This window comes from Kitasatospora sp. A2-31 (assembly GCF_022288725.1).
GTDB lineage: Bacteria > Actinomycetota > Actinomycetes > Streptomycetales > Streptomycetaceae > Kitasatospora.
In genome coordinates this window covers 57,672-115,342 of record NZ_JAKNTA010000011.1, presented here as the reverse complement: position 1 = coordinate 115,342, position 57,671 = coordinate 57,672, and the positions used below count along the sequence as shown (strand labels likewise).

Genomic DNA, 57,671 nt, shown 5'->3' with positions numbered 1-57,671 from the left:
CATCGCGACGAGGTCTCCCGACACCTCGTACGCCGGCTTCGGTGTCGTCATCGGCTGGAACTGGGGGAACGGGACGAAGTCGTACTCCTTCCCCGAGACGGGTTCGGCCGGTGCCGCGGGGTCCGGGGCGACGAGGGCGCCGTGTTCGAGGTAGCAGCCGGGCGGTTCGGTGAAGAGCGGATAGGCCCCCTCGCCGTAGCTGGTCAGGAGCGCGGTCAGCCGGCCGCCGTGGATCGCGCCCTGTGCGGTGACGGTCCGGCCCCATTCCTGCCAGGCCGAGTCGACCTCCGGCGATGTCCACTTGAGCTTGCCGTCGACCCAGTCCATGTATGCGTCGGCACCCGACTGGTGCAGCAGGATGTCCTCGATCCAGTCGGTGCCCGGCCAGCCCGAGTTGGGCGGATCGGCCACGGCCAGGCACCAGGGCGTCTCGCCCTTCTGGGCCAGCGACTGGCCGAGGCCGACCAGGCCGGCCCAGCTGTCGGATGCCTGAGGGGCGAGCCGCCGGGGGTCGTACCAGATGAGGCTCTTGACGGAGGCCTTGACCACGACGGCGTACAGAGCGCCGGCCTTTGCCTCCCCGAGGCGATACCACGGGTCGTAGTCGGACTTCAGTAGATCGACGAGCCGGCTGCCGAGTGCCCTGTCCTGGAACCGGTCCAGCGGGACCAGCTCTTCCTGTTGGGCGTAGGAGCGCAGCGCCCCGGGGTTCGGCAGGACGGCCAGGTCCGGTCCCTCGCCCTTCTGGACGCCGGTCCGCAGCACCTGGTCGAGCGCCCTGGTGGGGGAGGCGCGGACGGTGATGCCTGTCTCGGCCTCGAAGGCCGTGAGCACGGCCTGGAAGGAGTCCTTCTCGGCGTCGGCGGTCCAGGGCGTCAGGATGCTCAGGACACGCCGGCCGGACGAGCCCCCGAGGCAGGAGGCGGACGCCGCCAGCAGGGTGAGGACCAGGAGGAGCCGGAGAGCTGCCTGGCGCTTGCGCTGCATCATCGGCCTCCGAACCGGTACTCGTCGATGCGCGGACCCAGGGCGCGAGCGGCCGCCGCGGCTGCAGCCAGGGGCAGCAGCACGAGAACTGCCAGGCGTTCGGAGAACCAGGCGCCCGCGTCGGTGACGCCGCGCGTGAACCTGGCCTCGGCCTGGGCCTGTCGGTGACCGGCCTGATCCGGCCCGACGGTCGCCGGCGCGGAGGTCGGCGGTGTCAGGTGGGTCCCGCAGGACGTGGCGGCCGGGCATGCCCGCGCGACGATGGCGAACAGGTCCGCGTCGGCTTCGGCGGCGGACCGGCTCGCCTGCTGCCGTGTCAGGGTGACGGCTTCCACGAACGGACCGTCCAGGGCGGAGCGAAGGTGCCCGCCCGAGGCATGGAGCGACAGACCGCACGACAGGGCCGCCGCGGTGAGGGCGAGCACAGCGGTCGTCAACGGGAGGCTCAACCGACGCCGGAACCGGCGACGCAGCACCGACCGTGTCCGAGCGAACAGCGCCAGTAGCAGCGCGAAGGGCACCAGGAACAGCAGAACCGTGGTGCCGGCCAGCCACACCGAGCCGCGCCGGGCGGTCAGTGCCGCGCTCTCCTCCTTCCGTAGCCGGTCCAGCGTGTTCAAGACCTCCTGGTACTGCAGGGTGGCGTACCACAGGGCCGGCAGGGCGCGGGTGATCTCGCCGGTCTGCTGGTAGTCGGCGGTGGCCTGCTCGATCTCGGCGTTGTAGTTGACGACGAGCCCTTCGACGAGTTGCAGATCGCTGCTGCCCGCCGGGCCGGCCACGTTGTATCCGGCCAGTTCCGCCAGGTTCTGGTTGATCGCGGCGATGTCGTTCCGGTAACGGTCGCCGAGTCCGCCGAGGACCACGGTGTCGTGCCGGAAGCCGTGCACCGCCACGCGTTGGGCATCCGCGAGCGCGCTGTACGCCGCCTCGGCCCGGAGCACGGCAGGGGCGGCCCGCCCACCGGCGGCGTCGATACCGGCGTGTGCGCGGCCGGACACCACCAGGCACAGCGCCCCGGTCAGCAGGCTGCCCGCCACCAGCGCCCCGCGGAGCCGGCGCAGGGTGCGCGCGGTCGTGGAGGGCGTCGCCGGTTCGTCCGCCGCCGGTTCAGGCACGACCGCGGTGGTGGCTGTCATCCGCCCATCACCGGTGAGCTGCCCGTGAACTCGTAGTCGCATTCGAGGTTCTCGCAGTACCGTGCCCCGGCCACCGCGACCCGGCCGCACCGCGGGCATTCGGGCCCCGGGGCCGACGGGTACCCGGGCGCCGGATCGGCACGCGGCGCGGGGTTGTGCGAGGGGCCGTACGAGGCGCTGGTGACCGTGCCCATCATGGCCTGCAGGACATAGTCCGGATCCAGCCCGGGGAGGAGGCTGACCACGCCGCGTACGGCATCCTCGACCCGGACGACCTTGCCCAGCCGCCGTAGCGCGTCCTCGTTGCGCAGCTCGGCGGCCAGCGCCACGGCGCGGCCCCAGGCATCGCACGCCCCGTGGCGATCCCCCTGGCGGTACAGTGCCCCACCCCGCCATCGGAGCGCGTACAGCTCCTTCTCCCGCTCGTGGCGGCGTCGATCGGCCCCGAGGACGGTCTCCGGGGCCGGCTGGTCGAGCCAACGCGCGCTGACCACCTCCACAGAGCTGACGGGTGTGGCCAGTTCGGTGCCGATCGCTCCGGTGACCACCTCGATGGAGGCCAGGGTCTCCGCGTCGGCGCCGACCGTCCGGTCGCCGGTCACGACGAAGGTCGCGACGTATCGGCGGGCCTCGCTGCTCCACGGGCCGGTCGGGTAGTCGGCCGCCGCTGTTCCGGCCAGTGGCAGGCGATGGCCGATCAGGTCGGCCAGCGCCGGGTGGGCCTGTTCGAGGACCGACACCGAAACTCCCGGTGCGCAGGGCACCCGCAGGGCCAGGTCGGACAGCGTGCGGCCCATCGCGGTGCGGATCAGTGCGCGGAAGTCGGAGGCCAGGTCGGCCAGGTCGGGTACCGCGTCCGCCGTGCCCTGGAGTTCCTCGGCGATCCGTCTCAGCTCGGCGGGTTCCCAGTCCGCTCCGATACCGCGGGCGTCGCAGGTGAACACGGAACGGCAGTCGGCGAGCACGGTCTCCATCGACCGGGCCGACCGGTCCTGATGCTCGTTGCGCCCATCGGTGAGCAGTAGCGCGTGGCAGATCAGATCGCCGTGCGGTTCGAGCAGTTCACGGGCCTTGTCGAGCCAGGCGCCGATGACCGTGCCCTGGGCGCCGGGGGCGATCCGGTTGACAGCCTGCTTCGCCTCCGCACGGGTAGCGGCGTTCGCCGGGGCGAGGAAGGACTCCCGAGGGTAGATCATGGTCGCCTGGTGGGTACCGGCGACCACCGCGAAGCGGGTGCCTTCGCGCAGGGTGTCGATGGCGGCGCAACTCGCCTCCTTGGCCCGTTGGAGCTTGGTGCGCGGATCGCTCATCGACCCCGACTGGTCCAGCAGGATCACCTCGGCGAACCGCGCACCGCGCGGCGGGTTCGCCGGCCGGTCGGCCGCGGTGGTGGCGACCACGCTGAGGTAGACGTGCACTTCGCGCTCGTCGAGAGAGCGGTACCTGTCGTAGTTGGCCTCCAGAGTGACGGTCGGTGCTTCGCTCACGTGCCAAGCTCCTCATCTGTGGGAAAGTTGACGGATGATTCGAAGGTCCCGGCTCACCGCGTGGTGACCGGCCTTACGGCATTGGCCAGATCGACGAGCACGGTGTGGCGGATCTCGTCCGGTGCCCACTTGGCGAACGCCCGATACTCCTTCTCCAGCCTCAACCGGATCTCGTGTTCCGTGACGTCGTCGTCAGACTTGGTTCGGCCCGGTTGCGGGCCGCGCCGGCGGTCGAGCCTTGCCTCCAGGATCAGGGCGGCGAGCCGACGCCGCTCTGGCTCGTCCAACGGCAGTGTGGCCAGAAGCTGCTCGGCTTCAGCGAGGTCCGCGCGCTCGGGCAGGCCCTCGGGGCCCGCGTCGAGCCGCCCTACGTGAATGCACAGCGCGGCGATCCGCGCCGCCCGATGGTGCGGTGAGGTGTCGGGTATCTGCCTCAACGCCGAGATCGCGCCGGCCCGGTCACCACGGCGGAGCCTCGTCCGGGCGTGGCCGAAGGCGGCGCTCTCGTGCCAGCTGTCGGTCCGCCACACCGACAGGTAGGCCGCCGCTGCGGCGTCGAGCTCCTCGTCGTTCGCCGCTCGGTTCGCCGCTCGGTACTCGGCGCACAGTGCCAGCGCGAGCTGCGGTGCGAGCTCACCCGGCAGCATCTGGTGGCAGGAGGTGAACATCTTCTCCGCGCCGCCGAGCTGCTGCTCGGCCAGTGCCATCAGTCCCTCATGCCAGTTGAGCCGCCAGCCGGGCCGCAACAGGCCCCTCGCCTGGTCCAGTGCGGCGCGCGCCGCCTCGAGGTCGTCAAGCCGCAGGTGGAGTCGACAGCGCAGCAACTCGACCTCGGGCGAGGACGCATGGGCGGAGGCCGGGGCGGGATCGGCGTAGGAGGCGAGCTGGGACAGCGCGACCGCCGGATCGGCGCTGACCGACGCCCTGAGGAACCCGGCAGCGGGGTCGCGGGCGTCGACCAGCGGCTCGGGCAGCCTGGCCGCTGCCATGACCGGCGTGGGCGGCGCGGTGGCGAGCGGACGGCAGCTGCCCTCGACCGCCGCCCGCAGCGCCGCGGAGCTCGTCCACCGGTCGAGCGGCGGCACCGTCCCGAGCCCGGGGTCGATCAGCGCGGTGGAGCGGGCGAAGAGCAGCGACGGCGCGGTGTACTGGGTGCCGTCGCGGCGTGATACCAACTCGCGGAGCACGCCGCTCAGTTGGCCTGCCATTTCGGCTGCCGAGGCGAAGCGCAGCTGCGGATCGTCATGGGTGGCGCGACTGATGAGCCGGTGCAGCGAGGTGAAGCGGGCACTGTCCGGGTCGGCGGTGTACCACCGGAAGAGCGACTCCAGGGTCCTGCCCACCGTATGGAGGTCGGTGGCGACAGTGGGCCCGGTGACCATCAGCTCCGGGGCCCTGTACTCCTCCGAGTACGCCCCGCTGCCCGGTGTCCCGGCCTCGCGAACCGCGCCGAGGTCGATCAGCTTGATCTGGGAGCCGTACACCATCAGGTTGCTCGGCTTCAGGTCGCAGAACAGGTACTGGTTGTCGTGGAGGTACTGGAACGCCCGCAGTACGCGCAGGACGTAGCCGATGACCTGCTCGGTCGCCAGTCGGCCGAACAGTTCCGGGTGCTCCAGGGAGTAGCCGGGTACGTATTCCATCACGAGGTAGCCGTGGTAGCCGCGCCCGGATCCGCCTGCCGGCTCGTGTGTCACGAAGTCGTAGATGTCGACGATGTCGTCGTGTCTGAGCTCGATCAGGAACCGCTTCTCCTCGCACGGTCGACCGCGTTCACCACGAGGACTATCGGCGAGCCCAACTCCTCCAACTGGCGGAAGAGATCATCGGTGACGCGATCGGTCAGCAGGCTCAGACCGAGGTGATCTTCGCACTGACCAGCCACGTACTGGCCGTCGAGCATCGTCCCGGCCCCGTGCACGCGCCCCCGGGTGTCCTCGATGCGCGCCAGCCAAGGATCCTCCCGCCCCATGGCGGAAGACGTTACGCCAGAAGTGATCTGACAGGTAGTCATTGAACGTGATCGGATCAGGCCACACCCCCCGGCCGGTGCTGCTCGGGTGCCCACCGGAGCCCGGGGATCGGTGCACTACCCCGGTATCACGTGCGACAGCGGCAGGCCTTCGAAGAGGCCACCGCCTCCTCGCGCCAGTGCGGGCGCCAGCCCCGGGCCTCGGTGCGGGCCGCATCGGCGCAGCGGCGCATGTCGGAGCGGAGCTTGTCGTCCACGCCCAGCAGCCGGGCCAGCTCGCGGACGTGCTCGACCGTTTCGTCGGGGCAGTGCGGGTCACCGAGCGCGGACTCCACCACGGCCCGCTGCGTCCCGTCCGCGGCGGCGAGCAGGGCGCTCACGGCGTAACTGCGGCGGCCGGCGCGGAGGTCGGTGCCGGTGGACTTGCCGGTGGTGCCGTCGTCGCCGAACAGGTCGAGGTAGTCGTCGCGGAGCTGGCCGCCGATGCCGACCAGGGTCGCGTACCGGCGCAGCCGTGCGTCGTGGCGGGCCACGTCCTCACCTGCGGCCAGCAGGCCCAGTCGCAGCGGGGCGAGCACGGAGTACCGGGTGGACTTGTACTCGCAGACGGTGTGCAGGAACTCCTCGTCCGGGAGCGGCCGGAAGTCGCGTTCAAGGTCGACGATCTGGCCGGTGACCGTCTCGGCGCCGGCGTCGAGCTGTACCTCCAGCATCGCCTGGCGCAGCTCGGCGGGGACGTCCGCGTCCAGCAGGACCCGCATCGCGAGGAAGGCGGCGAGGTCCCCGGCCAGGAGGGCCAGGCCGAGGGCGGTGCGGTCCGCCTCCGGGAAGTCCCGGCGGTAGGCGTAGTAGGTGGAGGGGCCGCCGCGGCGCAGGGGCGTGTCGTCGATGATGTCGTCGTGGACGAGCCCGTGCGTCTGGAGCAGTTCGATGCTCAGGGCGGCCTCGGCCAGGCCGGGTACCGGGTCGGTGGTCACCAGCCGGGCGGCCTCGTACAGCAGGGCGACCCGCAGCCGCTTGCCGCCGCGCAGTGAGAGGTCCCGCAGCAGTTCCAGGCAGCGTGGGGTGAACCGGCTGAGCGGCGGGGTGTCGAGGCGTTCCGGGAGGGCGGCGAAGTAGGCCTCGAAGCGGAGGTCGAACCGGTGCCGGTGTCCGGCGGCTCGCTCGCGGGCTTCTGCCATGATCGTCTCGTTCACGGGGCCCACCCTCTCATCCGCATGGGCGCGCCCCCGCCGCCGGGCCGTGGCCGGATCGTCCTTGTCGGCGGCTCAGGGCGCCGCCAGGGCGTCGATCCGCCGGAGTTCGGTGAGGATGTCGTCGAGCGTGCGGCAGCCGTCGGGGACGTGGGCCGAGGCGGTGGCGAGCGAGGTGGCGGCGGGCCCCCGGCCGTCGATGGCGTCCGCCACGGCCGCCAGTGCGGCGGTCACCTCCCGCCGGGCCGGCGGGGCCGGTCGGGGCGCGCCGTGTTCCAGGCGTACGGCGCAGGCGGTGGCGGCGTCGGCGATGCGTTCGGCACCGGCGGTGACGCGGAGCCAGTCCCGGTCCGGCGCCGTACGGAGCTCGGCAGCGGCGTGCTCGGCGGCGGTGCGGGCCTGTGCGAGCGCCTGGTACGCGGCACGACGCAGCACCGCCCGCCGGTCTGCGTGGTGCACGGCGTGCGCGTGGTGTGCGGAGCGCGCCTGGTGGGCGTGGTGCGCGTCGCGAAGGTCCGGGTCCGTGCGGTGCGGCTCCCCGGGTTCGTCGAGGATGTGATCCAGGTAGTGGTGGATGTCGCGCAGCGCCTGGGCGGAGCGGTGGCCCACGCCGGCACGGGAGTCGACGAGAGCCGGCAGGTGGCCGACCAGGAGCACGATCGCGCAGGCGATCGCGGTGTCGCCGAGGCGGGAGGTCACGGCCTGGGTGTCGCCGCCGAGGGTGACGAAGGCCAGCACGGTGACGGTGATGACGGCGGTCTGGAGTCCGAAGTGGCACAGGGCCGACGGCAGCAGGGCACCGGCGATCGCGACCGCCGCGACCGGCCACCAGGCGCCGGTTCCGGCCGCGCTCGGCGCGAACGCGGCGAGCACCGCGAACAGCAGGACGCCGACGGCCGTGCCCGCGAAGCGGTTGACGACGCGGGAGAACAACGGCCCGTAGTCCGGCTTGACCAGGAAGGCGGCGGTTGCCGGCAGCCAGTACCAGTGGTCGGTCCGCAGCAGCAGGGCGGCGGCGGTGCTGACGGTCACGCAGACGGCGACGCGCAGTCCGTACTCGCGTCCGGCGGGCCCGGCCGGGTGCACCCGGCTCCGTGGACGGCCCGGCGCGGTCCGTGGCGTCCCCGTGCGGTCGGTGCCGCTCAGCGTCCGGTCGGGCCGCCCGACGCCGGGGCCGGCGAGGCTGAAGGCCAGTCCGGCGTCGAGGAGGGCACGGTCGAACGCGGTGCGGGCCGGCGTGTCGGAGACGGGCGCGGGCAGCGGCCCGGGAGTCGTGTCGGTGCGGACGGCCGCAGCGAGGCGGCGCGGGCCGTCGCCGATCCGCTGTGGCAGGGGTTCGCTCTCCCACAGCAGTGCGACGGCCGCCTCGCAGAGGGCCGATGCGGCGGCCAGGCGTACGGACGCCCGGTCCGGCCCGGTCCGGCGGCGACCGGGCAGCGGGAGCAGGCGGCGCAGGCGCAGCGCCTCGTCGGCCCGGTCGAGTGCTGTGGTGAGGCGGCGCCGGGCCGCAGCGGCGCCGGGGGTGCCGACGGCTGCGAGCGCGTCCGCGAGGGCGTCGAACACGGCGGCGACGGCGAGCCGCTCGCCGGCGTCGTGTCCTCGGGCGGTGCCGCGCGGGCGGACGGCGAGCCGTTGCAGCACGATCCATGAAGCGCCGGCCAGGTAGCAGCACGCCTTCAGCGGACCGGGTGACTGGAGCGGCATGCCGCTGCCGACGGCGGCGAGGACGAGCAGCTGGACGGCAGCGGCCGAGCTGACCGGCCCGGCGACGCTGATCGCACCGGAGACGAGGCCGACGGCGCCCAGCAGCGGGACGGCCCACCAACCGTCGGCGACACCGAGCAGCAGGCCGAGTGCGCCGCCGAGAGCCGGGACGCCGATGTGCAGCAGACCCGCCCGGCGGGTACCGGCGCGGTCGTTGATGCCGGCGAACAGGGCGCCGAGCCCGGCGAGCACGGCCTCGTGGGGGTGGCCGAGGGCGACCCCGGCGGCGAGCAGCGGGGCCATCCCGAGGGCCCCGCGCAGGGCGGCCGTCCAGGGGACGGGGCCGTGCTGGATGCGCAGGGGGTGGGCGAGCCAGTCGGGCGGGTTCGGACGGCGCACGGTCCTCCTCGGATCCGGTACCGGCACCCCGCGTCCGCTACGGACGAGGCGGTGGATCCGGTGGCTGCGGCGGATCCGGCGGCGGCGACGGATCCGATGGCAGCGACGACGCTTCGCAGCGTAGGCGGGCGGATCGTCCGGGCTGCTGCGCCGCCGTTACGCTCCGGATAAATCCGTCGTCCGCGGCTACCGGCCGGTGCCGTCCGGGGTGCGGGTCGGCGGGGGGAGGCGCAGCACCGGGAGGGCGCAGAGGACGGCGGCCGCGGTGGCGCAGACGGCGGCCATGGCGAGGACCGTCCAGACGGAGGGTGTGCGGGCGATGCCCGCGCCGATGCCGCTCAGCTCACCCTGCCGGTCGATGAGCCGCCGGACGAGGGGGACGGCGACGGCCGAGCCTACGGCGACGGTGACGAGGGCGATGGCCGTCCCCCGGACTGCGAGGACCACGGCGGACTGGCCCGGGGTCAGACCGGTCGCCCGGAGCAGGCCGAGGTCCCGGCGGCGTTCCTGGAAGCCGGCGGTGGCCGTGGTGACCAGGTCGACCAGGCAGATGAGGGAGAGCAGGAGCAGGAGGCCGATCACGCTGACCCGCAGGGCACCGGGCCGGGTGACCGGGCCGGTCGGGACGCGGATCTCCGTCCGGCCGGCGAGGCCGGCGCGGGCGGGGAGGTCGCGCTGGACCTCCGCCGGGTCCTGGCCGGGGCGCAGGGTCAGCTGCCAGAAGTCGGGGTGGGTGGGATCGCCGGGCCGGTCGAGGGTGTCGAAGCCGGTGGACAGGACACGCCCGCCGTGTTCCGGTTCGAGATTGCGCCCGACGATGTGCAGGATGCGCGGGGTGCTCCCGGTGGTGAGCCGCACCCACTGGCCGACCCGGGCGCCGAGCAGGTCGAGGGCGCCCTGTCCGGCGACGGCCTCGTCGGTGGCGCGGATCGCCCGGCCCTCGACGAGGGTGTACGGGTACGGGGCGTCGGTGGTGCCGACGGCGCGGAGGGTGAGCGTCGCGGACTGGCCGGGTGCGAGGGCCTGCACCTCGGCGCCCGGGTAGACGCCCTGCACGGCGACGTCGCCGGCCAGGGCGGCGGCGAGCTGCCCGTCCCCGGGCGTCTGGTCGGGGGTGGCGCGGCGGGCGGTGACGGCCGGCACGGTGGCGCCGCCGTCGGGCCGGGTGACGGCGTCGAGGGTCGTCCAGGTGCTCAGGGCCAGGGTGGCGGCGACGACCGGGACGGTCAGCCGCAGGGCGCTTCCGACCAGGTCCGAGCGCCGGCGCAGGACGCCGCCCAGCCCGATGGCGAGGGCCGGCGGCAGCCGTCGGAGGGGGCCGAGCCGGACCGGTCGGCCCGTCATGACGGGCGGCCGGGTGCCGTCGGTCGGAGGCACGGGGGCGACCCGGGCAGCCCGCAGGGCGGGCAGCGCGGCGGCGGCCCCGACGGCGAGGAGCGCGGCGGCGATCACGGCGCCGGTGGTCGCCGTGCCGCCGGGGACGAGCCCGGGCAGCGCGTCGGCCCCGCCGCCGAGGGCCGGTACGGCGTGGACGGCGATCGCGGCCCCGCCGGCGCCGAGCAGCACGCCGGTGCCGGCCAGCAGGAGCTGTTCGGCGATGAACATCCAGGCGACCTGGCCGGCGGTGAAGCCGAGCGCCTTGAGCAGGGCGATGTCGCCGGTCCGCGCCCGGATCCGGCCGCCGGCCGCACCGGCCACCACGAGGGCCGCGGCGAGCAGGGCGGCGATTCCGCTGAGGCCGAGCAGCAGGCCGGCCAGCCGGTTGTCCTGCTGCCGGGCGGCCCGCGCGTCCAGCCAGGTGGTGATCCGGGAGACCCGCTCGGCGCCGAGGACGCTGACTACCCGCTGGGCCGCGTACCCGGCGTCGGAGGGGCGGGCCAGCTTCAGACCGAGGGTGAGTCCCTGCGCCGCCCGCTCGGGCTGCACGAGGTCGAGGGTGGCGGGAGGAGCCCAGCCGAGGTCGTAGCCGGCGGCCTGGCTGGGCAACTGGTCGGGGCTGTCCGCGATGCCGACGACCTGGAGGTCGACCGGGCCGCCGCGGGCGTCGAGGACGGTCAGGTGGTCCCCGGTGCGGGCCCAGGCGGCGTCGGCCGCGGACTGTTCGAGCACGATGCCGTGGAGGTCGTCCGGATCGAGCCAGCGCCCGGAGCGCAGCAGCGGGCGGGCCGCGTCCGGGGTGTCGCCGCGCAGGACGAGCGTCGTGCGGCCGGGCGGGCCGGCGTCCGCGGCGCCGTCGGCGTGCCGGCCCACCAGGGTGGTCTCGGCGGTGTGCTGGGACGGTGAGACGGCGAGCACCCCGGGCTCGCCGGCGAGCACGGCGGCCGAGGGTTCGTCGGCGCCGCCCCGGGCGGTCGCGGACGGGCGCAGGTCGATCCGGATGTCCGGTGATCCCGCGGCACGGAACTGCCGCTGCCACGGGTCGGCGGCGGCGCCGAGCAGCGTGCCGGCGAGCAGGAGGGCGGCGGCCGTACCGCCGGTGGCGAGGACGATCAGCAGGGCGTGGAGGCGGTGCGAGCGCAGGTCGGCCCGGATCCAGCGCAGGACGGCGGACACCGGCTCACCCGCCGAAATCGATGATGTCGCGGACCCCGACGGCGCGCCGCGAGGCGGGGGGCTCCTCCACGCGGGCGTCGTCGGCGATCCGGCCGTCGAAGAGGCTGACGACGCGGTCGGCGGTGCTCGCCGCCCGGGCGTCGTGGGTGACCAGCACGATGGTGGTGCCCTGTTCGTGGTAGCGGCTGAGCAGGGCGAGGACGTCGCGGGCGCTGCGGCTGTCGAGGTTCCCCGTGGGCTCGTCGTCGGCGAGGAGCAGCTCCGGCCGGTTGACCAGCGCGCGGGCCAGGGCGACCCGCTGGCGCTCACCGCCGGAGAGCTCGCCGGGCCCGGCGGCCGCCTTGTGGGCGAGGCCGAGGTCTTCGAGGAGTTCCTGGCGGCGTTCGCGGGCGGTGCGGCCGGACATGCCCGCGAGCACCGCGGTGAGTTCGATGTTGTCCGCGACGGAGAAGTCGGGGAGCAGGTTGCCGCTCTGGAAGACGATCCCGTAGTGCCGGCGGCGCAGGCGGGCCCAGGCGGACTCGCGCAGGCCGTCCACCCGGCGCCCGTCGAGCCGCAGCTCGCCCTCGTCGGGCCGCAGCAGGCCGGCGAGGAGGTGCAGCAGGGTGGACTTGCCGGCGCCCGAAGGGCCGGTGACGGCGACGAACTCGCCCCGGTCGATCCGCAGGCTGACGCCGCGGACCGCCGGTATCAGGGTCGAGCCGCTCAGGTGCGAGCGCACCACGCCGTCGGCGGCCAGCAGCGGTGGTATCGGCTCCGAGCCGGTCACGTGAGCTCCTCCTGGCAACGCTCCAGCCAGTCGAGGTCGGCCTGCAGGTGCAGGACCGCGCCCTCGATCAGCAACAGCGAGGTCCGGTTGCCGCGCTCGGTGGCGGCCAGCTTGTTGAGTCCGCGCATCGTGTTGATGCAGTGCCGGCGCTGGTTGTTGATCAGCGTCAGCCGGTCGGCGAGGTCGGTGCCTTCGGCCAGGATGAGCTTCATGAAGAACTCGTCCCTGACCCGGGGCCCCTCCGTGGGCGCCTCGAACCAGCCGGCGAGTTCCTCGGTGCCCTTCTCCGTGATCTCGTAGACCTTCTTGTCCGGCCTGCCCTCCTGCGTCACCTCGGTGCCGCGGATCAGTCCGGACTTCTCCAGTCGGCTCAGGGTCACGTAGATCTGGCCGATGTTCGGCTGAGGGTACGCCGCGCCGAAGGTCTGCTCAAGCCCCTGCTTGAGCTCGTACCCGTAGGCGGGCTGCCGGGCCAGCAGCGCCAGCAGCTGATGGCGCACCGGGCGTCACCTCTTCCTTCTCGTTCCTGCTCGCTGGTTACACCTCGGTCACACAGTACGGGCAGACGGGTCCCCACCAGCAGGGAGGCCGTATAAAGGGACGTGCGTCGGCCCCCACCCGTGCCGGCGGATCGAAGGAGCTCCATGGACAACCGGCCGCCCACCGGTCCCGACGCGGGCCGACGGCGCGTGGTGCGCGCCCTGGCGGGCGGGGCGGCGGTGCTCGCGGCCGGGGGCGCGTCCGCCTGGTACGGCCTGGTCGGCGGTGCGCGTGCGGCGGGTGACCCGGAGGGCGTCGGGCCGGTCACGCTGGCCACCGGCCGGGACACCACCCGCTACCTGCGCGGGCTGCTGGCCGACTGGAACGCCGAGCACCCGGACCAGCCCGCCGAGCTGGTCGAGCTGCCCGAGGCGGCCGACGAGGTGCACGCCCAGCTCGCCGGCGAGCTGTCGGCCGGCGGAAGCCGCTTCGACGTGCTCAACCTCGACGTAGTGTGGACGGCCGAGTTCGCGGCCAGGCGGTGGACCGTGCCGCTGGACGAGTCGGACTTCGCGCTGGACAGCTTCCTGCCGCCGGTCGTGCGGACCGGACGTTACGACGGCCGGCTGTACGCGGTGCCGTTCGTCGCCAACGCCGCCCTGCTGTACTACCGGAGCGACGTGCTGGCCGCCGCCGGTGAGCAGCCGCCCACCACCTGGGCGGAACTGGCGCGGCAGGCACGGACGCTGGCCCCCGCGCACGGGCTGTCCGGCTACGCGGGCCAGCTGAGCCCCTACGAGGGACTCGCCGTCAACGCGCTGGAGGCCATCCGTTCGGCCGGAGGGGACCTGCTGGCCAGCGACGGAACCGTGGTGGTCGACAGCCCGCAGGCCCTGGCCGGGCTGGAGTTCCTGGCCGGGGGCGTGCGCGACGGCTGGATCCCGCCCGAGGTGCTCGGCTACCAGGAGGAGGAGTCCCGCGCGGCCTTCGGCCGGGGCGGCCTGCTCTTCCTGCGGAACTGGCCGTACGTCTACCACGCGGTCGGCGGCGCCGGGTCCCCCGTGGAGGGGCGGTTCGGCGTGGTGCCGCTGCCCGGCCCGAACGGGCCCGGCAGCGGTGTGCTGGGCGGCTCGGGCCTGGCGGTCAGCCGGTTCTCCCGACGTCAGCGCACCGCCCGGGCACTGATCGGCTACCTGACCAGCCGCCGGGCGCAGTACCGCGTGCTGACCGACGGCGGCCTGCCGCCGGTCTGGGCCGACCTCTACGCGGACCCGGACCTGACGGCCCGGTTCCCGTACCTGCCCGTGCTGCGCACCGCGATCCTGGCGGCCCGGGGCGCGCCCCGGCGTGCCGCAGTACCAGCAGCTGAGCCTCGCGTTCAGCGAGGCGGCGTTCGAGGTCGTGTCGGGCCGTCGGACCGCCGAGGCCGCGCTGCCCCGCCTCGCCGCCGAGCTGCGCGCCATCGTCGGCTGAGTCGACGCCGACGACGACCGGGGGCGGTTCGTCCCCCTGCCTCGCGAGTCCGCTACCTACCGGTACCTAACGTGTATCTATCGTCGAGCGGGCGTCCCGTCGCGTAACTCCTGGGAAACGCCATCAAACAAGGGCTTAACAGTGCCGCCATCTGCCTGCTATACCTAACGCGAATGCATAACCGTTGGAGTAGCGAATGCCCCACCCCACCCTCCCCGACGGCGACGCGGTCACCCTGCCGCGCGCTCGTTCGCACGCCCCCACCACCGTCCCCACCACCGCCCCCGCCGCCCGTGCCTGGTGGCGCGACGCCGTGATCTACCAGATCTACGTGCGCAGCTTCCGCGACACCGACGGCGACGGCGTCGGCGACCTCGCCGGCGTCCGGGAACAGCTGCACCACGTGCGGCAGCTGGGCGCCGACGGCGTCTGGCTCAACCCGTTCTACGTCTCACCCCAGCACGACCACGGCTACGACATCGCCGACCACTGCGCCGTCGACCCGGTCTACGGCGACCTCGCCGAGTTCGACCGCCTGGTGACGGACTGCCGGCTGCTCGGCCTCAAGCTGGTCCTGGACGTCGTCCCCAACCACTGCTCACGTGAGCACCCGTGGTTCCAGAAGGCGCTGGCCAACGGCCCCGGCAGCCCCGAGCGGGCGCGGTTCCACTTCGCCGACGGGCGCGGCGAGGCCGGTGAGCTGCCGCCCAACAACTGGCGGGCCATGTTCGGCGGCCCGGCCTGGACCAGGGCCACCGAGGCCGACGGCCGGGCCGGCCAGTGGTACCTCCACCTGTTCACCCCGGAGCAACCCGACTTCAACTGGCGCAATCCCGACGTCGCCGCCCACTTCGAGGAAGTGCTGCGGTTCTGGCTCGACCGCGGCGTCGACGGCTTCCGGATCGACGTCGCGGCCGGGCTGTACAAGCACCCCCAGCTGCCGGACTCGCCCGACCCGGACGTGGACGAGCGCACCCGCGACTCGGTCAACCCGCTGGCCTGGAACCAGCCGGAGGTCCACGAGGTCTGGCGCCGGTGGCGCGCGATCTGCGAGGAGTACACCGTCCGCGACGGCCGGCAGCGGCTGCTCGTCGGTGAGGCGTCCGTGCCCACGCCGGCCGAACAGGCGCTGTACGTGCGCCCCGACGAACTGCACCAGGCGTTCTTCTTCCACCTGCTGCACGCGCCGTGGGACCTCGCGCACTTCCACCGGGTCATCGACGACGCCGTGCGGGACATCACCGCCACCGGGTCGACGGTCACCTGGGTGCTCAACAACCATGACCAGGTCCGCACGGTGAGCCGGTTCGCGGGGGAGGACCCCGCCTCCGGTCCCGCCCGGGCCACGGCCGCCGCCCTCCTGATGCTGGCGCTGCCCGGAGCCGCCTACATCTACCAGGGCGAGGAGTTCGGACTGCCCGAAGTCCTCGACCTGCCGGACGAGTCGATCACCGACCCGATCTTCCGCCGCACGGGCAGCCGGACCGGGATCCGCGACGGCTGCCGGATACCGCTGCCCTGGTCGGGCGCCGAGGCCCCGTTCGGCTTCAGCCCGCCGGACAGCCCGGCCGCGCCGTGGCTGCCGCAGCCGGCCTCGTTCGCCGCCCACACGGCCGAGCGGCAGCGGGCCGACGCCGGATCGGTGTTCCACCTGTACCGTGCCGCGCTCCAACTGCGCCGTGAACTCCCGCAGCTCGGCGAAGGCACGCTGCGGTGGCTCGAGACCCCGCCCGGCGTCCTCGCTTTCGTCAGGGGCGAGGGCCTGGTGTGTGCCGTCAACTTCGGCGACACCCCCGCACCGGCCCCCGTCGTCGGCCCGCCCCTGCTGGCCAGCGGCCCGTGCGACGACGGCGTCCTGCCGCCCGCAACGGCCGCCTGGTGGGTCAAGACCACAGCAGCCGAATCCATCTGACTACCCGTCACGTCCTGAAGCCCCCACCCGCCTCACGGAAGAAGACTCGACGATGAGACTCCGTAACGCTCTTCCCGCCCTGACCGCCTCCGTCGTGCTGGCCGCCACCGCCACCGCCTGCGGCAGCGGGGGAGGCGGCGGCGCCGCCGACTCCGCCACCCAGGAACTCAAGGGACAGACCCTGACCGTCGCCGCCGTGTGGAGCGGTACCGAGCAGGAGAACTTCAAGAAGGTGCTGGACGCCTTCACCGCGAAGACCGGCGCCACCGTCAGCTACACCTCCACCGGCGACAACCTCTCCACCGTCGTCGGCAGCAAGATCGAGGGCGGCGACCCGATGGACGTGGTCATGGTCGCGCAGCCCGGCGTGATCAAGCAGTTCGCCGAGAAGGGCTGGCTGGCGCCGCTCTCGCCCGCCGTCACCGATGCCGCGAAGAGGGACTACGCCAGCGTCTGGTCCGGCCTCGGCACCGTCGGCGGCACCCAGTACGGCCTCTACTTCAAGGCCGCCGACAAGTCGACCGTCTGGTACAGCCCCACCGCCTTCCAGAACGCCGGCGTCCAGCCCCCGACCACCTTCGACGACCTGCTGAAGGCCGGGCGGACGCTCTCCGACTCCGGCACCCCCGCCTTCTCGATCGGCGGCCAGGCCGGCTGGACCCTCACCGACTGGTTCGAGAACGTCTACCTCTCCCAGGCCGGACCCGAGCTCTACGACAAGCTCACCCGGCACGAGATCCCGTGGACCGACCCGTCGGTCCTCAAGGCCCTGACCACCCTCGGCAAGGTCTTCGGCGACAGGCAACTCGTCGCCGGCGGCGGGCAGGGCGCCCTGCAGACCGACTTCCCGACCTCCGTCCAGCAGGTCTTCGGAGCACAGCCCAAGGCCGCCATGACCCACGAGGGCGACTTCGTCGGCGGCGTCATCGCCTCGGAGCTGAAGAAGCAGGTCGGCACCGACGCCAAGGTGTTCCCCTTCCCCGCCGTGGACGGCGGCAAGGCACCGGTGATGGGCGCCGGCGACGCGGCGGTCGTCCTCAAGGGCGCCAAGCACCCCGGGGCCGCGCAGAAGTTCGTCGAGTTCCTGGCCGGCCCCGAGGCGGCGACCGTCTGGGCCAAGGCCGGCGGATTCATCTCGCCCAACAAGGCCGTCGACCCCTCGGTCTACCCCGACGACACCACCCGGCAGTTCGCCAAGTCGGTGATCGACGCCGGCGACGCCTTCCGCTTCGACATGTCGGACCAGGCCCCCGCCGCGTTCGGCGGCACCGCGGGCCAGGGCGAGTGGAAGGACCTCCAGGACTTCCTCGCCAACCCCTCCGACGTCCACGGCGCCGCGGCCAGGCTCGAAGCCGACGCCGCCAAGGCCTACAAGGGCTGATCCACCATGTCTCTGCGCTCACCCCGCAGCGGCCGGGCATCCGGTGGCGCCCTCCGGCGCCACCGGGGCCTCGCCCTGCTCTTCGTCCTGCCCGCGCTGCTGCTGCTCGGCGCCCTCGTCGTCTACCCCATCGGCTACTCGGTGGTCCGCAGCCTCTTCGACGCCTCCGGCCACCGCTTCGTCGGACTCGACAACTACGGCACCGCCTTTACCGACCACGCCACCCTCACCGCCGTGCGCAACAATGCGATCTGGGTCGCCGTCGCCCCGGCCCTGGTGACCGCCGTCGGCCTGGTGTTCGCGGTGCTCACCGAGAAGATCCGCTGGGCCACCGCGTTCAAACTGCTCGTCTTCATGCCGATGGCGATCTCCTTCCTCGCCGCCGGGATCATCTTCCGAACGGTGTACGACGCGGACCCGCAGCGGGGCGTGCTCAACGCCGCCGCGGTCGCCGTCCACGACACCTTCGACGACCGGCCGACCTACCCGGGCGCCCACCCGCGCCCCGGCGGCGGCCTCGACCAGGCCCAGGGCGGCGACGTCACGGCACCCGCCGGCACGCGCGTCGTGCTGCTGCCGCTGGTCGGCGTGCAGCCCGGCGCGCTGCCGGCCAACGCCCGGACGGCCCAGGAGCCGACCGGCGGCGACGGGGTCAGCGGCACGGTGTTCGCGGACTTCGTCCCGGGCGGCGGCGGCCACCCCGGCCGGCCGGACGCAGGGAAGAAGGGCCTGCCCGGCATCACCGTCCAACTCCGGGACGGCGGAAGGACGGTCGAGACCACCACCACCGCCGCCGACGGCACCTTCCGGTTCGCCGCGGCCCCGTCCCCCACCACTTCGGTGGTCATGCCGGCAGCGAACTTCGCCGCCCCCTACCGCGGCGTCGACTGGCTCGGCCCGGCGTTCATCACCCCGGCCGTCATCGGTGCCTACATCTGGATCTGGGCCGGCTTCGCCATGGTCATCATCGCCGGAGGCCTCGCCAACCTGCCCCGGGAGACCATCGAGGCGGCCAGGATCGACGGCGCCGGCGAATGGCAGATCCTCCGCCGCATCACCGTGCCCCAACTCGCCCCGGTCCTCGGCGTCGTGTTCATCACCATGGTCATCAACGTGATGAAGATCTTCGACCTCGTGTACATCATCGCGCCAGGGCCGGTGCAGCAGGACGCGAGCGTGCTCGCGCTCCGGCTCTACCTGGTCTCCTTCGGCGGCGGCAACGACCAGGGCCTCGGCAGCGCACTCAGCGTCCTGCTGCTGCTCCTCGTCGTCCCGGTGATGCTCCTCAACGTCCGACGCTTCCGAGGGAGCCGCGCATGACCACCACCCGGACGGCCCCGTCCGCCACCACCACGACCGTGCCCGCACCGGCGTCCGCCCGCCGACCCGCCCTCCCGGTCACGACCCGGCTCGCCGCCCTCACCCGGAGCGGCCTCGTCCAGGCCGTGCTCATCACCGCGGCCGTCGCCTGGCTGGTGCCCACCGTCGGCCTCCTGATCTCCTCGCTGCGCCCCAAACAGGTCGCCGCCACCGGAGGCTGGTGGACGGCACTCACCGAGCCCGCCCAGCTCACGCTGCAGAACTACACCGCGCTGCTCGGCGGCGGCGAGGTCCCCGAGGCGCTGTGGAACACCGTGCTCATCAGCGTCCCGGCGACCCTGCTGACCGTCGCCCTCGCCGCGGGCGCCGGCTACGCCTTCGCCTGGATGCGGTTCCCGGGCCGGGACGCCGTCTTCCTCGGCGTGGTCGGACTGCTGGTCGTCCCCGTCCAGGTCGGGCTCATCCCGGTCGCCAAACTCGAGGGCGCCGTCGGGCTGTTCGGCACCATCCCCGGCGTCGTGCTGTTCCACGTCGGCTACGGGCTGCCGTTCGCCGTGTTCCTGATGCGCAACCACTTCCTGGAGATCCCGGCCGAACTCCTGGAGGCGGCGCGGATGGACGGCTGCGGGGAGTGGCGGATCTTCCGCGCCCTCGCGCTGCCGCTCGCCGCACCGGCCGTCGCCTCGCTGTGCATCTTCCAGTTCCTCTGGGTCTGGAACGACATGCTGGTCGCGCTGATCTTCGCCGGCAACGACTCGCAGCCGCTGACCGTCTACCTGCAGTCCCAGATGCGGCAGTTCGGCAGCAACATGGACATCCTCGCACCCGGGGCGTTCCTGTCCCTCCTGGTCCCGGTGGCGGTGTTCCTCTGCTTCCAGCGGTTCTTCATCCAGGGAGCGATGGCCGGATCCGTGAAGTGAGACCGGCGGGCGCGGATCAGCGACGGACGGCCTCCCGGCCGGGCGTGCCCGGGGTCGGGCACGCTCACCGGTGCCCTGGGGAACCTGCGGTGGCCGAGGGAGGGTCGGGGGATGTGCCCGAAAGTGCACTTGTCGGCCGGGCCGCTTGGCCCGGTGGTTCGGCAGGTGGTCGAATCGCTTCGTGCGTCCGGGCCGGTCGGCCCGGACGGCGTCCGTTCCGGAAACTCGTCCACCCGGGAGAGACATGTCCCTGCTGTCCGACCACCGCAAGACCGTTGTCGGCGTCGTGGCTCTCACCACGCTCGCCATCTCCTGCGGCTGGGCCACCGCCGGCAGCTCCGCGGCCGCGACGGGCAAGGTCCTGTGGACCCCGAGCACCGGCAAGGGCCCGTCCTCCTTCGCCGCCGTGCAGTGCGCGCCGGGCGGCTTCGGCGTCGTGAAGGACTCCGCCAAGGGCAGCGTGTGGCGGGCGTTCCAGGCCGCGGGCGAGGAGCGCTGCGAGGTGCTGAGCCCCGACCTGAAGCAGGGCGACACCTTCTACCTCGGCTGGTCGTCCAAGGTGGACATCAAGGACGCGAACAGCCGCTACGTCTTCCAGCTCAAGTGCTCGCCGAGCACCGACACGGCGAACCACCCGATCGAGATCGACGCGACGGCCGGGCGCATCCGCCTCCAGGAGTGGGACACCGACCACGTCGCGCACACGCTGTGGACCGCGCCGACCGCCGGCAACCAGTGGCACTCGTACGCGCTGAAGATCCGGCTCGGCCGCACCGACGGCACCATCGACTTCTGGTTCGACGGCGTGAAGCAGACCTTCACCACCGGTTCCGGCACCTTCAAGGGCACCACCTGGGATGGCGACCGCAACTACCTCAAGTGGGGCTCGTACCACCCCTCCTCGGGGGACGCGACCAACACCTTCACCAGCCCGGTCATGGCGACCACCCTGGAGGCGGCCACCGCCGGCTCGTGAGACGCGGCCGACCGACGGACCGGCCGGTGGCGGCACCCGTCTGCTCGACCCTGACCTCCTCCGGGACGGCGACCGACCCGCCCGGCCCTCGGCCCGGCCCTCGGCGTCGCCCCTGGCCACCCCCGACGCGAACACCTCGCGCGGCGCGACGCCCTGACCCGCGCCCCTGACCCGCGCCCCTGACCCGAGACCCTGGGCAGCCGGCCCGGCAGCCGGCCCGGTGGCGCCGGCCCCGCGAAGGGCCGCTCCTCCCGACCCCACCCGGGAGGAGCGGCCCTCGCCGGTGAGCGGCGGCAGGCCCCTTGGCGGGTTGCCCGGGGAATCTTGTATGGTGCTTGGCGAATCATCCAGAGGGGTGGAGGGACCGGCCCTACGAAGCCCCGGCAACTCCCCGGTCGACTCGGCGTCCGAAGTACGCGCCGCGCCGTCCGGGATCAGTGCCAACTCCGGCCTGCCGCCAATGTGGCGCGGGAAAGATGAGGAGACACGGTGCTCTCAGTGCTGTCCTTCGCCCGGGCGCTTCCCGCCCAGGTCCTTCCGCGTACCCGTCTCGTGCCCGGCGCAGGCAATCGGCCGACTTCTCCGGCCTGCCCTCGCTGACCACCCCCCGGCTCCCCACGGGGAGCGTCCGCGAGTGAAGCCCTGCTGCCGCTCGCGGGATCTGAGACGGAGTACCCATCCATGGAGAACACGAGCGGCGTCGGCGTGCTCGACAAGGTCACCTCGATCCTCGGCACCCTGGAGGCCGGTCCCGCCACCCTGGCCGGACTCGTCACCGCCACCGGCCTGGCGCGCCCCACCGCCCACCGGCTCGCCGTCGCACTCGAACAGCACCGACTGGTCGCGCGGGACCTGCAGGGCCGGTTCATGCTGGGCCCGCGACTCACCGAGCTCTCGGCGGCCGCCGGGGAGGACCGCCTGCTGGCAGCCGCCGGACCGGTCCTCACCCACCTGCGCGACGTCACCGGCGAGAGCGCCCAGCTCTACCGCCGACAGGGCGAGATCCGGATCTGCGTGGCCGCCGTCGAGCGCCTCTCAGGGCTGCGCGACACCGTTCCCGTGGGAGTCACCCTCCCCATGAAGGTCGGCTCCGCAGCCCAGATCCTGCTCGCGTGGGAGGAGCCCGAGCGACTCCACCGCGGGCTGCAGGGCGCCCGTTTCACCGCGACCGCCCTCAGCGGCGTCCGCCGCCGCGGCTGGGCCCAGTCCATCGGTGAACGCGAGCCCGGGGTCGCCTCCGTCTCCGCACCCGTCCGCGGCCCGGCCAACCGGGTGGTGGCCGCCGTCTCGGTCTCCGGCCCGATCGAACGGCTCACCCGCCACCCCGGCGCGCACCTCTCCCAGTCCGTGGTCGAGGCGGCCGCCCGCCTCACCGAGGCCCTGTGCCACTCCTGATCGGCCGGCACCTTCGTCACGCCGCCGCTCCTCGCCGGGCGCTGGGACGGGCAAGTTTGTTTCCTGCGCTGAGTAGGAGTAATCTCGCCCAGTCGCTCGGCAGGGAGCACCGGACACGCATCGGCGCGGACGGTCCCGGGGCGGCCGATCCCTTGAAACACCACTCCTTCCCTTTCGGCTGGGTCGCGTCTCGTCGCGCTCCTGTTCGGAACGGGTCTATTCGGTGTGTGCGTTTATCGGATTGTCGCCGGATTCGCTTTTCGAAGCACAGGTCGGCTAGAGTTTGGAACGTCGGACGGGGCGAACAGCCACAGAAGACACCGGCGAGTTGGATGAACGAAGCCCCGGAAACGGAGCGGAAAACGTCTGATAAGCTCGGAACACGAAAGAACGAAGCGCCCGGAGGGTCGGTGTGAAAGCCGCCTGAAGGAAGTGTCCGTTCCTTGAGAACTCAACAGCGTGCCAAAAGTCAACGCCAGATATGTTGACATCCCCGGCCTCAGATTCTCTGGGGTTGGAGATTCCTTTTGAAATAACACAGCGAGGACGCAGTGCGCGGGGCCGCCCTATTCCGGTGGTTGCCGTGCCGCTCAACGCGAGTGTGAACCGGCCCTGTTCAATGTCGGGGCCGAGTAATCATTCACGGAGAGTTTGATCCTGGCTCAGGACGAACGCTGGCGGCGTGCTTAACACATGCAAGTCGAACGGTGAAGCCCTTCGGGGCGGATCAGTGGCGAACGGGTGAGTAACACGTGGGCAATCTGCCCTGCACTCTGGGACAAGCCCTGGAAACGGGGTCTAATACCGGATATGACCTTCCTCCGCATGGGGGTTGGTGGAAAGCTCCGGCGGTGCAGGATGAGCCCGCGGCCTATCAGCACAATGGGCGAAAGCCTGATGCAGCGACGCCGCGTGAGGGATGACGGCCTTCGGGTTGTAAACCTCTTTCAGCAGGGAAGAAGCGCAAGTGACGGTACCTGCAGAAGGTTGGGAACTAGGTGTTGGCGACATTCCACGTCGTCGGTGCCGCAGCTAACGCATTAAGTTCCCCGCCTGGGGAGTACGGCCGCAAGGCTAAAATCAAGCCGCCGATCTGGGGTTGGAGATTCCTTTTGAAATAACACAGCGAGGACGCAGTGCGCGGGGCCGCCCTATTCCGGTGGTTGCCGTGCCGCTCAACGCGAGTGTGAACCGGCCCTGTTCAATGTCGGGGCCGAGTAATCATTCACGGAGAGTTTGATTGGTGGGACAAGCCCTGGAAACGGGGTCTAATACCGGATATGACCTTCCTCCGCATGGGGGTTGGTGGAAAGCTCCGGCGGTGCAGGATGAGCCCGCGGCCTATCAGCTTGTTGGTGGGGTAATGGCCTACCAAGGCGACGACGGGTAGCCGGCCTGAGAGGGCGACCGGCCACACTGGGACTGAGACACGGCCCAGACTCCTACGGATGCCGCGAGGCGGAGCGAATCCCAAAAAGCCGGCCTCAGTTCGGATTGGGGTCTGCAACTCGACCCCATGAAGTTGGAGTTGCTAGTAATCGCAGATCAGCATGCTGCGGTGAATACGTTCCCGGGCCTTGTACACACCGCCCGTCACGTCACGAAAGTCGGTAACACCCGAAGCCGGTGGCCTAACCCGTAAGGGGAGGAGCCGTCGAAGGTGGGACCAGCGATTGGGACGAAGTCGTAACAAGGTAGCCGTACCGGAAGGTGCGGCTGGATCACCTCCTTTCTAAGGAGCAAGATGCCGGTTGCAGGCGAGTGTCCTGCACGGTTGCTCATGGGTGGAACGTTGACTATTCGGCACAGTTCAGACGATGTCTCCTAGTACTGCTTCGGCGTGGAAGAGAGTTCATGGTGTGGGTGTGTCGGGCACGTTGTTGGGTCCTGAGGGAACGGCCGTAAGGCTGTTGCTTCAGAGTCGCCGGTCCCATGCTTGTTCAGGTGGGTGACTGGTCGTTGTTTGAGAACTGCACAGTGGACGCGAGCATCTGTGGCCAAGTTTTTAAGGGCGCACGGTGGATGCCTTGGCACCAGGAACCGATGAAGGACGTGGGAGGCCGCGATAGGCCCCGGGGAGCTGTCAACCGAGCTTTGATCCGGGGGTGTCCGAATGGGGAAACCCGGCAGTCGTCATGGGCTGTCACCCGCTGCTGAACACATAGGCAGTGTGGAGGGAACGCGGGGAAGTGAAACATCTCAGTACCCGCAGGAAGAGAAAACAACCGTGATTCCGGGAGTAGTGGCGAGCGAAACCGGATGAGGCTAAACCGTATTGGTGTGAGACCCGGCAGGGGTTGCCAATACGGGGTTGTGGGAATGAGCTTCAGTCGTCTGCCGGCGGCTGGGCGAGTCAGAAACCGTATGGATAGTCGAAGGACATGCGAAAGGTCCGGCGTAGAGGGTAAGACCCCCGTAGGCGAAATCTGTACGGCTTGCTTGCTCATCTCCCAAGTAGCACGGGGCCCGAGAAATCCCGTGTGAATCTGGCGGGACCACCCGCTAAGCCTAAATATTCCCTGGTGACCGATAGCGGATAGTACCGTGAGGGAATGGTGAAAAGTACCGCGGGAGCGGAGTGAAATAGTACCTGAAACCGTGTGCCTACAAGCCGTGGGAGCGTCGTCAGTGGGCTTGCCGGAGGTAGAGCACTGGATAGGCGATGGGCCTCACCGGGTTACTGACCTTAGCCAAACTCCGAATGCCGGTAAGTGAGAGCGTGGCAGTGAGACTGTGGGGGATAAGCTCCATGGTCGAGAGGGAAACAGCCCAGAACACCGACTAAGGTCCCTAAGCGTGTGCTAAGTGGGAAAGGATGTGGAGTCGCAGAGACAACCAGGAGGTTGGCTTAGAAGCAGCCACCCTTGAAAGAGTGCGTAATAGCTCACTGGTCAAGTGATTCCGCGCCGACAATGTAGCGGGGCTCAAGCACACCACCGAAGTCGTGTCATTGCAGCATGAAGGGCTAACGCCTGCTGTGATGGGTAGGGGAGCGTCGTGTGCCGGGTGAAGCGGCGGTGGAAACCAGTCGTGGACGGTATACGAGTGAGAATGCAGGCATGAGTAGCGATACAAGAGTGGGAAACTCTTGCGCCGATTGACCAAGGGTTCCTGGGTCAAGCTGATCTGCCCAGGGTAAGTCGGGACCTAAGGCGAGGCCGACAGGCGTAGTCGATGGACAACGGGTTGATATTCCCGTACCCGCTTTGAAGCGCCAACGCTGAACCAGGTGATGCTAAGGCCGTGAAGCCGGCCCGGAGTCTTCGGACGATGGGACGTGGTGGAGCCGCTGAACCAAGCCTGTAGTAGGTGAGCGATGGGGTGACGCAGGAAGGTAGTCCAGCCCGGGCGGTGGTTGTCCCGGGGTAAGGGTGTAGGCCGTGAGGTAGGCAAATCCGCCTCACATTAAGGCTGAGACCTGATGCCGAGCCGATTGTGGTGAAGTGGATGATCCTATGCTGTCGAGAAAAGCCTCTAGCGAGTTTCATGGCGGCCCGTACCCCAAACCGACTCAGGTGGTCAGGTAGAGAATACCGAGGCGTTCGGGTGAACTATGGTTAAGGAACTCGGCAAAATGCCCCCGTAACTTCGGGAGAAGGGGGGCCATTCCTGGTGACGAGTCTTGCACTCCGAGCTGGGGGTGGCCGCAGAGACCAGCGAGAAGCGACTGTTTACTAAAAACACAGGTCCGTGCGAAGCCGTAAGGCGATGTATACGGACTGACGCCTGCCCGGTGCTGGAACGTTAAGGGGACCGGTTAGCTAGAGTTCGCTCTGGCGAAGCTGAGAACTTAAGCGCCAGTAAACGGCGGTGGTAACTATAACCATCCTAAGGTAGCGAAATTCCTTGTCGGGTAAGTTCCGACCTGCACGAATGGCGTAACGACTTCTCGACTGTCTCAACCATAGGCCCGGTGAAATTGCATTACGAGTAAAGATGCTCGTTTCGCGCAGCAGGACGGAAAGACGTGGGGTTGACCGGTACTAATAGGCCGAGGGCTTGTCCTCAGTTGCTCGCGTCCACTGTGTTGTTCTGAAACAACGACCCCCACCGCTCTGGCGGGTGGGTGGCGGATAGTTTCATAGTGTTTCGGTGGTCATAGCGTGAGGGAAACGCCCGGTTACATTCCGAACCCGGAAGCTAAGCCTCACAGCGCCGATGGTACTGCAGGGGGGACCCTGTGGGAGAGTAGGACGCCGCCGAACAATTCTTCTGAAGAACCCCCGATCCATTTCCTGGATCGGGGGTTCTTCGCATTTCGGAGGCGTTCGTACCGACCTGGCCGACGGCCCGGCCCCACCACGGCCGCCGCCTGCATCGGCCGGACGACGACGGCTCCGGAGCGTGCACGTGCGTGCCGGGCGGGTGGTTGCCGTGCGTGGTCACCTCCGGCCGTATGTCCCGCTCACCTCGGGCAGGGGACCATGGGTGTATGGCCAGAGACACGGGCCCCGTCACCCGGCCGCCTCTGCGCCGGCCGGGTGGCCGTCGTGGGCGGCAAGAGCCACGCGCAGTTACGGAAGAGCCTTCGGCGTACCGCCTGCGGTCGATGATGAACATCCGCAGCGTCGCCGGGCAGATGTTCGTCCTGCAGGTGTTGATCGTGCTGTTGCTCGTGGTGGCAGCCGTCGTCGCGCTGTTGATCCAGTCCCGCAGCGACCGGTACGACGCCGCCCGGGACCGCTCGCTCGCCGCCGCCCAGGCCTTCGCCCACAGCCCCGGGCTGGTGGACGCGATGCGGGGCCCCGATCCGAGCGCCGTGCTCCAGCCGCTGACGGAGGCGGCCCGCAAGGACGCCCACGTCGACTTCATCGTGGTGACCGACCGGAACGGCATCCGTTACACCCACCCCCAGCCCGAGCAGATCGGCAAGCAGTTCGTCGGCACCATCGGACCGTCGCTGAACGGCGCGGTCACCGTCGAACAGGTGCACGGCCCGCTCGGTCTGGAGTACCAGGTGGTGGTCCCGGTGGAGGACGCCGACGGTTCGGTCGTGGGCATCGTGTCGTCCGGGATGAAGGTCGCCAACGTTAGCAGCGCGGTCAACCGGCAGCTGCCGGTCGTCCTGGGCGCGGGCACCGTCGCGCTCGGCCTGGCCACGGCCGGTACGGCGCTGGTGGGCAGACGTCTCCTGCGGCAGACCCACGGTCTGGGGCCGGAGGAGATGACCAGGATGTACGAGCACCACGATGCGGTGCTGCACGCGGTGCGCGAGGGCGTGGTCATCGTCGGTGGCGACGGACGGGTCCGGCTCGCCAACGACGAGGCCCGTCGGCTGCTCGACCTGCCCGCCGACGTGGAGGGGCATGCCGTCACCGGTCTCGGCCTCGCGCCCCGGACGGCCCAACTGCTGGTCGCCGGCCGCGCGGTCAGCGATGAGGTGCTCCCGGTCGGTGAGCGTCTGCTGGCCGTCAACACCCGCCCCACCGACAGCGGCGGCGGTCCGCCCGGCAGCGTCACCACTCTGCGCGACTCGACCGAACTGCTCGCCCTCGCGGGGAAGGCGGAGGTCGCGCGGGGCCGGCTCAGACTGCTGTACGACGCGAGCATGTCCATCGGCACCACCCTGGACGTCCGGCGCACCGCCGAGGAGCTCGCGCAGGTGGCCACCCGGGAGTTCTGCGACTACGCCACGGTCGACCTCGCCCAGGAGGTCCTGCGGGGCGAGGAGCCGCCGGTCCTCACGGTCGGTGCCCCGGTGGAGCTGGAGCGGGTGGCGGTCACGGGCGTCCGCGACGACTCGCCGCTGTACCCCCAGGGGGAACTGGTCAGGTGGGCGGGGAGCACTCCGCACGCGGCGGGGTTCGTCAGCGGGCGTTCCGCGCTGGTCCGCGAGGTGGCGGCCGACGCCGGGTGGCGCAAGCAGGACGCCGAGCGCACGCGGGCGGTCATGGACTTCGGCCTGGTGTCGCTGGTCGCCGTCCCGCTGACGGCACGGGGCGTGCTGATGGGTGTCGCCTGCTACTGGCGCGGCCGGGACAAGGAGCCGTTCGACGAGGACGACCTCTCCCTGGGCGAGGAGCTGGCCGCCCGGGCCGCCGTGTCGATCGACAACGCCCGCCGCTTCACGCGCGAGCACACCATGGCCGTGACCCTGCAGCACAGCCTGCTCCCGCGCGGGCTTCCCGAGCAGAGTGCACTGGACGTCGCCTACCGCTACCTGCCCGCCCAGGCGGGGGTCGGTGGTGACTGGTTCGACGTCATCCCGCTGTCGGGCACCCGGGTGGCACTCGTCGTGGGCGACGTCGTCGGCCACGGCCTCCACGCGGCCGCGACCATGGGCAGGCTGCGCACCGCGGTGCAGAACTTCTCGACCCTCGACCTGCCGCCGGACGAGCTCCTGGGCCACCTGGACGACCTGGTCACCCACATCGACCAGGAGGCGGCCGCGGTCGAGGGGTCGCTCGCGATCACCGGCGCCACCTGTCTCTACGCCATCTACGACCCCACCACCGCCACCTGCGTCCTGGCCCGGGCCGGGCACCCCCCGCCCGCCCTCGTCCGCCCGGACGGCACGGCGGAGCTGCTGGACCTTCCCGCCGGTCCGCCGCTGGGCCTGGGCGGGATGCCGTTCGAGGCCTTGGAGGTGCGGCTAGAGCCGGGCAGCAGCCTGGTCCTCTACACCGACGGCCTGATCGAGGACCGCACCCGTGATCTCGGGGTCGGCCTGGACGTGCTCACCGCCTCGCTGGCCCGGCCCGACCTCTCGCCGCAGGAGGCCTGCGACGCGGTGATCGACGCCCTGCTGCCCGCCCGCCAGACCGACGACATCGCGCTCCTCGTCGCCCGCACCCGGGTGCTGGAGCCCGGCCGGACCGCCGTGTGGGAGGTGGCGAAGACCCCCGCGGCCGTGGGCCGGGCCCGGGCCGACGCCACCCGGCAGCTCACCGAGTGGGGCCTGGACGAGGCCGTGTTCGTCACCGAGCTGGTGCTCAGCGAGCTGGTGACCAACGCCATCCGGTACGCGACCGGTCCGATCACGATGCGGCTGCTCTACGACCGCACGCTGATCTGCGAGGTCTCGGACACCAGCAGCACCGCCCCGCACCTGCGCTACGCGGTCGCCGACGACGAGGGTGGCCGCGGCCTGTTCCTCGTGGCGCGGCTCGCCGAACGCTGGGGCGTCCGCTACACCCCGCAGGGGAAGATCATCTGGGCCGAGCAGTTCCTCGAACCGGGCGCAGGGACGGCGTGGCCGCTCGACGAGGCGGCCTGGCCCCTCGACGAGGCCGCCTGGCCAGTGGACGAGTAGGACGACAGGACGAGGGACGAGTAGGACGAGGGACGGGCGGTCGGCGGGCCGCGGCGGGTGCCTCCCCGGCCGGCCGGGGCTCAGCGGCGCGCGCGGCGCGCCCGGAGGTACTCGCGGCCGAGCAGCCGGAGCGCGGCGGGCTTGGAGGGGCCGGCCGAGCGGAGCAGCAGGGCGGGGATGTCCGCGCGGGCGGCGGCGCTGGTCAACTCGTCCAGGCCGATCAGGCAGCGGACCATGGGTCGGTGGGCCGGCGGCACGAGCGCGGCCACGGCGCGGCCCTCCGCGAGGGTGCGGTCGACGAGATCGAGCTGCTCGGTGATCATCGCCCGGACGGCCGGGAGGTCGCGGGCCTGCTCCAGGTCGGCGCGGCTGACCCCGTGCCGGTCGAGGGTCTGCGCGGGGATCGTCAGGCGGCCGTCGGCCAGGTCCTCGGCGAGGTCGCTGACGAAGTCGAGCCGCTGGCCGGCGTCGATGAAGGTGCGGCAGGCGGCCCGGTAGGCCGCCTGGTCGCCGTCCGGGCCCAGCAGGGTGGCGACGACCATGAACGCGGGCAGCGAGTAGGCGTCCACGTAGCGCTGGTAGTCGGCCTCGGTGGCGAATCCGGCGAAGTCGAGGTCGGCGAGGGCCCCGGCAAGGTGTTCCGGTGCGCGCTCGCGCAGGGCGGGGTGCGCGGCGACGGTGTTCAGCAGCGGACGCAATTCGGGGTTGTCGGTGCCACCGGTGGCGAGGCCGTGGGCGACCTCCTCCTCCCAGCGCGCGTACGCGGCCCTCCGCCCGTCGAGCGGGCCGCTGTCGAGCAGGCCGTCGGTGCGGTGCATGAAGGCGGTGGCCGCGATCACGTGCGGCACGAGCGGCGCCGGCAGGAGGAGCCGTGCGGCGAGCACGGCCTCCCGCTTGTACTCCGTGACCTGTCGGCGCTGCCGGCTGTAGTCCTCGCGCAGTCCGGGGTCGGTGATCCCCGCCGCGTCCAGAGCGCTCTCCCAGCTGCCCATTCGCGTTCGCCCTCTCCCTGGTTGGTGCCACCCCGAGCCTAGACGGCGGGTGATCACCGTCCGGGGGGAGGTGTGCGGTCCGGGGACCGGGCACCGGGCCCGCCGCGCGGCGGGCCCGGTGGTGCTCCGGACAGGGGTCGGCGGTCGGCCTCAGTGGGGGGAGAGGACCAGGCGGCGGGTGTCGTTGCGGTAGCCGAGGCGGTCGAAGGCCGCGGCCATCGGGGCGTTGACGAGGTCGGTGTCCGCGCGGACGCGTTCGGGTGCGGTCTCGGCGGCGAGGATCCGGGTGATCTCGGCGAGGATGTCGTCGCCGTACCGGCGGCCGCGGTGTTCGGGGACGACGCCGAGGTAGCCGACGACGGGGAAGGCGTGGTTGCGGGAGGGGATGCCGAAGCCGACCGGTTCGCCGTCGGGCGTGCGGGCGATGCGCCACCAGGAGCGGTCGCCGAGCATGGTGTCGCGGTAGAAGGCGACGTCGGCGCGGGCCTGGGCCTCGGCGCCGAGGCGTTCGGCCTCCTTGCGGGAGTCGGTGTCGAGGGTGCCCACCAGGACCCGGCGGAACAGGTCGACGAAGACCTCGTCGTCGGGCTCGGGCTGGAGGAGGAGACGGCCGGACGGCTCCGGGAGGCCGGCCGGGGGCGTCCACTCGTAGCGCAGGCGTTCCAGGCCCACCGGGAGGCCGGCGCGCCGGGCCGCCTCGCGGCGCCAGGCCACGGCGGCGACCGTCTCCGGGCGGTCGCGCCAGTCGCCGGGGAGGACGAGGTGGTACTCGGGGGCGGCGTCGGCGCCGGCCCCGGCGTAGGCCGTGTGGGCGGCGGTGAGCAGCTGCGCGGCCAGGTCGGTGCGGTCGGCGGCGGACCGCACCGAGTCGTGGACGAACACGGCGTCGAGGGCGTCGGGCAGGTCGCCGTCCGGGTCGCCCCACCAGACGGCCAGTGCGAGCGGGGGGCCGCCGGGGGCGTCTTCGGCGACCCACGTCCAGTCCGTGCGGTACTCGCCGTCGGCGAGGCGCGTCCGGTAGGTGTCGGCCGTCAGGCCGGTGGCCGGGTCGGGCACGATCAGCGGGAGGACCCGGTCGAGGTCGGACGGGGTGGTGGGGCGGACGGTCACAGTGGCTCCGCATCGGTGGAGTTGGCGGGAATCCTGGTCAGGGCGGTTCTATCGCACCCGATCGGTTCCGGGGGCGGAAGCGCCTCGACGGTGTGGCGCCGGCCGGCCAGGCCGGTGGCGGCCAGGAGCAGGCCGGTGCAGCAGAGCAGCAGGGCGCTGCCGCGGTCCCGGTCGGTGCCGAGGAGGCGGCCGAGGGTGGAGTCGAGCGGGCCGCCGGGGGACACCAGCGGCTCGCAGACCCGTGTGGCGAGCGGTCCGGCCAGCAAGTAGCCGAGCAGGGTGCCGGCCTGGGTGAACATCCGGCGCAGGGCGAAGACCCGGCCCTGCGCCTCGGCGGCCACGGCGGACTGCCAGAGCACCTGGGCGCAGCTGGTCACCACCGGCAGGCCGAGGAAGAACGTGAAGGCGGCCGACGCCAGTGCGGCGGGGCGCGGGTGGAGGCCCGCGGCCAGGACGGCGCCGCCGCTGAGGACGGTGGCCGACGTGACCCAGGCGAGCGGCCGGCGCGGCCCGGACCAGATCGACATGGCGACACTGCCGGCCGCCAGCCCGAGGCCTCCGGCGGTGCTGACCATGGCGACCGCGGCGTTCCGGCCGTCGGCCGGGGCGCCGGCCAGCACCAGGGGCAGCAGCAGGGCCGTGGCGGCGGCCTCGGCCGCATTGAGCACGGTCACCACGCGGAGCAGGTGCCGCAGACCCGGTTGGCCGGTGAGCAGCCGCCGGCCCTCCGCCAACTCGGCGCGCCAGCCGCGGCGTTGCCTCAGGTCGGTGGCGTGCGCGGGTGGGCGTGGGCGGTCCTGGTGTCCGGTGGGCTCGGGGAAGCGGGCGACCAGCAGGGTGAGCAGCCCGAGTGCGAACGAGACGACGTCGGTCAGCAGGACGGCGCGCAGCCCGCCCGCGCCGAGCAGGACGGCGGCGAGCATCGGGCCGAGCAACTGGGCCCCGGCCAGGGCGGTCTGGGTCATCGCCCCGGCCCGGCCGCGCTGCTCGGGCCGGACCACGCCGGTGACGGCGGCGGCGAGCGCGGGCCACTGGAAGGCGGCGCAGCACGACTCCACGACGGTGGTCGCGTACACCTGCCAGACGGCCAGGTGCCCGGTGGCCTCGGCGGCGGCCATCGCCACGGCGGCGAGCATGGCCGCAGCGTCCGCGCAGAGCAGGACGGTCCGGCGGCGGTGGCGGTCCACGAGGACGCCGGCGGCCGGGGCGGCCAGCATGCCCGGAGCGAATCCGAGCAGCAGGCCGGTGGCGAACTGGGTGACGGACCCGGTCTGTTGGTAGATCCACAGGCCGAGGGCGAAGCCGGAGATGCTGGAGCCGAGGGCGGTGAGCAGCCGGCCGGTCCAGATGAGGAGGAAGGTGGTCACGGCACCTCCGGAGGAGGCGGGGGAGGGGCGAGGGAAGGGCTCATGTCAGGGCTCCGCTACGGGGGGCGAGGAAGGGGCGGCGAGGAAGGGGCGGCGAGGAAGGGGGACGAGGGCACGGCGGAGGCGGGGTGGTGCGGCGGGGCCGCCGCACCACCCCGTCCGTCCGGGTCAGCGCAGGTGGGCGGCCAGGATCGGGCCGATCACGTCCAGGGCCTCCGGCGTGGTGAAGCGGCTGTGCGGGATGTCCAGCGGGTGGTTCTCGATCGGGCCGTCCACGTGCTCCGTCCACAGCTCGGTCAGCGGTGTGCCGTCGGCGCCGCGGCCGGGCAGGGCCTCGAAGAAGAGCACCCGTCCCCGGTAGCGGCCGGGCTGCTCGCCCCGGGCGAGCGCGATGTTGTTGGCGGTCACCTTCACCAACCGGTGGAGCGCCGCCGGGTCCAGCCCGGCCAGCACGCTGCCGCGCACCCGCAGCAGCTCCGACACGGCCGCGGCGGTGGGGAGTCCGTCACCCAGGGCGTCGCCGTCGCCGGCCGTGGCGGCCACGGCGTCCGTGGCCGCTGCGCCCAGCTCGTCGAGGTCGAGGCCGTCCAGCGCCAGTGAGAGGATCTCCGCGTCGCCGGGCCGGCCGGCGTGCCGGAACCGGCCGGTGGGGTGCGAGTCGAGCATCGCCAGCAGCGCCACCTCCTCGCCCGCGGCCTGCAGTTGGCGGGCCAGCTCGTGGGCCACCGTGCCGCCGAACGACCAGCCGAGCAGGTGGTACGGGCCGCTCGGCTGGACCTCGCGGATCAGCCGCAGGTAGTCGGTCGCCATCTCGGCGACGCTGCCCGGCAGTTCGCCGTCCCCGCCCAACCCGCGGGCCTGCAGCGCGAACAGCGGCCGGTCGCGGTCCAGATGGCGGACCAGGCCGGAGTAGCACCAGCCGAGGCCGCCGCCGGGGTGTACGGCGAAGAGCGGCGGACGGGTTCCGCCGGTCCGCAGCGGCAGCAACTGCCCGAGCCCGTCGGAAGATCCGGTGTCGCCCTCGCCACCGATCCGCTCGGCGAGCAGGGCCACGGTCGGGGTCTCGAACAGGGCCCGCAGACCGATCCGGACGCCCAGCTCGTCGCGGATCCGGGCGGTCAGCCGGGCGGCCAGCAGGGAGTGGCCGCCGAGGTCGAAGAAGTTGTCGTCGATGCCGACGGTGCCGGTGTTGAGGGTGGTGGCGAAGAGGCCGCAGAGGACCTCCTCGCGGGGGGTGCGGGGTGCGCGGCCGGTCCCGCCGGTCGTGGTGGCGGGCGCGGGGAGGGCGCGGCGGTCGAGCTTGCCGTTGGGGGTGAGCGGCAGGGTGTCGAGCAGGACGACGGCGGACGGGACGAGGTGGGCGGGGAGTCGGGCCGCGGCGGTGGCGCGGAGTTCGGCCGGGTCCGGGACGGCGTCGCCGGTGGGGACGAGGTAGGCGACGAGCCTCGGGTCGCCCGGGCTGTCCTCGCGGAGCAGGACGGCGGCCTGGGCGATGTCGGCTCGGCCGGTGAAGTGGGTTTCGATCTCGGCGGGGTCGATGCGGAAGCCGCGGAGCTTGATCTGGTCGTCGGTGCGGCCGAGGAACTCCAGCCGGCCTTCCTGGTGCCAGCGGCCGAGGTCGCCGGTGCGGTACATCCGCGAGCCGGGACCGCCGAACGGGTCGGGCAGGAAGCGCTCGGCGGTCAGGGCCGGGCGGCCGAGGTAGCCGCGGGTCACCAGGTCGCCGGCGATGTAGAGTTCGCCGCCGACGCCGATCGGCAGTGCCCGCAGCGCACCGTCCAGCACGTACATCCGGGTGTTCCAGACCGGCCGTCCGATGGTGATCACGCCGGAGGGCGCGGTGTCGCCGGGCTCGATCCGGAACTCGGTGCAGCCGACGGTGGTCTCGGTCGGACCGTACTCGTTGATCACAGTGGCGCCCGGGTGCCGGCGGCGCCACTCGTCCAGCACCTCGCCCATCAGCGACTCGCCCCCGAGCACCAGCTGCTCGCTGGGCGAGAAGCGCTCGGGCAGCGCGGTCAGCAGCGCCAGGTGGCTCGGGGTGGCCTTGACGAAGGTCGGGCGCTCGAACTCCCCGGCCGTGGGCGCCTGGTCGTCCAGCTCGATCAGCTGGACGGTGCCGCCGCTGGTGAGCGGGGCGAACAGGCCGGTGACGGTGAGGTCGAAGGAGACCGGCGAGTGGACCAGGGCGCGGCCGGCCACACTGCCGTAGGCCTCGCGGGCCCAGGCCAGGTAGGCGTCCAGCGAGTGGTGCTCGACCACCACGCCCTTGGGGCGCCCGGTGGAGCCCGAGGTGTAGATCACGTAGGCCGGGTTGCGTAGCGACAGCGGTGCCGACCGGTCGGCGTCGGTGAGCTCGTGCGCGGGCAGGGCGGCCAGTGCGGCCACCGTCTCCGGGCCGTCGAGCAGCAGGTGCGGGTGCCCGGTGGCGGGCAGCTGGGCGGCCGCCTCGGTGGTGGTGAGCACGCAGAGCGGCTGGGCGTCGGCGAGCGTGTAGGCGATCCGCTCCCCCGGGTGGGTGAGGTCGATCGGCAGGTACGCCGCACCGGCCTTCAGCACGGCGAGGACGGCCACCAGGGTCTCCACCGAGCGGGGTACGGCCAGGGCGACCAGCCGCTCGGGGCCGGCGCCGCGGGCCACCAGATGGCGGGCGAGGCGGTTGGCGGCGGTGTCGAGTTCGGTGTAGCTGAGGGCGTCGGTGCCGCAGGTGACGGCGGTGGCGTCGGGGGTGCGGGCGACCTGGGCGGCGAACAGCTCCGGCAGCGTCCGGCCGGGGAGCTCGCGGGTCGGGCCGTTCCAGTCGGTGAACAGGGCCCGGCGCTCGTGCTCGGTGAACAGGTCGATGTCGTGGATGGGGGTGTCGGGGTGTTCGGCGGCGCTGCGCAGGATGCGCTGGAACTGGTCGGCGAGGCGTTCGACGGTGGCGGGTTCGAAGAGGTCGGCGGCGTACTCGATGGTGACGGTGAGGCCGTCGGGCGCGCCGTCGGCGGTGCGGTGCTCGGTGACGGTGAAGGAGAGGTCGAACTTCGCCGTCCGGCCGGCCTCTCCCTCCGGGCCGACCGGCGCATCCGGTGCCCAACCGTCCGTCCCCTCGGTGGTGTTGTTGAGGGTGAGGATGGTTTGGAAGAGGGGGTGGTGGTGGGGGGTGCGGGTGGGGTTGAGGGCTTCTACGAGGCGTTCGAAGGGGAGGTCCTGGTGGGTGAGGGCGGTGAGGTTGAGGTCGCGGGTGTGGTGGAGGAGTTGGGTGTGGGTGGGGTTGCCGGTGGTGTCGGTGCGCAGGACGAGGGTGTTGACGAAGAAGCCGATGAGGTGGTCGAGGTGGGGGTGGGTGCGGCCGGCGGTGGGGGTGCCGATGGGGAGGTCGGTGCCGGCGCCGTTGCGGGTGAGGAGGGTGGCGAGGGCGGCGTGGAGGGTGTGGAAGAGGGTGGCGTGGTGGGTGTGGGCGTGGGTGGTGAGTTGGTGGTGGGTGGTGGGGTGGGTGTGGGTGGTGTGGGTGCGGGCCTGGTGGGTGGGGTTGGTGGGTCGGGGGTGGTCGGTGGGGAGGGGGATGGTGTCGGGGAGGTTGGTGAGGTGGTTGGTCCAGTGGGTGAGTTGGGTGTGGAGGGGGGTGCCGGGGGTGTCGGGGTTTCCGAGGTGGTGGTGTTGCCAGAGGGTGTAGTCGGCGTACTGGACGGGGAGTTCGGGCCAGTTGGGGGTGCGGCCGGTGGTGTGGGCGTGGTAGGCGGTGGTGAGGTCGTGGGTGAGGGGTTGCATGGACCAGCCGTCGCCGGCGATGTGGTGGAGGACGAGGGTGAGGAGGTGGTGGTCGGGGGCGAGGGTGAGGAGGGTGGCGCGCAGGGGGAGTTGGGTGGTGAGGTCGAAGGGGGTGGTGGCGAGGGTGGTGATGTGGGTGTGGGCGTCGGTTTCGTCGGTGGCGTCGAGGGTGTGGAGGGGGATGAGGTGGGGGGTGGCGGGGCGGATGTCCTGGTGGGGTTCGCCGTCGGTTTCGGGGAAGAGGGTGCGCAGGGTCTCGTGGCGTTCGACGACGTCGTCCAGGGCGGCCTGGAGGGCGGCGGTGTCCACGGCCTCGCTCAACCGCAGCACCACCGGCATCGCGTAGGCGCTGGTCCCGCGCTCCATCCGGTTGAGGAACCAGAGCCGTCGCTGGGCGAAGGAGAGCGGCAGCGCATCGGGGCGCTCCGCCCGGACCAGCGGCGGTAGCACGGCGGCGGGCGCGGCCCCCGCCACGCGTGCGGCGAGCTCTGCGACGGTCGGCGCCTCGAAGAGGTCACGGATGCCCAGCTCGGCGCCGAGCTCGGTGCGGACGGCCGCGACCAGGCGCATCGCCAGCAGGGAGTGGCCGCCCAGGTCGAAGAAGTCCTCGTCGATGCCCGGTGCGCGCTCGGTGCCCAGCACCTCGGCGAAGATCCGGCACAGCGCCGCCTCCCGCTCGTCGCGCGCGGCCCGGCCGGGGACGGCCTCCTGGCGGGGCGGAGCGGGCAGCGCCCGCCGGTCCAGCTTGTTGTGCGCGGTCAGCGGCAGCGCGTCGAGCACCACCAGCGCGGACGGGACCATGTAGCCGGGCAGTGCCTTCGCCAACTCGGTGCGCAGGGCTGCCGGTTCCACCTCGGCGCCGGGCGCCGGGACCAGGTAGCCGACCAGCTGCCGGTCGCCCGGCCGGTCCTCGCGGACGACCGCGGCCGCCGCCGCCACCGGCGTCAGCGCGGCCAACGCGGCCTCCACCTCACCCAGTTCGATCCGGAAGCCGCGGATCTTCACCTGGTCGTCCAGCCGTCCGAGGAACTCGATCGTGCTGTCCGCCAGCCGTCGGGTCAGGTCTCCGGTGCGGTAGAGCCGGGCGCCCGGCGCGCCGAACGGGTCCGGGACGAAGCGCTCGGCGGTGAGCCCCGGCCGGCCCAGGTAGCCGCGGGTCACCTGGGCGCCGCCGATGAACAGCTCGCCCGGCACCCCGACCGGCACCGGCTCCCCCCGGCCGTCCAGCACGTACGCCCGGACGTTGCCGAGCGGTCGGCCGATCGGCACGGTCGCGGTGGCGGCCAGATCCTCGATCCGCGGGTGGTGGGTGGTCACCCCGACCGTGGTCTCGGTGGGACCGTAGTGGTTGAAGACCTCGCACCCTGCCCGGCCCAGCACCTCGCGGACGAAGGTGCTGGTCGAGCCCTCGCCGCCGAGGATCAGTCCACGGCGGGGCAGCACCCGATGCTCGCCGCCCGGACCCTCCAGCGCCGCCAGGTGCGAGGGGCTGATCTTCAGGTAGTCGATCGCGTGCTCCTCGAAGTAGGCCGCCAGCCGGCGCCCGTCCGAAGCGGTGTCGGCGTCCACCATGTGCAGGGTGCCGCCGCCGAGCAGTGCTGCCGACAGCACCGTGACGCAGGAGTCGAAGGTGAACGGCTGGACCATCGCGTACCCGGCCTCCGGCACGAGGGCCAGCGCGGACACCACGGCGGTGCGGTAGTTGAGGACCTGCCGGTGCTCGACCACCACGCCCTTGGGGCGGCCGGTGGAGCCGGAGGTGAACAGCACGTAGGCGGCCTGGCCCGGGTCGACGGCCACCTCCGGGGCGGTGTCGGGCAGGGCGTCGAGGGCCAGCTCCTCCACCACGACCGCCTGCACGGCGGCCGGCAGCCGGTCGGCCGAGTCGGCGCGGGTGATCACCACGGGGGCGGCGGTGTCGGCGAGCATCATCGCCATCCGCTCCTGCGGCTGGGCCGGGTCGATCGGCACGTAGCAGCCGCCGGCCTTGAGCACGGCCAGCAGCGCCACCACGGTCCAGGCGCCCCGCTCCAGGCAGATGCCGACCGGGGTCTCGGCGCCGACCCCGAGCCCGCGCAGGTGGTGGGCCAGCCGGTTGGCCAGCCGGTCCAGTTCGGCGTAGCGGTGGGTGCCGTCGGCGCCGACCACCGCGACGGCCTGCGGCGTCCGCGCCGCCTGCTCGGCGAACCGGCCGTGGAAGGTGCCGGCGGACACCTCCAGGGCGGTCGCGTTCCAGCCGTCGAGCACCAGCGCGCGCTCGGCGGCGGTGAGCAGCGGCAGCCGGCCGACCGGGCGGTGCGGGTCGGCGCAGGCCTCGCGCAGCAGGGTGGCGTAGTGGGCCAGCAGGCGCTCGGCGGACCGGTCCTCGTAGCGGTCGGTGCGGTGCACCAGGGTCAGCACCAGGGTGTCGCCGGTCTCCGAGACGGTGAAGGTCAGGTCCCGCTTCGCGTCGGCCGGGCCGGCGCCGTCCAGCGGGCGCAGCACCAGCTCGCCGGGCGCGGCGGCGGACTCCTCGGCGGGAGCGCCGCCCGGGGCGGCCTGGTCGAGCACCAGCATGGTGCGCGCCAGCCCCTCGGGGGAGCCGGCCCGCAGTCGCGCGGCCAGCTGCTCGAAGGGCACCTCCTGGTGCTGGAGGTCGCGTCGCGTCGCCTCGGCGGCCCGGTCCAGCAGTTCGGCGAAGGTCGGCTCGCCGGTAGGGGCCTCCCCGGCGGAACCGGGGGAGAGGTCGCCACGCAGCAGCAGGGTGTTGATGAAGCAGCCGATCAGGCCTTCGAGTTCGGTGCGCTCGCGGCCGCCGACCGGGGTGGCGACCACCGGGTCCTCCCCGCAGCCGTAGCGGTACAGCAGCGTCTGGAGGGCGGCCAGTGCCACCGTGAAGAGGGTGGTCCGGTGCCGGGCGGCCAGGGCGCGGAGGCCCGCGGTCAGCTCGGCGGGCAGCTCCAGGCTGTGCGAGCCGGCGCGTGCTCCGCCCTCCGGGCGGCCGGTCGCGGTGGCCGGCGGCGGGGTGTCGGTCAGGCCGGACAGCCGCTGCTGCCAGTAGTCCAGGCTCTCCTGGTACGCGGCGCCGTCGAGGCGGCCGCGCTGCCAGGCGGCGAAGTCGCCGTACTGCACCGGCAGCGGCGGCAGCTCCGCACCGCCGGCCGGCCCCGCCGCCGACCGGTAGGCGGCCGCGACCTCGCCGAGCAGCACGTTCACCGACCAAGCGTCGACGGCGATGTGATGGGCCGTCAGTACGAGTACGTGCTCCTGGTCGCCGGTGCGCAGCAGTGCGGCCCGCAGCAGCGGCCCGGAGGCCAGGTCGAAGGGGGTGTGCGCCTCGGCGGCGAGCCGTTCGCGCACCTGCGCCCCGGCGTCCGCCGTCGACCGGAGGTCGGTCACCGGCAGCTCGAACCCCGCCTGCTCGTGCACCAGTTGCACCGGCGAACCGTCCGCCCCGGCGGCGAAGGTGGTGCGCAGCACCTCGTGCCGGGAGATCACCGTGCGGAACGCCCGGGCCAGCCGCTCGGCGTCCAGCGGTCCCCTGCAGACGACCGCCATCGGCACGTTGTACGCAGCCGAATCCGGGGCGAGCTGCTGGGCCAGCCAGATCTGCTCCTGGGCGAAGGAGAGCGGCACCGGTGCCCCCGGGGTGCGGCGCGGCACGCCGGCCGCGGCGGCCGGCCGCCGGGCCAGCCGCTCGCGCAGCCGCGCCTCCAGCCGGGCCCGCTGGTCGGGCGACAGCTCGGCGATCCGGCGGGCGGTGTCGGCGGCCCCGGCAGCGGTCGTACCGGCGGCGACAGTGCCGGCCTCGGCGGCGTAGCCGGCCGACGACGCGGTGGTGGCGGACTGGGTGGTGCTCACGGTGCTCTCCCCGGAGAAGGTCGGGCTGGCCCGAAGGCGCTGGGCGGAAGGCGGAGTTGGGGTGGTGGCGCGCGGGGCGGGCGGGGCCGGCGGAGCGCGCGCGGAGCGGTCAGAACAGGACGCGGGAGCCGGCGGCGGCCCGGGCGTCGCGGGACTTGCGCAGGTCGCGCGCCACGTTGACCCGCTTGAGCCAGCGGTCGGTGCCGTCGAAGCGCGCGGAGAAGGAGCTGCGGCCGTGCACCGCCCGGTAGTTGTCGACGAAGACGATCTCGCCGGGGGCCAGTGCGGCGCCGCCGAGGCGGCGGTCGATCTCCGCCGAGAGCCGCTGGAGCGCGCCCCGGGCCTCTTCGTCCAGCCGGTCCAGGTCCATGAAGTACGGGTCCAGGCAGAGGTAGGGGTCGGTGGGCGAACCGAACAGCACCGGCACGGGCGCGGCGTCGTCGCGCATCCGCTTCAACCGGTCGTACGCCTGGTCGAGCAGTTCCGCACCGCCCGCGAGCGCCCGGCCCGGTCCGCTGTCGAGCATCTGGAGGTGCGAGTTGTCCGGCAGCATGTAGAACCGCGGCTCGGCGAGCACCCGCCGGTCCGCGGCGGAGATCTCCAGGTCCTGCACGCCGACGAAGGTGGTCGGCACCCGGTCCGGGTTGCGCAGGCAGAGCAGGCCCACGTAGTCGCCCCGGTAGGGGTGGAAGGCGTCCTCGACGTGCCAGAAGATGGTCTGGTTGCTGCCGGTCCCGATCTGCTCGTCCTCGTGGCCCTTCACCGGCAGGACGTCGTGCACCAGGTAGCCGTCCTGCTGGGTGGCCCAGGCGACCGGCTCGCCGAGCAGGGCCCCGCAGAGCAGCAGGAAGATCTCCTCGCGCAGCGCCGGGGAGACCCCGGCGCGGTGCTGCCAGTGCGCGGGGGTGGCACCGATCCGGTCCTGGTCGACGCGGTAGCCGGAGACCACGCAGGCGCCGGCCGGCTCGTGCAACCGGAAGTCGGTCAGGAAACGGCGCAGGGCGAGCGGCAACCGGTGGGAGTGGAGGGCCAGTTCGTCCTGGAGGGCCTGGTCCTCGACGCTGTCGTGCCGGTCGGCCAGCTCGTCGAGCAGGGCGGCGACCGCGTCGGCGTCGGCGGGGTCGAGAGCGAGGGTGTGCATGGGTGTCACCTCGGTGGTCGGTGGTGCGGGAGGGCTCGGCGGAGCCCGGACGGAGGGGCGGCGGGGAAGGCCGGCGGTCGGGCCCGCGGCGGGCCTCAGGCGGCCGCGGGCAGCAGCGCGGCGAGCCGGTCGAGCCCGGCGGCGAGCTCGGTGGAGGAGCCGCCGAAGCCGAGCCGGATGTGCTGCGGGGCGCCGAAGCAGACGCCGGGTACGACCAGGACGCCGTGCTCGCGGTCGAGCCGGTCGGCGAACGCGGTCACGTCCGCCACCGTGGTCAGCTCGGGGAAGGCGGTGACCCCGCCGGCCGGCAGGTCGGCGCGCACCCGGTCGCGGTGCTCGGCCAGCCAGGCGGCCAGCACCGCGCGGTTCGCGGTGGCCTGGGCAAGCCGGGGACGGAGCAGCTCGTCGGCGTGCCGGACGGCGTGCGTGGCCACCGCCTCGACCAGCGGGGAGAGCGCCAGGCTGGTGTAGTCGCGGCGGCGCACGCAGCCGGCCAGCACCTCGGGCGCGGCCAGGGCCCAGCCGACCCGCAGGCCCGGCAGGCCGTACGCCTTGGAGAGGGTGCCGAAGGAGATCGCCCGGGGGTAGCCGGGGGCCGGGTCGGGCAGCGGCTCGCGGTCGTAGACCAGGTGCTGGAAGGCGTTGTCCCAGGCGAGCCAGGTGCCGTACCGGGCACAGGCGTCGACGACGGCGGCCTGCTGGTCGGCGGTGACCGTGGCGCCGGTCGGGTTGTGCGGGAAGTTGACCACCACCATGGCGGTGGCCGGGCCGATCAGCGCCAGCAGCTCGTCCTCGTTGGTGACCACGCCGTTCGCGGTGCGCATCGCCCAGGGGATGATCCGGCAGCCCAGCGAGGCGGCCACCTCGACCAGCGCGTGGTAGGCGGGTGCCTGCACCACCACCTCGTCGCCGGGCTTCAGCAGGGCCTGCATGACCAGGTAGATGGCCTCGCTGGAGCCCTGGGTGGCGATCACCGCGCCGGGGTCGGTGCCGTGCCGCTCGGCGAGGGCGGCGCGCAGCGGCTCGCCGCCCAGCGAGTGGCTGTCGCGGAACACGATGCCGCCGAGCGAGGCCGCGTCGGTCCCGGCCAGGGCGAGGACCTGGTCGACGGTGTAGTTCTCGACACCGCTGCTGCTGATGTCGTAGGTGGTGGTGAAGTACCGCTCGCGGAGCCAGTCCTCGAGCAGGGCGGGGGCGATGGTCACGGGATTCCTCCAGGGGCCGGGCCGGGTGGGGCCCGGCGGGTCGGGTGGGCGGTCGCCGGGGCGGGGTGGTCGGGCGGGTTTCAGGCCGAGGCGAGGCCGTCCTCGGCCTCCAGTTCGGCGAGCAGCTGCGCCAGGTCGTCCGGGTCGGTCCCCTCGGCCTGGAGCTGCACCACCCGCAGGGCCAACTCGGCGACGGTGGGTGCCTCGTAGAAGACGCGCAGGGGCACGTCGACCTGGCAGGCCTCGCGCACCCGGGCGGCGAACCGGGCGGCCAGCAGCGAGTGCAGACCCAGGTCGAACAGGTCGTCGTGGACGCCGACCGCCGGCAGGCCGAGCAGCTCGCCCGCGAGTTCAGCGATCTCCCGCTCGGCCGGGGTGCGCGGGGCGACCGCCGCGCCGCCGGCCAGCTCGGCCCGCCCGGGCCGGGGCAGCGCGCCGCGGTCGAGCTTGCCGTTGCCGTTCAGCGGAAGCGCGGGCAGCAGCACGATCGCCGACGGCACCAGGTACTCGGGCAGCCGCTCGCGCAGCGCGGCGCGCAGCTCGAAGCCGTCCGGCGCGGTACCGGGGGCGGCAACCGCGTAGCCGACCAGGCGCTTCTCGCCCGGCTCGTCCTCGCGGACCACCACCGCCGCGGCGCCGACCCCGGGCAGCTCGGCGAGCCGTGCCTCCACCTCGGCGGGCTCGATCCGGTGACCGCGGATCTTCACCTGCTGGTCCCCCCGGCCGATGAACTCCACCTCGCCGTCGGCCCGGTGGCGCGCCAGGTCGCCGGTGCGGTAGAGCCGGGCGCCGGGCGCGCCGAACGGGTCCGGGACGAAGCGCTCGGCGGTGAGGCCGGGGCGGCCCAGGTAGCCGCGGGCCAGGCCGGCGCCGCCGAGGAACAGCTCGCCGGGGGAGCCGATCGGCACCGGCCGACCGGCAGGGTCCAGCAGGTAGACGGTGGTGTTGGGCAGCGGGCGGCCGATCGGCAGGCCGTCGCCGCCCACCGGCTCGTCGGTGACCCGCCGGGTGGTCGAGGTGCAGGTGACCTCGGTGAGCCCGTACACGTGCACCAGCGGCACCCCGAGGCGCTGCCAGACGGCCAGCCGGTCCCGGCGCACCCGCTCGCCGCCCATCGCGACGAACCGCAGGTCCGGCGGGAGCGCGGCGCCGGTGCGCTCCAGGTCGGCGGTCCAGTCGTGCCAGTAGGCGGTGGTCAGCTCCAGGCCGGTGATCCGGTGCTCCGCCAGGTAGCGGGTCAGGTCGACGCCGCGGGCCAGCAGCCGGCTGCCGGGCAGCACCACGGTGGCGCCGGCCGCCAGAGCCGGGAACAGCTCCTCGACCAGCACGTCGAAGCCGGTGGAGGCCAGCTGGAGGAAGCGGTCGCCGGGGCCGAGGCGGAACTCCTCGGCCATCGCCAGGGTGAAGTTCACCAGGCCCCGGTGGGTGAACATCGAACCCTTGGGCAGGCCGGTGGTGCCGGAGGTGAAGAACACGCAGGCCAGCGACTCCGGTTCGGTCACCGGGACGGGGCGGGCCGGGACCGCCGGCCCGGCGTCGTCCGGCTCCTGGAGCGGCTCCTGGAGCGGCTCCACCCGCAGCCCGTCGAACAGCGGTCCGGCCGGGCCCCCGTCGGTGAGCACCAGCTCGGCGCCGGAGAGCTCCAGCAGCCGGCGCAGCCGCGCCTCGGGCAGCTCCGGATCCAGCGTGGTGAACGCCGCGCCCGCCTTCAGCACCCCGAGCAGGGCGGTCACCAGCTGCGGCGTCGGGGACGCGTGCACCGCGATCACGCTCCCTGCCCCGGCCCCCAGCCCGCGCAGCCGTGCGGCGCAGCGCTCGGCGGCGGCCTCCAGCTCGGCGTAGCGGGTCGTGCGGCCCTCGTGCTCCAGCGCCGGGGCGTCGGGAGTGCGGGCCGCGGCCGCCGCGACCAGGTCGTGCAGGCCGCCGGCCGGGACGGGGCGGGCGGTGTCGTTCCACCCGGTGAGCACCGTGCGGCGCTCCTCGGCGTCGAGCAGCGGCAGCGCGGACAGCGCGGTCCGCGGCGCCTCGGCAGCGGCCGACAGCAGCACGCCGAAGCGGTGCGCCAGGCGGGCGATGCCCGCCGCGTCGAACAGGTCCGTCGCGTACTCCACCGTGAAGGCCAGCCGCCCGTCCTGCTCGACGGCGGTGAACATCAGGTCCATCAGGCAGGAGCCGGTCCGCGCGTCCAGCGGCTCCACGTGCAGCCCCGCGAAGCCGGCCCGGGGCGCCCGGGCGCTCTGCAGGGTCAGCATGGTCTGGAACACCGGGTGCCGGGCGGGGTCGCGCTCGGCACCGACGGCGTCCAGCACCTGCTCGAACGGCACCTCCTGGCAGTCGAAGTCGGCCAGCGTCCGGTCCCGGGTGCGCTCCAGCAGTTCGGCGAAGGCCGGGTCGCCGGAGAGGTCGCCGCGCAGCGCCAGACTGTTGACGAAGCAGCCCACCAGGCCGTCCAGTTCCTGCTGCCCGCGGCCGGCGACCGGGGTGCCGACCAGGACGTCCTCGGCGCCGGAGAGCCGGCCCAGCAGGGCCTGGTAGCCGGCCAGCAGCACCATGAACAGGGTGGCGCCGTGCCGGGCGCCGAGCGCGCGCAGCCGCTCCGTCAGCTCGGCGGGGAGCTCGAACTCGTGCACCGCCCCGGCCAGGCTCGGGACGGCCGGGCGCGGCCGGTCGGTGGGCAGCTCCAGCACCGGCAGCGGCCCGGCCAGCCGCTCGCGCCAGTGCGCGAGCTGCCCGGTCCAGCGGCCCTCGGCGGCGCGGTCGGCCTGCCAGCGGGCGTAGTCGGCGTACTGCACGGGCAGTGGCGGCAGCTGCCGGCCGTCGTAGAGCGCGCCGAGGTCCTCGACCAGCACGCCCATCGACCAGCCGTCGAGCGCGATGTGGTGGATCACCAGCACCAGCACGTGCTCGGCCGGTGCCACCCGCAGCAGCAGGGCGCGCAGCGGCACCTCGGCCGCCAGATCGAACGGACGGGCGACGAAGGCGTCGACCACCGCCTCGGCCTGTTCGCCCCCGGCGAGGTCGCGCACGGTCAGCGGCGCCTCGCCGACCGGCAGCACCCGCTGCTCCGGTACGCCGTCCACCTCCGGCAGGACGGTGCGCAGCACCTCGTGCCGGGCCGTCAGCGCGCGCAGCGCGGCGGCCAGCGCCACCGGGTCCAGCTCGCCGCCGATCCGCACCGCGGTGGGGACGTGGTAGGCCGGGTTGCCCGGGGCGAAGCGGTCGAACAGCCACATCCGCTGCTGGGCGAAGGACAGCGGCAGCGGACGGCTGCGGTCCGCCGGGACGACCGGTGGCAGCGCGGGGGAGCCCTTGGCCGGGCCGCCGTCGGTGCCGGCCGCGGAGCGCAGCCGTTCGACCAGCTCGGCCTGGGTGGCCACCGTGACGGCGGCGAACACCTCGCGCAGCCGCAGCTCGACGCCGAACTCCGCGCGCAGCGCGCCCACCAGCCGGTTGGCCAGCAGCGAGTGGCCGCCGAGGGCGAAGAAGTCGTCCAGCACGCCGACCTCGGGCAGCTCCAGCAGCCGCTGCCAGATCGCGGCGATCGCGGCCTCGGTGGCGGTGCGCGGGGCGAGCCGGTCGGCCGCGCCGGCCGCCGCGGCCGGCGCGGGCAGTGCGGCCCGGTCCACCTTGCCGTTGGGGGAGAGCGGCAGGGCCGCCAGCTCCGTCCAGAGCGAGGGCACCAGGTGGCCGGGCAGCCGCTCGCGCAGCCAGGCGGCCAGCTCGGCGCCGGAGGCCGGAGCGCCGGTCGCGGAGGGCACCCAGTAGGCGGCGAGCCGCCGGTCGCCCGGGGCCGCCTCGCGGGCCACCACGATCGCGTCGGCCACGGCCGGGTGACCCTGCAGCACTCCGGTCACCTCGCCCGGCTCGACCCGGAAGCCGCGGATCTTGACCTGGTGGTCGGCCCGCCCGAGCAGCTCCAGCTCGCCGTCGGCCCGGCGGCGGGCCAGGTCGCCGGTGCGGTAGAGGCGCTCGCCCGGTACCCGCCCGTAGGGGTGGGGCACGAAGCGCTCGGCGGTGAGGCCGGGGCGGCCCAGGTAGCCGCGGGCCAGGCCCTCGCCCGCCACGCACAGCTCGCCGGGCACGCCGGCCGGCACCGCCCGCAGCAGCCCGTCCAGTACCAGCAGCCGCTGGTTGGGCAGCGGGCGCCCGTACGGGACCGGGGCGGTCGGGTCGGCGTCCTCGGGCACCGGGTACTCGTTGTTGCAGAAGGCGGCCTCGGCCACCCCGGCCGAGTTGACCACCCGGCAGCCCGGCGCGGCGGCGCGCAGCCGCGACGGCAGGGCGGGCGGCAGCACGTCCCCGCCGATCAGCGCGGCGCGCAGGCTGTCCAGCGCCAGGCCGTGCTCCTCCGCGGCGGCCAGCATCGCCTCGGTGCCGGCCGGTCCCATCGACCAGACGGTCACCCGGTGGCGGGCCACCAGCTCGGCCCAGTGCCGCGGGTCGCGGGCCGCCTCCGGCGCGGGGAAGACGGCGGCGGCGCCGACCAGCAGCGGCGCCAGGCAGTCGTGGACGGCCGGGTCGAAGCTCGGCGAGTGCAGCGCGACCATCCGGTCGCCGGGGCCGAAGCCGTGCGAACGGGCCAGCCCGGCGAAGGTGTTGACGATGGCGCGGTGGGCGACGGCGACGCCCTTGGGACGCCCGGTGGAGCCCGAGGTGTACACCAGGTAGGCCAGGTTGGCTTCGCCGGCGCGGGAGCGGCCGACGGCGGCGCGGTCCACGGGCCCGCCGCTGGAGCCGTCGGTGGAGCTGCCGGTGGAGCCGTCGTCCCCGCGGCCGAACTCCGGTCCGTCGGCGGCGATCTCCTCCAGCAGCAGCACCTCGGTGCCGGCCGGCAGCACGCCCGCGGTGGACCGGTCGGCGAGCACCACGGCCGGCCGGGCGTCGGCGAGCATGAACGCCAGCCGGTCGGCCGGGTAGGACGGGTCCAGCCCGAGGAAGGCCCCGCCGGCCCGCAGCGTGCCGAGCATGGCGGCGCTGAGCCCCGCCCCGCGCTCCAGGCACAGCGCCACCGGCACGTCCGGCCCGACGCCGCGCGCCCGCAGCCGGTGGGCGATCCGGGCCGCCCAGGCGTCCAGCGCCCGGTAGTCGAGGGAGCCGGACTCGTCGACCACCGCGACCGCCCCCGGGGTCCGGGCCGCCTGGCGGGCGAACAGCTGGTCCACCCGCAGGCCGGCCGGGAGCTCGCCGTCGGTGTCGTTCCAGCCGTGCAGCTGCTGCTCCAGCTCCTCCGGGGTGAGCATCGGCAGAGCGGACAGCCGGGTGCCGGGCGCCCGGACGGCGGCGGTCAGCAGGGTGGTCCAGTGGCCGAGCAGCCGGGCCACCGTCGAGGCGTCGAAGAGGTCCCGGGCGAACTCGGCGAAGCCGGTGAAGCAGCCATCTTCCTCGGCCAGTTGGAGGTCGAGGTCCAGGTGGGCGCTGGCCCGCGCCACCGCCACCGGCTCGACGTCGAGGCCGGTCAGCGCGGGCGTGACGGCCGGCGCGTTCTGCAGCACGAAGCCGACCTGGGCCAGCGGGTTGCGCGACAGGTCGCGGCTGGGCGCCAGCTCCTCGACCAGCCGGTCGAAGGGCAGCTCCTGGTGCTCGAAGGCGTCCAGCGCGGTGCCCCGCACCTGCTCCACCAGATCGGTGAAGCTCGGGTCGCCGGCCAGCCGGGTGCGCAGCAGCACCGTGTTGACCAGCGCGCCGACCAGCAGCTCCGTCCCCGGCGGGCGGGTGGCGGGCCCGGTGGCCACCACCACCTCCTCGGTGCCCGCGTGCCGGGCCAGCACCGCCTGGAAGGCGGCGAGCAGAACGATGTAGGGGGTGGCGCCGGCGGCCCGGGCGAGGTCGCGGACCGCCTGCGAGGCGGCCGCGTCCAGCCGCACCGGCACGGTCGCGCCGCGGAAGCTGCGCACCGCCGGGCGGGGGCGGTCGCCGGGCAGCTCCAGGGCCTGCGGCGCGCCGGCCAGCCGCTCGCGCCAGTGGTCGAGCAGCCGCTCGCCGAGGCCGCCGTCCAGCAGGGCCTGCCGCCCGGCCACGTGGTCGGCGTAGCGCAGCGGCAGGGCGGGCAGTCGGGCCGGCCGCTGCTCGGCCAGGGCGGCGTAGCACTCGGAGAGTTCGGACATCAGCAGGCCGAAGGACCACCGGTCCACCACGATGTGGTGCAGCACCACGACCAGCAGGTGCTCCTGCGGCCCGAGGGCGATCAGCTCGGCCCGCAGCAACGGCCCCTTGGCCAGGTCGAAGGGCTGCTCGGCGAGCCGGCCGGCCAGCTCCCGGACCTCCGCCTCGCCCGCGCCGGTGGCCTCGGTCACGCCCAGCTCGAAGACGCGGCGCGGCAGCACCAGCTGGACCGGGACGCCGTCCCGGGCCGGGAAGACGGTGCGCAGCGCCTCGTGCCGGTCGACCAGCAGCTGGAAGGCCTGCCGGAGGTGGTCGGTGGCCAGCGGTCCGCGCAGCCGCAGGGCGGCGGCGGTGTTGTAGACGCCGCTGGGGCCCTCCAGCCGGTCGATCAGCCAGAACCGGCGCTGGGCGGCGGAGGCCGGCAGCACCTCGGCGGTGCGGGGGGCGGTGGCCACGGGGTGCTCCTTCACGGGGGCGGGGTCGGGGGTCGGGCTGCTGGGGGCGCTCGGGGTGCGCGCGGCGGCGGTCACCGGCCCCCGCCCATCAGCTCCGCCAGCTCCTCGGCGGACAGGTCGTCGAAGCCGGCGGCGTCGGCCGGTACGGCCTCGCGCACCGGGGCGGCCGCCGGCTCGGGAGCCTCGGCGGCCGGGGCGCGGCGCACGGCCTCGGCGTACTCGCCCAGCACGGGAGTCTCGAACAGCGCCCGCACGGGCAGGGCGCGGCCCAGCGACTCGCGGACGCCGGCGGTCACCTGGACGGCCAGCAGGGAGTGGCCGCCGAGGTCGAAGAAGTCGTCGGCCAGCCCGATCCGGGCCACGCCCAGGGCGGCGCTCCAGATCTCCGCGAGCGCCCGCTCGGTGTCGTCGCGCGGGGCGAGCAGCGCGGTCGAGCCCGTGGACCAGTCCGGGGCCGGCAGCGCGGCCCGGTCGAGCTTGCCGTTGGCGGTCAGCGGCAGCGCGTCCAGCGTCACGAAGGCCTCCGGGACCATGTACTCCGGCAGCCGCTCCCGGAGGTGGGAGCGGAGCACGGGCACCAGGCGGCGGGCGGCGCGGCCGCGGTGCGGGTCGTTGGCCCAGTGCGACCAGGGCAGCCGCGCGTCGTCCCCGGCGGGCGGCAGCGCGGTCTCCGGCTCGGTGCCGGCCGGTCGGAACGCGGCGTCGAAGCGGCCCAGCGGGTCGCCGGCCGCCCAGCTGAGCTCCACGGCGTGCCCGTGGCGATCGGCCAGCTCCCGGAGTTCCTGCGGGTCCAGCGCGGGCTCCCCGGCATCGACGGCATCCGCGGTGTCCGGGCCCGCTCCGGCGGCGAGCCGCGCGGCGGTCCGGGCGTCGGCGTGCACCCGGGCGTTGGGGATGCCGGTGACCACCAGAGGGGAGCCGTCCAGCAGCGCCCGCAGCTCGCCGCCGGTCCACGGCACCGTGCGCACCGCGGGGGCGGCCGGCTCGGTGTCCAGGTGCAGGACGACGTCGTAGCGGTAGCGGGTCATCTCGTTGCGGTCGTGCCCGGGCTTCGGCAGCACCTCCACCCGGCCGATCCGGGGGATCTCCCGGCGCAGGGCCGCGAAGAAGCGCGGGTCGAGCAGCAGTTCGTCCTCCTGCCGGACGGCCTGGCGGACCTGGCGGGCCAGCTCGGCGTCGCCCGCCCCGGCGGGCAGACCCGGCTGCAGCACCGACACCTGGAAGGCGTCCAGCAGGGCGAGGTGCCGGACGTCGCCGACCACCATCCGGCCGCCCGGGGCCAGCAGCGCGGCGGCCCGGGTGAGCACCTCGACCAGGTAGCCGGCGCTCGGCAGGTACTGGGCCACCGAGTTGACGACGACGGTGTCGAACCCGCCGGCCGCCAGGTCGTCCAGCTCGTGGCCGGCGCGGCGCAGCAGCCGGATGTGCTCCCAGTGCGCCGGGAGGTGGCGGCGGACGTGGGCGACCGCGCTGTCCGACAGGTCGAGGGCGGTGTACTGCTCGCAGTCGCCGGCCAGCCGGAAGAGCAGCAGGCCGGTGCCGCTGCCGATCTCCAGGATCCGGCGCGGGCCGGTGCGCCGGACCAGCGCGACGGTGTCCTCCACCCAGCGCCGCATCTCCTCGGCCGGGATCGGCTCGCCGGTGTAACTGCTCGTCCAGCCGCGGATGTTGAAGGTCGGGTCGGCGCCGCCGACCTGCTCGTACTGCTCGTAGGCGGTGTCGAAGACCGTCCGCCACTGCGACACCTGTTCGGCGTCCTCGGCACGGTCCGCCGGCTCCTTGGGCGATCCGCCGTCCTCGGGGACCAGGTAGGCGACCAGTCCGGTGCCGCCGCCCGGGGCCTCGCGGGGCAGGACGGCCGCGTGCCGCACGCCCGGGTGGGCGCCCAGCTCCGCCTCGATCTCGCCGAGCTCGACCCGGTGCCCGCGGACCTTGACCTGCTGGTCGATCCGGCCCAGGTACTCCAGCGTGCCGTCCGGCAACCGGCGGGCGAGGTCGCCGCTGCGGTAGAGCCGTTCGCCGTCCCCGAGCGGGGAGGGGACGAAGCGCTCCGCCGTCAGGCCCGGTCGACCCAGGTAGCCGCGGGCCAGGCCCGGCCCGCCGACGCACAGTTCGCCGGGCACGCCGGGCGGTACGGGCTCGCCGCGCCGGTCCAGCAGGTGCACCGCGAGATCGGCGAGCGGGCGGCCGATCACGCTGCCGGGGGCGGCCAGGTCGGCCGGGCCCAGCCGGTGCGCGGTGACGTGGACGGTGGTCTCGGTGATCCCGTACATGTTGACCAGCCGCGGGCCGTCGGGGTGCCGGGCGGCCCAGGTGCGCAGCGCGCCCGGCTCCAGGGCCTCGCCGCCGAACACCACGTGCCGCAGCGCGAGCGGCCGGCCGGCCGGTCCGGCCTCCGCAGCCTCGGCGTCGGCCTCGGCGTCGGCGTCGGCGAACTGGCGGAAGGCGGTGGGCGTCTGGCTGAGCACCGTGACGCCCTGGGCGCGCACCAGCGCGTGGAACGCGGCGGGGCTGCGCCGGGCCTCCTGCGGCACCACGGCGATCCGGCCGCCGTGCAGCAGCGCGCCCCAGATCTCCCAGACCGAGAAGTCGAAGGCGGCGGAGTGGTACAGCGACCAGACGTCGTCCGGGCCGAACGGCACCTCCGTGGCGGCCGCCTCGAAGAGCCGCAGCACGTTGGCGTGGGTGAGCAGCGCGCCCTTGGGGCGCCCGGTGGTGCCCGAGGTGTAGATCACGTACGCGAGGTGGTCAGGTCCCAGCGGGGCCGGCTCCAACGGTTGCTCGGCACCCGCCGGGTCGAACTCCTGGTCGACCGTCAGCACCGCGATTCCGTCGGCCAGTTCGGCGTGCTCCGGATCGGCGACCAGGGCCACCGCACCGGAGTCGGCCAGGGTGTAGGCGAGCCGGTCGGCCGGGTGGCGGGGGTCGAGCGGGACGTACGCGCCGCCGCTCTTCAGGATGCCCAGGATGCCGATGACCAGCCGGACCGAGGGCTCGACACAGATCGCCACCCGGCTCTCCGGTCCCACCCCGAGCTCGCGCAGCCGCCGCGCCAGGGCGTCGGAACGGTGGTCCAGCTCGGCGTAGCTCAGGCTCTCCCCACCGCCGTCGACCGCGATCGCCGCCGGGCGCAGCCGGACCTGCTCGGCGAACGCGGCCGGCAGGCTGCGCGCCCGCGGAGCGGCGGCGCGCCGGGCGGCGCCGGCCGCCAGCTCGGCGCCGCGCTCACCCGCGTCCAGCAGCGGCAGCGCGTCCAGCCGGGTGTCCGGGGCGGCGACCGCGGCGGCCAGCAGGTGCAGCCACTGGTCGACGAACCGGCGCACCGTGCGCTCCTCGTACAGCTCGGTGCTGTAGTCGGCCAGGCCGGTCAGGCCCTGCGGGGTCTCGGTGACCTGGAGGTGCAGGTCGAACTTGGCGGTGCCGGTGTCCACCGCGGCCACGTCCATCCGCAGGCCGGGCAGCTCGATGGCGGTCTCCGGGGTGTTCTGGAGGACCAGCAGCAGGTTGGCGAACGGGGTGCGCCCGCCGGCGTCGCGGTCGGGCCGGACCTCCTCGACGATCCGCTCGAACGGCACGTCCTGGTGGGCGTACGCGGCGAGCGCGGACTCCCGCACGCGGTCCAGCAGTTCGCGGAAGGTCGGGTTGCCGGACAGGTCGGTGCGCAGCGGCAGCATGTTGACGAAGAAGCCGATCAGGCCCTCGGTCTGCGGGTGGTTGCGGTTGGCCACCGGGGAGCCGACCACCAGGTCGCTCTGCCCGCTCCAGCGCTGCGCCACGGCGGTGAAGCCGGCGAGCAGCGCCATGTAGAGGGTGGCGTCGTGCTCCCGGGCCAGCGCGGTGAGCCGGGTCGCGAGGTCACCCTCCAGCCGCCACGGGAAGCAGGCGCCGGCGAAGCCCTGCCGGGCGGTGCGCGGCCGGTCGGTGGGCAGGTCCACGGTGCTGGGTGCGCCGGCCAACCGCTGGCGCCAGTGGTCCAGTTGGGCCTCCAGCGCCTCGCCCGACACCCGCTGGTGCTGCCAGAGCGCGAAATCGGCGTACTGCACCGGCAGTTCGGGCAGTTCGGGCAGTTCGGTCGGTTCGGGCAGGCGGGGCAGCTGACCGTCGTCGGCCGGCTCGGTGCAGTCGGGCCGGTAGTGGTGGGCCAGTTCGCGGACCAGGATGTCCAGCGACCACCCGTCCGCCACGATGTGGTGAACGGCGAGCACCAGCAGGTGCTCCTCCTCGGCCAGCCGGGCCAGCCGGCCGCGCAGCAGCGGGCCGGCGTCCAGGTCGAACGGGCGGCGGCTCTCCTGCTCGGTCAGCTCGGAGAGGGCGGCCTCCCGGGCGTCGGCGGGCAGCGCGGACAGGTCGGTGAGCGGCAGCGCCACCTCGACCCGGGCGTGCACCACCTGCTCGGGCCGGCCCTCCTCGGCGCGGAAGGTGGTGCGCAGCGCCTCGTGCCGGTCCACCACCCGGCCCAGCGCCCGCTCGAGCGCGCAGGCGTCCAGCCGGCCGGTCAGCCGGACGGTGCAGGCGATGCTGTAGAGCGGGCTCGGGCCGGCGAACTGCTCGACGAACCAAAGCCGTTGCTGGGCGAAGGAGAGCGGCAGCCGAACGGTCCCCGCGGGGCGGGGGGTGATCAGGCCGGCGGCGTCGGTGCGGGCGAGGCCCTGCTGCTGGAGCAGCTTGGCGAGCAGGCGGCGCTTCTCGGCGGAGAGTGCGGCGCGCTGGGGTGACTGGCTCATGCGTGGTCCCGGGCGGTCGAAGAGGCGGTCAGGGCGGTCAGGGCGTGTGGTGCGGAAGCGGGAACTCGCGGCAGAGCCGGGCGACTTCGCCGCGCACCTCGGAGCGGACGGCCGGGTCGAGGGCGAAGCCGGTGTTGCCGCGCGGCACCAGGGCGGTGAGCACCCGGTCGACGAGGGCGGCGCAGCGGCGCAGCTCGGCCGGGCCCATGCCGCGCAGCGCCAGGGTGTTGGTACCGAAGCGGACGCCGCTGGTGATCCGCGGGCCGTGCGGGTCGCCCGGGATCCTGTTGCGGTTGACCACGATCCCGCAGTCGGCCAGGGCGGACTCGGCGATCGCGCCGGTCAGCCCGCGCCGGCCGACGTCCAGCAGCACCATGTGGTTGTCGGTGCCGCCGGTGACCAGGGTGTGGCCGAGGCCGGCGAAGGCCTCCGCCAGCTCCCGGGCCCCGGAGACCACCCGCTGCGCCAGGGCGCGGAACTCCGGTTGGGCGGCGAGGTCGAAGGCGCGCGCCTTGGCGGCCACCGCGCCCAGGTCCGGGGTGCCCTGCAGGAACGGGAAGGTGCCGTGCGCGATCGCCTGGGCGAGGGTCCGCCGGGTGCCGGGCAGCGGCAGGTCGGCGTCCCGGCCGAGCAGGATCAGGCCGCCCCGCGGGCCGTACAGCTGCTTGTAGGTGCTCGTGGTGGTGGCGTGCGCGTGGTCCACCGGGCTCGGGTGCAGCCCGGCCGCGACCAGGCCGGCGATGTGCGAGATGTCCGCGAGCAGGAAGGCGCCGACCTCGTCGGCTATCCGCCGGAACCGGGCGAAGTCGACCGTGCGCGGGTAGGCGCTGGCACCGCAGACGATCACCTTGGGCCGGTGCGTGCGGGCCAGCTCGGCGACCTGCTCGTAGTCCAGCAGGCCGGCGGCGTCGGTGCCGTAGCCGACCGCGTGGAAGAACCGCCCCGAGACCGAGGCCGGCGAGCCGTGGGTCAGGTGGCCGCCCGCGCTCAGCTCCATGCCGAGCAGCGTGTCGCCCGGCTCCATCAGGGTGCAGAGCACGATCTGGTTGGCGGTGCTGCCCGAGTGCGGCTGCACGTTGGCGTAGCGGGCGCCGAACAGGGCGCGGGCCCGCTCCACCGCCAGCCGCTCGACCTCGTCGACCAGCTCGCAGCCCGCGTGGTAGCGGGCGCCCGGGTAGCCCTCGGTGGTGACGTTGGAGATGGACGCGCCGGCGCAGGCCAGGACCGAGGGGTCGGCGCTGCTGGAGGCGGCCACCATGGCCAGGGTGTCGTTCTGCCGGGCGTGCTCGCGCTCCAGCAGGTCGGCCAGCAGGGGGTCGGCCTCGGCCAGGCGGTGCGCGCCGAGACCGGCGTACGCGGCCAGGACGCCGGTGCTCGCGGTGGTGGTGGTCATGCGTGGCTCTCCTCGTGCTGCTCGTGGTGCTGCTCCTGGCCCAGGTGCTCGTCGTGTCGGGCGAGCAGCCCGTGGGCCTCGTCGTCGGTCATCTCCAGCAGTGCGGCGGCGATCCGCGCCACCGCCGCGACATCGGTGCCCGCCTCGCGGCCCCGGGCGACCAGCCGCTGCGCCTGCTCGGCGAGGGTGGGCGCCTCGAACAGCTCGCGCAGCGGCAGCTCGACGCCGAAGGTCTCCAGCACCGCCGAGGCGAGCCGGGTGGCGAGCAGCGAGTGCCCGCCGAGGGCGAAGAAGTCGTCCTCGGCGCCGACCCGGTCGACCTCCAGCAGTTCGGCCCAGAGCGCGGCCAGCACCCGTTCGGTGTCGTCGCGCGGGGCGACGTACGCGGCGGCGGCCCGGTCGGCCGCGGCGTCCGGCTCCGGCAGGGCGGCGCGGTCCACCTTGCCGTTGGGCGACAACGGCAGGGCGTCCAGCGTCGTGAAGACCGCCGGGACCATGTACTCCGGCAGCTCGGCCCGGAGCAGCGCGCGCAGTTCCGCGGCGGCCGGGGCCGTGCCGCCGTCCCCGGCCGGTACCAGGTAGCCGACGAGCCGCCGCTCGTCGCCGCTGCCGTGGGCCGCGACCACGGCCCGTTCGACGCCCGGGTGACGGCGCAGCACCGACTCGATCTCGCCCAGCTCGATCCGCAGGCCGCGCAGCTTGACCTGGTGGTCCAGCCGGCCGATCAGCTCGATCACCCCGTCGGTGCGGGTGCGGGCCAGGTCCCCGGTGCGGTACAGCCGCGCGCCGGCCGGCACCGGCCCGGTGCCGGCGCCCGGGTGAGGGCGGTAGCGGTCCGCGGTCAGGCCCGGGCGGCCGAGGTAGCCGCGGGTCAACCCGGTGCCGGCCAGGCAGAGTTCGCCCGGGACGCCGACCGGGGCCGGCTCCAGCGCCGGGGTCAGCACCACGGCCTGCTGGTTCACCATCGGGCGGCCGTACGGGATGCTCGTCCAGGCCGGGTCGACCTCGCCGACCGGGTAGGTGATCGAGTGGACGGACGCCTCGGTGGCGCCGCCGAGCGCGATGAAGGCCAGCTCCGGCGCCAGCCGGCGGAACCGTCCCACCAGCGGGACCGGGATCCAGTCGCCGCCGAAGAAGGCGACCCGGAGCCTCGGCAACCGGACGTTGCGCTCCTCCCCGGCCCGGACGAAGGCGTCGGCCAGGGCCGGGGCCGAGTTCCACACCGTCACCCGGTGGCGGCGGACCAGGTCCACCCAGTGGTGCGGGTCGCGGGCCCGGTCCGGGTGCGGCATGACCACCGCGCCGCCGGCCGCCAGGATGCCGAGCGTCTCGTAGACGAACATGTCGAAGCTGGGGGAGGACAGGCCGAGCACCCGGTCGCCCGGCCCGACGCCGTAGGTGTCGTTGAGGTCGAGCAGGTTGTTGACGGCGCCGCGGTGCGGGACGGCGATGCCCTTCGGCGCGCCGGTGGAGCCCGAGGTGTGGATGACGTACGCCAGGTTGTCCGGGGTCAGTCCGGCCGGGCGTCGCCGGGCGGCGGGCCACTGCCCGGCGTCCTCCACCTCCAGCAGCGCGGCCCCGCCGGCGGCCGGCAGCAGTCCGGCGAGGGCGCGCTCGGTGAGCACCACCGGCGGCGCCGCGTCACGGAGCATGAAGGCCAGCCGCTGCTCCGGGTAGGCCGGGTCCAGGGGCAGGTAGGCGCCGCCGGCCTTGAGCACGCCGAGCACGGCGGCCACCAGTGCCGGGCCCTTGGCGAGGCAGACGCCGACGGTGGTGTCCGGGCCGACGCCCAGCTCCGCCAGCCGGCCCGCGACCCGCTCGGCGAGCCCGTCCAGCGCCGCGTAGCTCAGCTCGCCGCCGGCGTGCAGGACGGCCGGCGCCTCCGGGTGCCGGCCCAGCTGCTCCTCGAACAGCTCGTGCAGGCAGGCGCCGGCCTGCGGGTAGGCGTGGGCGGTGTCGTTCCACTCCACCAGGGCGCGGTGGCGCTCCGCCGCGGTCAGCATCGGCAGGGCCGACAGCCGGGCGTCGGGGGACGCGACGGCGGCGGCCAGCAGGGTGCGCCAGTGCCCGAGCAGCCGCTCCACCGTGGCGGGGTCGAAGAGGTCGCTCGCGTACTCGACGGTGCCCGTGAACGCGCCGTCCACCTCGCGTAGTTGGAGGTTGAGGTCGAGCTGCGCGCCGCCGCGCGGCACCTCCCGGACGGTCACCGCCAGGCCGGGCAGCTCGGGGGCGGCCAGCGGCGCGTTCTGCACCAGCAGCAGCGCCTGGACCACCGGG

At 73.7% G+C, this 57,671-nt stretch carries 27 protein-coding genes, 3 rRNA genes, 1 pseudogene and 1 riboswitch (2 of these 32 cut by a window edge); of the genes and pseudogenes, 11 read left to right on the top strand and 20 right to left on the bottom strand.

Annotated features, from left to right (window positions below; translation table 11 throughout):
- The 10 genes and pseudogenes from MCM47_RS27775 to MCM47_RS27730 form a co-directional block, all read right to left on the bottom strand.
- Positions 1 to 990: the 5' portion of an ABC transporter substrate-binding protein gene (locus tag MCM47_RS27775; protein WP_238864459.1), read on the bottom strand. Its footprint begins 384 nt before the window's first position; 990 of the gene's 1,374 nt are visible here — the first part of the coding sequence; its start codon is at positions 988 to 990; the stop codon falls past the left edge of the window.
- The gene (locus MCM47_RS27770; RefSeq protein WP_238864458.1) at positions 987 to 2,126 is read right to left on the bottom strand and encodes a hypothetical protein; all 1,140 of its coding nucleotides are present in this window, start codon (positions 2,124 to 2,126) and stop codon (positions 987 to 989) included. The genes MCM47_RS27775 and MCM47_RS27770 overlap by 4 nt, the downstream gene beginning before the upstream one ends.
- Positions 2,123 to 3,613 carry a VWA domain-containing protein gene (locus MCM47_RS27765; protein ID WP_238864457.1) on the bottom strand — a complete coding sequence of 497 codons (1,491 nt, stop codon included), beginning with the start codon at positions 3,611 to 3,613 and terminating at the stop codon, positions 2,123 to 2,125. Before MCM47_RS27765 ends, MCM47_RS27770 begins: the two co-directional genes overlap by 4 nt.
- 53 nt (positions 3,614 to 3,666) lie before the next feature.
- Entirely contained in the window at positions 3,667 to 5,322 is a 1,656-nt protein-coding gene (locus tag MCM47_RS27760) for a tetratricopeptide repeat protein (protein ID WP_238864578.1), read from the bottom strand.
- A 29-nt stretch (positions 5,323 to 5,351) separates the two neighbouring features.
- On the bottom strand, positions 5,352 to 5,627 hold the full coding sequence (locus tag MCM47_RS27755; protein WP_238864456.1) for a hypothetical protein: 276 nt from the start codon (positions 5,625 to 5,627) through the stop codon (positions 5,352 to 5,354).
- A 75-nt stretch (positions 5,628 to 5,702) separates the two neighbouring features.
- Positions 5,703 to 6,766 (bottom strand): annotated as a pseudogene (locus MCM47_RS27750) (polyprenyl synthetase family protein).
- A gap of 87 nt (positions 6,767 to 6,853) precedes the next feature.
- Positions 6,854 to 8,881, bottom strand: a complete 2,028-nt coding sequence (locus tag MCM47_RS27745; RefSeq protein ID WP_238864455.1) for an FUSC family protein — start codon at positions 8,879 to 8,881, stop codon at positions 6,854 to 6,856.
- Between the two features lie 186 nt (positions 8,882 to 9,067).
- Positions 9,068 to 11,434 (bottom strand): FtsX-like permease family protein, encoded by a 2,367-nt coding sequence (locus tag MCM47_RS41935; RefSeq protein WP_238864454.1) that lies wholly within the window; start codon positions 11,432 to 11,434, stop codon positions 9,068 to 9,070.
- 4 nt (positions 11,435 to 11,438) lie between these two features.
- Positions 11,439 to 12,203 (bottom strand): ABC transporter ATP-binding protein, encoded by a 765-nt coding sequence (locus MCM47_RS27735; RefSeq protein WP_238864453.1) that lies wholly within the window; start codon positions 12,201 to 12,203, stop codon positions 11,439 to 11,441.
- The gene (locus MCM47_RS27730) at positions 12,200 to 12,703 is read right to left on the bottom strand and encodes a PadR family transcriptional regulator (protein ID WP_238864452.1); all 504 of its coding nucleotides are present in this window, start codon (positions 12,701 to 12,703) and stop codon (positions 12,200 to 12,202) included. The genes MCM47_RS27735 and MCM47_RS27730 overlap by 4 nt, the downstream gene beginning before the upstream one ends.
- A gap of 144 nt (positions 12,704 to 12,847) precedes the next feature.
- Here MCM47_RS27730 and MCM47_RS27725 point away from each other — a divergent pair, with 144 nt between their 5' ends.
- The 11 genes from MCM47_RS27725 to MCM47_RS27680 all read left to right on the top strand — a co-directional run bounded on the left by MCM47_RS27725 (position 12,848) and on the right by MCM47_RS27680 (position 29,312).
- Positions 12,848 to 14,263, top strand: coding sequence for an ABC transporter substrate-binding protein (locus MCM47_RS27725; protein ID WP_238864451.1), 1,416 nt, complete (start codon positions 12,848 to 12,850; stop codon positions 14,261 to 14,263).
- Between the two features lie 89 nt (positions 14,264 to 14,352).
- Complete coding sequence (locus MCM47_RS27720) at positions 14,353 to 16,068, top strand: alpha-amylase family glycosyl hydrolase (protein ID WP_238864450.1); 1,716 nt, start codon at positions 14,353 to 14,355, stop codon at positions 16,066 to 16,068.
- A 52-nt stretch (positions 16,069 to 16,120) separates the two neighbouring features.
- The gene (locus MCM47_RS27715; protein WP_238864449.1) at positions 16,121 to 17,449 is read left to right on the top strand and encodes an ABC transporter substrate-binding protein; all 1,329 of its coding nucleotides are present in this window, start codon (positions 16,121 to 16,123) and stop codon (positions 17,447 to 17,449) included.
- Positions 17,450 to 17,455: 6 nt separating this feature from the next.
- Positions 17,456 to 18,769, top strand: a complete 1,314-nt coding sequence (locus MCM47_RS27710) for an ABC transporter permease subunit (RefSeq protein WP_238864448.1) — start codon at positions 17,456 to 17,458, stop codon at positions 18,767 to 18,769.
- The gene (locus MCM47_RS27705) at positions 18,766 to 19,689 is read left to right on the top strand and encodes a carbohydrate ABC transporter permease (RefSeq protein ID WP_238864447.1); all 924 of its coding nucleotides are present in this window, start codon (positions 18,766 to 18,768) and stop codon (positions 19,687 to 19,689) included. The genes MCM47_RS27710 and MCM47_RS27705 overlap by 4 nt, the downstream gene beginning before the upstream one ends.
- Before the next feature lie 244 nt (positions 19,690 to 19,933).
- Positions 19,934 to 20,665, top strand: a complete 732-nt coding sequence (locus tag MCM47_RS27700; RefSeq protein ID WP_238864446.1) for a heparin lyase I family protein — start codon at positions 19,934 to 19,936, stop codon at positions 20,663 to 20,665.
- Positions 20,666 to 21,005: 340 nt separating this feature from the next.
- Positions 21,006 to 21,148, top strand: a riboswitch (SAM riboswitch).
- Between the two features lie 198 nt (positions 21,149 to 21,346).
- Entirely contained in the window at positions 21,347 to 22,060 is a 714-nt protein-coding gene (locus tag MCM47_RS27695) for an IclR family transcriptional regulator (protein ID WP_238864445.1), read from the top strand.
- Positions 22,061 to 22,699: 639 nt separating this feature from the next.
- Positions 22,700 to 23,792 (top strand): 16S ribosomal RNA (locus MCM47_RS44100).
- A gap of 263 nt (positions 23,793 to 24,055) precedes the next feature.
- Positions 24,056 to 26,095 (top strand): 23S ribosomal RNA (locus tag MCM47_RS27690).
- Between the two features lie 53 nt (positions 26,096 to 26,148).
- A 5S ribosomal RNA gene (rrf, locus tag MCM47_RS27685) occupies positions 26,149 to 26,265 on the top strand.
- The 16S, 23S and 5S rRNA genes sit together here, the layout of an rRNA operon.
- 344 nt (positions 26,266 to 26,609) lie before the next feature.
- The gene (locus MCM47_RS27680; RefSeq protein WP_238864444.1) at positions 26,610 to 29,312 is read left to right on the top strand and encodes a SpoIIE family protein phosphatase/ATP-binding protein; all 2,703 of its coding nucleotides are present in this window, start codon (positions 26,610 to 26,612) and stop codon (positions 29,310 to 29,312) included.
- A gap of 80 nt (positions 29,313 to 29,392) precedes the next feature.
- Here the strand turns inward: MCM47_RS27680 and MCM47_RS27675 are convergent, their stop codons facing one another.
- From MCM47_RS27675 to MCM47_RS27630, 10 genes are all read right to left on the bottom strand, one after another.
- Positions 29,393 to 30,304: a squalene/phytoene synthase family protein gene (locus MCM47_RS27675; RefSeq protein ID WP_238864443.1), complete on the bottom strand. Its 912-nt coding sequence runs from the start codon at positions 30,302 to 30,304 to the stop codon at positions 29,393 to 29,395.
- Positions 30,305 to 30,454: 150 nt separating this feature from the next.
- Positions 30,455 to 31,414 carry a GNAT family N-acetyltransferase gene (locus tag MCM47_RS27670; RefSeq protein ID WP_238864442.1) on the bottom strand — a complete coding sequence of 320 codons (960 nt, stop codon included), beginning with the start codon at positions 31,412 to 31,414 and terminating at the stop codon, positions 30,455 to 30,457.
- Positions 31,411 to 32,781 carry an MFS transporter gene (locus MCM47_RS27665; protein ID WP_238864441.1) on the bottom strand — a complete coding sequence of 457 codons (1,371 nt, stop codon included), beginning with the start codon at positions 32,779 to 32,781 and terminating at the stop codon, positions 31,411 to 31,413. Before MCM47_RS27665 ends, MCM47_RS27670 begins: the two co-directional genes overlap by 4 nt.
- 168 nt (positions 32,782 to 32,949) lie before the next feature.
- Positions 32,950 to 40,374: a non-ribosomal peptide synthetase gene (locus MCM47_RS27660; protein WP_238864440.1), complete on the bottom strand. Its 7,425-nt coding sequence runs from the start codon at positions 40,372 to 40,374 to the stop codon at positions 32,950 to 32,952.
- A 109-nt stretch (positions 40,375 to 40,483) separates the two neighbouring features.
- A complete protein-coding gene (gene gntD / locus MCM47_RS27655; RefSeq protein ID WP_238864439.1) occupies positions 40,484 to 41,515 on the bottom strand; it encodes a guanitoxin biosynthesis L-enduracididine beta-hydroxylase GntD in 1,032 nt (343 codons plus the stop codon).
- A 95-nt stretch (positions 41,516 to 41,610) separates the two neighbouring features.
- Positions 41,611 to 42,720, bottom strand: coding sequence for a capreomycidine synthase (gene vioD, locus MCM47_RS27650; RefSeq protein ID WP_238864438.1), 1,110 nt, complete (start codon positions 42,718 to 42,720; stop codon positions 41,611 to 41,613).
- Between the two features lie 80 nt (positions 42,721 to 42,800).
- Positions 42,801 to 49,277 carry a non-ribosomal peptide synthetase gene (locus MCM47_RS27645; protein WP_238864437.1) on the bottom strand — a complete coding sequence of 2,159 codons (6,477 nt, stop codon included), beginning with the start codon at positions 49,275 to 49,277 and terminating at the stop codon, positions 42,801 to 42,803.
- 71 nt (positions 49,278 to 49,348) lie between these two features.
- Positions 49,349 to 54,001 carry an amino acid adenylation domain-containing protein gene (locus tag MCM47_RS27640; protein WP_238864436.1) on the bottom strand — a complete coding sequence of 1,551 codons (4,653 nt, stop codon included), beginning with the start codon at positions 53,999 to 54,001 and terminating at the stop codon, positions 49,349 to 49,351.
- Positions 54,002 to 54,038: 37 nt separating this feature from the next.
- Positions 54,039 to 55,394: a serine hydroxymethyltransferase gene (gene glyA, locus MCM47_RS27635; RefSeq protein WP_238864435.1), complete on the bottom strand. Its 1,356-nt coding sequence runs from the start codon at positions 55,392 to 55,394 to the stop codon at positions 54,039 to 54,041.
- Positions 55,391 to 57,671 carry the 3' portion of an amino acid adenylation domain-containing protein gene (locus MCM47_RS27630; RefSeq protein WP_238864434.1) on the bottom strand. 1,130 nt of this gene lie beyond the right edge of the window, so only the last 2,281 of its 3,411 coding nucleotides appear in the window; its start codon lies off the right edge, out of view — the gene reads right to left on this strand; the stop codon is at positions 55,391 to 55,393. The genes glyA and MCM47_RS27630 overlap by 4 nt, the downstream gene beginning before the upstream one ends.

Excerpts from the sequence above, each read along its gene's own strand:
- MCM47_RS27770 (WP_238864458.1), bottom strand. The coding sequence starts at position 2,126 with ATGACAGCCACCACCGCGGTCGTGCCTGAACCGGCGGCGGACGAACCG.
- MCM47_RS27755 (WP_238864456.1), bottom strand. The coding sequence starts at position 5,627 with ATGACTACCTGTCAGATCACTTCTGGCGTAACGTCTTCCGCCATGGGG.
- MCM47_RS27725 (WP_238864451.1), top strand. The coding sequence starts at position 12,848 with ATGGACAACCGGCCGCCCACCGGTCCCGACGCGGGCCGACGGCGCGTG.
- MCM47_RS27720 (WP_238864450.1), top strand. The coding sequence starts at position 14,353 with ATGCCCCACCCCACCCTCCCCGACGGCGACGCGGTCACCCTGCCGCGC.
- MCM47_RS27715 (WP_238864449.1), top strand. The coding sequence starts at position 16,121 with ATGAGACTCCGTAACGCTCTTCCCGCCCTGACCGCCTCCGTCGTGCTG.
- MCM47_RS27710 (WP_238864448.1), top strand. The coding sequence starts at position 17,456 with ATGTCTCTGCGCTCACCCCGCAGCGGCCGGGCATCCGGTGGCGCCCTC.
- MCM47_RS27705 (WP_238864447.1), top strand. The coding sequence starts at position 18,766 with ATGACCACCACCCGGACGGCCCCGTCCGCCACCACCACGACCGTGCCC.
- MCM47_RS27700 (WP_238864446.1), top strand. The coding sequence starts at position 19,934 with ATGTCCCTGCTGTCCGACCACCGCAAGACCGTTGTCGGCGTCGTGGCT.
- MCM47_RS27695 (WP_238864445.1), top strand. The coding sequence starts at position 21,347 with ATGGAGAACACGAGCGGCGTCGGCGTGCTCGACAAGGTCACCTCGATC.
- MCM47_RS27680 (WP_238864444.1), top strand. The coding sequence starts at position 26,610 with ATGATGAACATCCGCAGCGTCGCCGGGCAGATGTTCGTCCTGCAGGTG.
- MCM47_RS27675 (WP_238864443.1), bottom strand. The coding sequence starts at position 30,304 with ATGGGCAGCTGGGAGAGCGCTCTGGACGCGGCGGGGATCACCGACCCC.
- gntD (WP_238864439.1), bottom strand. The coding sequence starts at position 41,515 with ATGCACACCCTCGCTCTCGACCCCGCCGACGCCGACGCGGTCGCCGCC.
- MCM47_RS27640 (WP_238864436.1), bottom strand. The coding sequence starts at position 54,001 with ATGAGCCAGTCACCCCAGCGCGCCGCACTCTCCGCCGAGAAGCGCCGC.
- glyA (WP_238864435.1), bottom strand. The coding sequence starts at position 55,394 with ATGACCACCACCACCGCGAGCACCGGCGTCCTGGCCGCGTACGCCGGT.